Annotated in this window: 44 protein-coding genes (2 of these 44 running past the window's edge); 22 read left to right on the top strand and 22 right to left on the bottom strand. The window is 67.6% G+C overall.

Features of this window, described 5'->3' with window-relative positions:
• Positions 1-506 carry the 3' portion of an SDR family oxidoreductase gene (locus AB0L82_RS09615; protein WP_364633313.1) on the top strand. 310 nt of this gene lie to the left of the window's left edge, so only the last 506 of its 816 coding nucleotides appear in the window; the start codon falls outside the window, past its left edge; its stop codon occupies positions 504-506.
• Between the two features lie 11 nt (positions 507-517).
• Here the strand turns inward: AB0L82_RS09615 and AB0L82_RS09610 are convergent, their stop codons facing one another.
• Together AB0L82_RS09610 and AB0L82_RS09605 are read right to left on the bottom strand one after the other, a co-directional pair.
• Entirely contained in the window at positions 518-1,510 is a 993-nt protein-coding gene (locus AB0L82_RS09610) for a DUF5995 family protein (RefSeq protein ID WP_364633311.1), read from the bottom strand.
• Positions 1,511-1,671: 161 nt separating this feature from the next.
• Positions 1,672-2,820 carry an acyl-CoA dehydrogenase family protein gene (locus AB0L82_RS09605; RefSeq protein ID WP_364633309.1) on the bottom strand — a complete coding sequence of 383 codons (1,149 nt, stop codon included), beginning with the start codon at positions 2,818-2,820 and terminating at the stop codon, positions 1,672-1,674.
• A gap of 178 nt (positions 2,821-2,998) precedes the next feature.
• Between AB0L82_RS09605 and AB0L82_RS09600 the strand changes: the two genes are divergently transcribed.
• On the top strand, positions 2,999-3,889 hold the full coding sequence (locus AB0L82_RS09600) for an ATP-grasp domain-containing protein (protein WP_364633307.1): 891 nt from the start codon (positions 2,999-3,001) through the stop codon (positions 3,887-3,889).
• On the top strand, positions 3,889-4,695 hold the full coding sequence (locus tag AB0L82_RS09595; RefSeq protein ID WP_364633305.1) for a hypothetical protein: 807 nt from the start codon (positions 3,889-3,891) through the stop codon (positions 4,693-4,695). The genes AB0L82_RS09600 and AB0L82_RS09595 overlap by 1 nt, the downstream gene beginning before the upstream one ends.
• A 3-nt stretch (positions 4,696-4,698) precedes the next feature.
• On the opposite strand, the gene AB0L82_RS09590 is transcribed toward AB0L82_RS09595, so the two are convergent.
• The 4 genes from AB0L82_RS09590 to AB0L82_RS09575 form a co-directional block, all read right to left on the bottom strand.
• Positions 4,699-5,664 carry a purine nucleoside permease gene (locus AB0L82_RS09590; protein WP_364633303.1) on the bottom strand — a complete coding sequence of 322 codons (966 nt, stop codon included), beginning with the start codon at positions 5,662-5,664 and terminating at the stop codon, positions 4,699-4,701.
• Between the two features lie 113 nt (positions 5,665-5,777).
• Positions 5,778-6,953, bottom strand: a complete 1,176-nt coding sequence (gene tuf, locus AB0L82_RS09585; RefSeq protein ID WP_364633301.1) for an elongation factor Tu — start codon at positions 6,951-6,953, stop codon at positions 5,778-5,780.
• A gap of 265 nt (positions 6,954-7,218) precedes the next feature.
• The gene (locus AB0L82_RS09580; RefSeq protein WP_364633299.1) at positions 7,219-8,220 is read right to left on the bottom strand and encodes a PHP domain-containing protein; all 1,002 of its coding nucleotides are present in this window, start codon (positions 8,218-8,220) and stop codon (positions 7,219-7,221) included.
• 17 nt (positions 8,221-8,237) lie between these two features.
• Positions 8,238-8,399 (bottom strand): hypothetical protein, encoded by a 162-nt coding sequence (locus AB0L82_RS09575; protein ID WP_364633297.1) that lies wholly within the window; start codon positions 8,397-8,399, stop codon positions 8,238-8,240.
• Between the two features lie 87 nt (positions 8,400-8,486).
• Between AB0L82_RS09575 and AB0L82_RS09570 the strand changes: the two genes are divergently transcribed.
• The 3 genes from AB0L82_RS09570 to AB0L82_RS09560 all read left to right on the top strand — a co-directional run bounded on the left by AB0L82_RS09570 (position 8,487) and on the right by AB0L82_RS09560 (position 13,475).
• The gene (locus tag AB0L82_RS09570) at positions 8,487-11,351 is read left to right on the top strand and encodes a BTAD domain-containing putative transcriptional regulator (protein ID WP_364633295.1); all 2,865 of its coding nucleotides are present in this window, start codon (positions 8,487-8,489) and stop codon (positions 11,349-11,351) included.
• A gap of 307 nt (positions 11,352-11,658) precedes the next feature.
• A complete protein-coding gene (locus AB0L82_RS09565) occupies positions 11,659-12,801 on the top strand; it encodes an MlaD family protein (RefSeq protein WP_364633293.1) in 1,143 nt (380 codons plus the stop codon).
• Between the two features lie 173 nt (positions 12,802-12,974).
• Entirely contained in the window at positions 12,975-13,475 is a 501-nt protein-coding gene (locus tag AB0L82_RS09560) for a L,D-transpeptidase (protein ID WP_364633291.1), read from the top strand.
• Positions 13,476-13,545: 70 nt separating this feature from the next.
• Here the strand turns inward: AB0L82_RS09560 and AB0L82_RS09555 are convergent, their stop codons facing one another.
• On the bottom strand, positions 13,546-13,941 hold the full coding sequence (locus tag AB0L82_RS09555; RefSeq protein WP_364633289.1) for an SgcJ/EcaC family oxidoreductase: 396 nt from the start codon (positions 13,939-13,941) through the stop codon (positions 13,546-13,548).
• Between the two features lie 93 nt (positions 13,942-14,034).
• On the opposite strand from AB0L82_RS09555, the gene AB0L82_RS09550 reads away from it, so the two are divergent.
• The gene (locus AB0L82_RS09550; RefSeq protein ID WP_364633287.1) at positions 14,035-14,985 is read left to right on the top strand and encodes a sigma-70 family RNA polymerase sigma factor; all 951 of its coding nucleotides are present in this window, start codon (positions 14,035-14,037) and stop codon (positions 14,983-14,985) included.
• On the opposite strand, the gene AB0L82_RS09545 is transcribed toward AB0L82_RS09550, so the two are convergent.
• Positions 14,974-18,048, bottom strand: a complete 3,075-nt coding sequence (locus AB0L82_RS09545; RefSeq protein ID WP_364633285.1) for an AAA family ATPase — start codon at positions 18,046-18,048, stop codon at positions 14,974-14,976. The genes AB0L82_RS09550 and AB0L82_RS09545 overlap by 12 nt on opposite strands.
• 102 nt (positions 18,049-18,150) lie before the next feature.
• Between AB0L82_RS09545 and AB0L82_RS09540 the strand changes: the two genes are divergently transcribed.
• Complete coding sequence (locus tag AB0L82_RS09540; RefSeq protein WP_364633284.1) at positions 18,151-19,317, top strand: epoxide hydrolase family protein; 1,167 nt, start codon at positions 18,151-18,153, stop codon at positions 19,315-19,317.
• Between the two features lie 62 nt (positions 19,318-19,379).
• Here the strand turns inward: AB0L82_RS09540 and AB0L82_RS09535 are convergent, their stop codons facing one another.
• Entirely contained in the window at positions 19,380-20,000 is a 621-nt protein-coding gene (locus AB0L82_RS09535; RefSeq protein WP_364633282.1) for a TetR/AcrR family transcriptional regulator, read from the bottom strand.
• A gap of 141 nt (positions 20,001-20,141) precedes the next feature.
• On the opposite strand from AB0L82_RS09535, the gene AB0L82_RS09530 reads away from it, so the two are divergent.
• The gene (locus AB0L82_RS09530; protein ID WP_364633281.1) at positions 20,142-21,116 is read left to right on the top strand and encodes a helix-turn-helix domain-containing protein; all 975 of its coding nucleotides are present in this window, start codon (positions 20,142-20,144) and stop codon (positions 21,114-21,116) included.
• Here the strand turns inward: AB0L82_RS09530 and AB0L82_RS09525 are convergent.
• From AB0L82_RS09525 to AB0L82_RS09510, 4 genes are all read right to left on the bottom strand, one after another.
• A complete protein-coding gene (locus tag AB0L82_RS09525) occupies positions 21,015-22,334 on the bottom strand; it encodes a lipase family protein (protein ID WP_364633280.1) in 1,320 nt (439 codons plus the stop codon). The genes AB0L82_RS09530 and AB0L82_RS09525 overlap by 102 nt on opposite strands.
• Positions 22,321-23,352 carry an alpha/beta fold hydrolase gene (locus AB0L82_RS09520; RefSeq protein ID WP_364633278.1) on the bottom strand — a complete coding sequence of 344 codons (1,032 nt, stop codon included), beginning with the start codon at positions 23,350-23,352 and terminating at the stop codon, positions 22,321-22,323. The genes AB0L82_RS09525 and AB0L82_RS09520 overlap by 14 nt, the downstream gene beginning before the upstream one ends.
• A gap of 126 nt (positions 23,353-23,478) precedes the next feature.
• Entirely contained in the window at positions 23,479-24,132 is a 654-nt protein-coding gene (locus AB0L82_RS09515; RefSeq protein WP_364633276.1) for a TetR/AcrR family transcriptional regulator, read from the bottom strand.
• 40 nt (positions 24,133-24,172) lie between these two features.
• Positions 24,173-25,297, bottom strand: a complete 1,125-nt coding sequence (locus AB0L82_RS09510; RefSeq protein WP_364633274.1) for an AAA family ATPase — start codon at positions 25,295-25,297, stop codon at positions 24,173-24,175.
• Between the two features lie 164 nt (positions 25,298-25,461).
• On the opposite strand from AB0L82_RS09510, the gene AB0L82_RS09505 reads away from it, so the two are divergent.
• Positions 25,462-28,494, top strand: a complete 3,033-nt coding sequence (locus AB0L82_RS09505) for a hypothetical protein (protein ID WP_364633272.1) — start codon at positions 25,462-25,464, stop codon at positions 28,492-28,494.
• A 3-nt stretch (positions 28,495-28,497) separates the two neighbouring features.
• Here AB0L82_RS09505 and AB0L82_RS09500 read toward each other — a convergent pair whose 3' ends face one another.
• Together AB0L82_RS09500 and AB0L82_RS09495 are read right to left on the bottom strand one after the other, a co-directional pair.
• A complete protein-coding gene (locus AB0L82_RS09500) occupies positions 28,498-29,079 on the bottom strand; it encodes a hydrolase (RefSeq protein ID WP_364633270.1) in 582 nt (193 codons plus the stop codon).
• 29 nt (positions 29,080-29,108) lie between these two features.
• Positions 29,109-29,564, bottom strand: coding sequence for a MarR family transcriptional regulator (locus AB0L82_RS09495; protein ID WP_364633268.1), 456 nt, complete (start codon positions 29,562-29,564; stop codon positions 29,109-29,111).
• A 145-nt stretch (positions 29,565-29,709) separates the two neighbouring features.
• Here AB0L82_RS09495 and AB0L82_RS09490 point away from each other — a divergent pair, with 145 nt between their 5' ends.
• The 9 genes from AB0L82_RS09490 to AB0L82_RS09450 all read left to right on the top strand — a co-directional run bounded on the left by AB0L82_RS09490 (position 29,710) and on the right by AB0L82_RS09450 (position 40,638).
• Positions 29,710-30,438: a 2OG-Fe(II) oxygenase gene (locus tag AB0L82_RS09490; RefSeq protein WP_364633266.1), complete on the top strand. Its 729-nt coding sequence runs from the start codon at positions 29,710-29,712 to the stop codon at positions 30,436-30,438.
• A gap of 219 nt (positions 30,439-30,657) precedes the next feature.
• Positions 30,658-31,935, top strand: coding sequence for a hypothetical protein (locus AB0L82_RS09485; RefSeq protein WP_364633264.1), 1,278 nt, complete (start codon positions 30,658-30,660; stop codon positions 31,933-31,935).
• Complete coding sequence (locus tag AB0L82_RS09480; protein WP_364633262.1) at positions 31,932-32,900, top strand: glutamate ABC transporter substrate-binding protein; 969 nt, start codon at positions 31,932-31,934, stop codon at positions 32,898-32,900. The genes AB0L82_RS09485 and AB0L82_RS09480 overlap by 4 nt, the downstream gene beginning before the upstream one ends.
• 6 nt (positions 32,901-32,906) lie before the next feature.
• Positions 32,907-34,085, top strand: coding sequence for a hypothetical protein (locus AB0L82_RS09475; protein WP_364633261.1), 1,179 nt, complete (start codon positions 32,907-32,909; stop codon positions 34,083-34,085).
• On the top strand, positions 34,082-36,451 hold the full coding sequence (locus AB0L82_RS09470) for a tetratricopeptide repeat protein (protein ID WP_364633259.1): 2,370 nt from the start codon (positions 34,082-34,084) through the stop codon (positions 36,449-36,451). Before AB0L82_RS09475 ends, AB0L82_RS09470 begins: the two co-directional genes overlap by 4 nt.
• On the top strand, positions 36,448-37,566 hold the full coding sequence (locus AB0L82_RS09465) for a phosphatase (RefSeq protein ID WP_364633257.1): 1,119 nt from the start codon (positions 36,448-36,450) through the stop codon (positions 37,564-37,566). Before AB0L82_RS09470 ends, AB0L82_RS09465 begins: the two co-directional genes overlap by 4 nt.
• Positions 37,563-38,855 carry a VWA domain-containing protein gene (locus AB0L82_RS09460; RefSeq protein ID WP_364633255.1) on the top strand — a complete coding sequence of 431 codons (1,293 nt, stop codon included), beginning with the start codon at positions 37,563-37,565 and terminating at the stop codon, positions 38,853-38,855. Before AB0L82_RS09465 ends, AB0L82_RS09460 begins: the two co-directional genes overlap by 4 nt.
• A complete protein-coding gene (locus AB0L82_RS09455) occupies positions 38,855-39,538 on the top strand; it encodes an FHA domain-containing protein (RefSeq protein WP_364633253.1) in 684 nt (227 codons plus the stop codon). Before AB0L82_RS09460 ends, AB0L82_RS09455 begins: the two co-directional genes overlap by 1 nt.
• A gap of 83 nt (positions 39,539-39,621) precedes the next feature.
• The gene (locus AB0L82_RS09450) at positions 39,622-40,638 is read left to right on the top strand and encodes a phosphatidylinositol-specific phospholipase C (RefSeq protein WP_364633251.1); all 1,017 of its coding nucleotides are present in this window, start codon (positions 39,622-39,624) and stop codon (positions 40,636-40,638) included.
• On the opposite strand, the gene AB0L82_RS09445 is transcribed toward AB0L82_RS09450, so the two are convergent.
• Positions 40,612-42,204 carry an MFS transporter gene (locus tag AB0L82_RS09445; protein ID WP_364633249.1) on the bottom strand — a complete coding sequence of 531 codons (1,593 nt, stop codon included), beginning with the start codon at positions 42,202-42,204 and terminating at the stop codon, positions 40,612-40,614. The genes AB0L82_RS09450 and AB0L82_RS09445 overlap by 27 nt on opposite strands.
• 87 nt (positions 42,205-42,291) lie before the next feature.
• Between AB0L82_RS09445 and AB0L82_RS09440 the strand changes: the two genes are divergently transcribed.
• Positions 42,292-42,723, top strand: a complete 432-nt coding sequence (locus AB0L82_RS09440; RefSeq protein WP_364633247.1) for a MarR family transcriptional regulator — start codon at positions 42,292-42,294, stop codon at positions 42,721-42,723.
• Between the two features lie 17 nt (positions 42,724-42,740).
• Here the strand turns inward: AB0L82_RS09440 and AB0L82_RS09435 are convergent, their stop codons facing one another.
• The 3 genes from AB0L82_RS09435 to AB0L82_RS09425 all read right to left on the bottom strand — a co-directional run bounded on the left by AB0L82_RS09435 (position 42,741) and on the right by AB0L82_RS09425 (position 47,280).
• Positions 42,741-43,979, bottom strand: a complete 1,239-nt coding sequence (locus AB0L82_RS09435) for an MFS transporter (protein WP_364633245.1) — start codon at positions 43,977-43,979, stop codon at positions 42,741-42,743.
• Positions 43,980-44,050: 71 nt separating this feature from the next.
• Complete coding sequence (locus tag AB0L82_RS09430; protein ID WP_364633243.1) at positions 44,051-46,432, bottom strand: glycoside hydrolase family 3 C-terminal domain-containing protein; 2,382 nt, start codon at positions 46,430-46,432, stop codon at positions 44,051-44,053.
• Positions 46,429-47,280 carry an alpha/beta hydrolase gene (locus tag AB0L82_RS09425; protein WP_364633241.1) on the bottom strand — a complete coding sequence of 284 codons (852 nt, stop codon included), beginning with the start codon at positions 47,278-47,280 and terminating at the stop codon, positions 46,429-46,431. Before AB0L82_RS09425 ends, AB0L82_RS09430 begins: the two co-directional genes overlap by 4 nt.
• 147 nt (positions 47,281-47,427) lie before the next feature.
• Between AB0L82_RS09425 and AB0L82_RS09420 the strand changes: the two genes are divergently transcribed.
• Together AB0L82_RS09420 and AB0L82_RS09415 are read left to right on the top strand one after the other, a co-directional pair.
• Positions 47,428-48,030: a TetR/AcrR family transcriptional regulator gene (locus tag AB0L82_RS09420; RefSeq protein WP_364633239.1), complete on the top strand. Its 603-nt coding sequence runs from the start codon at positions 47,428-47,430 to the stop codon at positions 48,028-48,030.
• A gap of 91 nt (positions 48,031-48,121) precedes the next feature.
• Complete coding sequence (locus AB0L82_RS09415; protein ID WP_364633237.1) at positions 48,122-49,726, top strand: FAD-binding protein; 1,605 nt, start codon at positions 48,122-48,124, stop codon at positions 49,724-49,726.
• Positions 49,727-49,846: 120 nt separating this feature from the next.
• Here AB0L82_RS09415 and AB0L82_RS09410 read toward each other — a convergent pair whose 3' ends face one another.
• The 3 genes in view from AB0L82_RS09410 to AB0L82_RS09400 are tightly spaced (at most 47 nt apart) and all read right to left on the bottom strand, a layout consistent with a single transcriptional unit that may run on beyond the window.
• Positions 49,847-51,226 (bottom strand): aminotransferase class I/II-fold pyridoxal phosphate-dependent enzyme, encoded by a 1,380-nt coding sequence (locus AB0L82_RS09410; RefSeq protein WP_364633236.1) that lies wholly within the window; start codon positions 51,224-51,226, stop codon positions 49,847-49,849.
• Positions 51,223-57,519, bottom strand: a complete 6,297-nt coding sequence (locus tag AB0L82_RS09405; RefSeq protein WP_364633234.1) for an SDR family NAD(P)-dependent oxidoreductase — start codon at positions 57,517-57,519, stop codon at positions 51,223-51,225. The genes AB0L82_RS09410 and AB0L82_RS09405 overlap by 4 nt, the downstream gene beginning before the upstream one ends.
• A gap of 47 nt (positions 57,520-57,566) precedes the next feature.
• On the bottom strand, positions 57,567-57,671 hold the final stretch of the coding sequence (locus AB0L82_RS09400) for a GNAT family N-acetyltransferase (protein WP_364633232.1). 531 nt of this gene lie beyond the right edge of the window; the window shows 105 of its 636 coding nt (coding positions 532-636); its start codon lies off the right edge, out of view — the gene reads right to left on this strand; its stop codon occupies positions 57,567-57,569.

Raw genomic sequence — 57,671 nt, 5'->3', positions numbered from 1 at the left:
TCAATGTGCTGGGTCCGGTCGCACTGACCCAGGCGGTGCTGCCCGGTATGCGCGAGCGCGGATACGGCCGCATCGTCATGGTCGGCTCCATGCTGGGCAGTTTCCCCATGCCCTACCGCTCCTCCTACGCCGCCACCAAGGCCGCGCTGCGCGGTTTCGCCACCGCCGCCCGCTTCGAGGAATCCCCGTTCGGGGTGTGGATCACCACCCTGGAACCGGGCCAGATCGATACCGGCCTGAGCGAGCGCCGCACCAAGTACATCGACGAAGGTTCGCCCCACACAGCCGATTTCGCCCGTTTCATGGCCAAGATGGACGAGAAGATGGGGCAGGGCATCACCCCGGAACGAGTGGCGAAAACCATCCTGGGCGCGGTCGCGGCGGACCGCCCGAAACCGCTCTACGCCGTCGGTTCCAACGCCCCGGTCATGTTCGCGCTCCGCCGCCTGCTGCCACGCACGGTGATGGAACGCATGATCGCCGCATCCTACGGCCTGAAGCGCTAGCGCCCCGGGCGCTATCCGGCCGGGCAGTGCGAGCGATGCGGTCCCGGATCGGTGCGGGCGAACAGCCGCAGGATGACCTCGCCGAGCAGATTGGAGAGATTGTCGATCTGCTGTTCGACCGCTCTCTTCGCCTCCGGCGTCGGGGCCAGTAGCAGCTGTTCCCCACCGCGCCAGGCGTATTCGCGCCAGATCTGAATCGCCTGGCCGAAGGCGATCGCGGTGAGCGGCTCCATCTCATAGGGTGCCGCCATCGCCGGGTCGACCGCGCCGTAGAGGGCGGCGAGTTCGGCGACGGTTCCCTCCTCGGCCGCCGCGAGCAATTCGTCGATCTTCTCGTGGTCGGGCTTGTAGGAGGTGCCGTCGGGCGCGGTGACGCCCATATCGGCGATGACGATCGGCAGATCATGGGTGATGTGCGCGTTGTAGGCGACCGCCACATTGCCGAACACCGTGAGCGAATGATCATCGGAGGCACGGAAATTCTGCTTCCACGACTCCGGCACCAGATCCGGCCGGCCGTTCACGTAATAGTTGTCGATGGCGTCGAAGTAGTGGTGCGCGTAGGTGGTCGACCAATCGTTGACATGTGCCGGATGCTCGAATCCCCCACGCTCGCGCGCGATTTCCCGCTCACCCTTGGTGGTGTGCAGATAGCTCAGCAGCAGCGGCGCGTTGTCATCGCAGTCGGCCTTCATCACCGTGGCCCGCGATTCCATCTCGGCGATGGTGTCGTCGATGCATTGATCCGAGCCACTCGGGCACACACCCCGGGCCGGGGTATGCGGAACCGGCGCGGGCGGCAACTGATAGGTCCACGGCACATACGGCCCGCGCTCCGGAAACAGCTGCCGCGAGATCTGCAGCAACCCCTGCATGGGCGGCAGTCCGGCCACCCCGAGGACCAGGCGTGAGCCGAGCGAATCATCGATCTGCGGTGGTTCCGCCGATGCGGGAGCGGCGACGAAAGCCCCTGCCACACAGGCTATCGACAGCGCGAATGCCATTGGAGCACGCAGAAACGCCAAATCATTCTCCCGAGGACGACGACTTGAACACACCGGGCCACACGCCGGGCGAGCCTACGTCAGGAATCCGATAGCGCACCGCTATTGCCGGTGCGCTCGGGGTGTCGTTCGTATCGCGGGTGGAATGGGTTCGGCTGCGGTCAGGTGAGTTTCAGGTCGCGGCCGATGATTTCGCGCATGATCTCCGAGGTGCCGCCGTATACGCGGGTGACGCGGGCGTCGGCCGCGGCGCGGGCGATCGGGTATTCGCGCATATAGCCGTTGCCGCCGAACAGTTGTTGGCAGCGGTCCAGGCAGCGGAATTCCATTTCCGAGGCCCAGAGTTTGGCTTTGGCGGCATCGGCCGGGGTGAGCCGGGCGGCATTGAGTTCCAGGACGCATTTGTCGATGAACGCCTCGGCGACCGAGATCTCGGTGGCGACGTCGGCGAGCACGAATTTGGTGTTCTGGAACGCGCCGATGGATTGCCCGAAAGCTGTTCGGCCGGAGACGTATTCGACGGTGGTGCGCAGGGCGGCGCGGGCGCGCGCCAGGCAGGCGACGGCGATCTGCATGCGCTCCTGGGGCAGGTTCCGCATCAGGTATTCGAAGCCGCGGCCCGGTTCACCGAGCAGATTCTCCTTGGGGACGCGCACATCGGTGAAGTTCAACTCGGCGGTGTCCTGCGAGTGCAGACCGAGTTTGTCGAGATTGCGGCCGCGCTCGAAGCCGGACATACCGCGTTCGATGACCAGCAGGGTGAGACCGCGATGGCGATCGGGGGACGTGCGGACCGCGGTGATGACCAGATCGGCGTTGATGCCATTGGTGATGAAGGTCTTCGCGCCGTTCACCAGGAAGTGATCGCCCCTATCCACCGCGGCGGTGCGAATGCCCGCGACATCGGATCCGGCACCGGGTTCGGTCATGCCGATGGCGGCGATCGAGGTGCCCGCCACGAAGCCGGGCACCCAGCGCTCGCGTTGTGCGGCGGTGGTGAGCCCGGTCAGATACGGCGTGCAGATATCGTTGTGCAGCGCGAAATTCAGGCCGACGCCCGCGCAGTCGGCATCCATGAATTCCTCGATGAGGATTTGATTGAAGCGGAAGTCCGCGACGCCGAGGCCGCCGTATTCGCGGGGTGCGGCGAATCCGATCAGGCCGAGTTCCCCGGCGCGGGCGAAGACCTCGCGGGGCACGATGCCCGCGTCCTCCCACTCCAGATAGTGCGGCGCAACCTCTTTGCGCACGAAACCGCGGGCCAGTTCGGCGAAAGCGCGGTGATCGTCCTCATAGTGACCTCGTTCCATCACTCCATGGTCGTGCCGAGATGCCCTGCTGGACCAGAGAATCGCGGCCACACCGGCGAGATCCGTTGCGGCCGTGGTGTTGCGCTATCGGTTGCCAGAGCGATGATCTTGGTGAACAATCGGCGATCAATTCTGGACCGCTCGGGGCGGGAACAGCAAAATGTGGGAGCGGGAACGAATGGCGGCGCGAGTCAGTCTGTGTTTTCTGGTGGAGGAGCAGTACCGCCGGGACGGCATGCCGCGCAGCGTGATTCACCAACTGCGAGCCTGGGGTCATCGGGTGGACGTGGTGCGGCCCGGCGGTGAGCTGCTGGATCTGAATACGCTGGTCGAACGCGGGCACCATGACGCGTGGGTGCTCAAGACGGTTTCCGGCGGACCGGGACTGGGACTGCTCGAGGCCGCCGCGGCATCCGGGCTCACCACCATCAATGACGCGAGATCCATTCGGGGCGTGCGGGATAAGGCCCGCGCCGCGGCCCTGGCCGCCGCGCACGGCCTGCCCGTGCCCACCACCTGGGCGGCGGCCCGGCCGCGCGATCTGGCGCGGATTCCGGCCGCACGCTTCCCACTGGTGGTCAAACCCGCCGACGGCAGCTCCGGACGTGATGTGCGCGTGGTGGAGCGACCCGAACATCTGGCCGCCATCGACCGCGCCGATCAGGGCCTGCTCATCGCGCAGCCATTCGTCCCCAATTCCGGTGTGGATCTGAAGGTTTACTGCGTGGGCGGGCAGGTGTACGGCACCGAGCGTGTCTCTCCGCTGCGCACCGGCGGCCGCAAAGCACCCGATCGCGCGGTGACCCTGGAACCCGAGATCGCCGAGATCGCGACGCGAGTAGGTGAGGTGTTCGGCCTGGATCTGTACGGTCTCGATATCGTGCGCGGCCCGGACGGCCCGATCGTGGTGGACGTCAATGACTTTCCCAGCTTCGGTCAGATGCCGCAGGCGGTGCCGACCGTGGCCCGCGCCATCGTGGACCTGGCGCGCGGCGGTTCGGCCTGGCGCTTCGAACCGCGAATGCGCGAAACCCGTTTCGCCGAACCGCTCGCGGTGGGGGTGCGGTAATGCGCATCGGACTGCTGACCGGCGATCCGGGTCATCCGCTCCTGGCCGAGACCACCGCGCTGCTCACCGCGCACGGCCATCGCATCGAACATCTCGCACCACAAACCCCTGTGCCACCGGCGAATCCGGCGGACATCTACCTGCTCAAGGCCCGCACTCCCGCAGCTCTGCGATTGGCGCGCGCACTGGAGGATAGCGGTGTGCCGGTACTGAATTCGGCCGCGAGCACCGAATTCTGCCAGGATCGCGCGTTCATGGCGCGACGGGCGGTGGAGGCCGGATTTCCGTTCGCCGCGACCACCGTGCTGCCCAATCCGCGTCATCTCGGTGATTTCGAGCGACCACTGGTGATCAAGAGCAGGCATAGCCGCCGCGGTGATCTCGTCACCCGGGTGGCCGATGCCGAGGAACTGCGGGCGGTGACGCAGCGCTGGCCGGATGAGCCGATCGTGGTGCAGGACTTCACCCCCGGCACCGGCTGGGATCACAAACTCTGGGTGATCGACGATCAGGTCTTCGCCGCGCTGCGGCAATCGGAGTTCGCGCCCGACCCTCGGCTGCCGGACCGGGCGTCCCGGATTCCGCATCCGTGGGCCGATCTGGCGCTGGCGGTCGGAGAGGTGTTCGGCCTCGATATCTACGGCGTCGACATGCTCGAGGTGCACGGTTCGCCCGTGATCATCGACGTCAACGCCTTCCCGGGTATGCGCGGTCGCGCGGGTGCGCCCGAAGCCCTGGCCGCCCGCGTGCTGAACCCGGCCCCCGCGCGCCGATTGCTCACTCCCGCAGGCGTTTCCGCCGGATAGCCCTCACTTCGCGGGCGGGTTCTTCAACAGGTAGTCGGCGGCGGCGCGGCCCACCGTGTACGCGTTGTCCAGGCCCAGCTGGAACCCCGCGGTGGAGTGGTCGATGTGATCGACGACCGACTGCCCCGAATACGGCTGGTCGAAATTGCTCACGGTGCGCAGTGAGAGATAGCGGTCGAGATAACCGTGCGCCTCGAGCGCGGTGGCGGTGGCATTGTCTTCCATCTGGGTGGTGCAGTAATCGCCCTGCCCTTTGGTGCGCAGGCCCATGATGTAGCGGGCGGTATCCGAGAGCGGTTTACCGGAGTAGAAGTCGTCACCGGTCATGGTGTCGCACTTCATGACCGAGGGCTTGCGACCTTCCTGGCCGGGGTACATGGCGCGTTCGGCGGTCGCCTCCGGGCTGTCGGCGAGGGTCGCCTCGCGGGTGGCGTCGTAGACCTTGTCCACCAGTGCGGTGTTGAGGTCATAGGCGGCGGTGTTGTAGTCCTCCACCGGACGAAAGCCGTAGGGAACGCCGGGAGCCTCAGCTGGATCCAGGTGATTGCCGAGATCGAAATCGACCACCCGCCGCGCCCAGACGGCCGAGCCGAGGGTGCCCCGGTCAGGCGGGGTGCCCGCGATGCCCGCGGTGAGGAAATACGCCCGGTCGAAATTGAATTTATCGCTGCCGAGGATGGCCATCATGGTGGTGGCGGCATTGGCCTTGCCCTGGCCGGTCTCGGCCACGCACAGGTGATCGTCATTGCAGCGCACCGGTTTGTACGCACCCGCGACTTCGACGGTGGTGGGCAGCTGCTCCCGTTGCAGCCAGACCTGGTTCTCGGGATCGAACATGGTGATGACCAGCACGCCGACGTCGATGCGATCGGCGTCCCGGTCCGATCCGCTCGAACAACCCGTCAGCGCGACCGCGCCGAGGGCGGTCACTCCGAGAACAGCGGCAAACTTCCGGCGACGAGAGGTCATGCCGTCAGACTATGCGACAGACCGACCAGTCCAAATTCTCGCGACACACGGTGGGAGCGTGGAATTCTCGGCCCCGGGGGTGAATGCCCGGGGCCGAGATCCTTGCGTGCCGCCTACTCGCTCACCGCGAGGACCGTGCCCGCCGCGACGGTCCGGCTACCCTCGCGGATCGCGAAGCCGAGACCGGGTTCCAGCGGAACCGGACGGCCCAGGGTCACCGACATCTCGACGGTGTCCCCCGGATGCGCACGGCCGTCCGGCAGCACCACATCGCCCACCACGTCACCGGTGCGCAGATAGAACTGCGGCCGATAACCGCTCACGATGGACGTGCGCCGCCCGCCCTGCGCCGCGCTGAGCAGCTGCACCCGGGCGGTGAACCCGGTGTGCACGGCAATGCTGCCCGGCGCCGCGACCACCTGACCGCGACTGACCTGACCGCGTTGCACACCGCGTAGCAGCAGCGCCACATTGTCGCCCGCCTCCGCCGATTCCATTGTCCGGCCGAAGGTTTCGACGCCGGTCACGATCGACTCCAGGCCCTCGCCATACCCCAGCACCGCCACCCGGTCGCCCATGCGCACCCGGCCGCGTTCGATGGCCCCGGTCACGACGGTGCCGCGACCGGTAATGGTGAGCACGTTCTCCACCGGCATCAGGAACGGCGCGTCGGTGTAGCGCACCGGCATCGGGATGTACTCGTCGATGGCCGCGAGCAGCCGCAGCAGCGCGGCCGACCACTCCGGATCACCCTGCAACGCGAGCAATCCCGAAACCGGCACCACGGGCAGCCCGTCGCCGTCGTAACCGTTGGCGGACAACAGTTCCCGCACCTCGAGCTCGACCAGCTCCAGCAGCTCGCCGTCACCGGCGTCGGCCTTGTTCAGCGCCACCACGATGTGCTCGACCCCGACCTGCCGGGCCAGCAGCACATGCTCGGCGGTCTGCGGCATGACGCCGTCCAGCGCCGATACCACCAGGATGGCACCGTCGAGCTGGGCCGCCCCCGTGATCATATTCTTCACGAAGTCGGCGTGCCCCGGCATATCGACGTGCGCGTAATGCCTTGTGGCCGTTTCGTATTCGACGTGCGCGATATTGATGGTGATACCGCGCGCGATCTCCTCCGGCGCGCGATCGATGCGATCGAACGGTATATAGGAACCGCCGCCCTGTTCGGCCAGCACCTTGGTGATGGCGGCGGTCAGGGTGGTCTTGCCGTGGTCGACATGACCCATGGTGCCGATGTTCAGATGCGGCTTGGTACGCACGAAGGCCTGCTTGGCCATGATGAATTCTCCGTCTGGGAGCCGTGATTACAGGGACCTCATGAGGAAGCGGACCTTCCCCGTCTGAGGTCCCGGGACGTCCCGGAGAAGGTCAGCTTCGTGCGCCGCCGAATGCCGCGACAACCTGCGCAGCGCTCGGCGCACCCGCGACTGCGGATGCGACGGCGATGGGGTACGCGAACATGGGGATCACCATGCCCGATGAGCGGATAAGCGCGCCACTGGTTTTCGCGCGGCTCCCAATCAGGTGGCGCGGGTTACGGGTCTAGCTCGTCCAGGCGAGCAGTTTGTCCACGGGCCAGGTGTTGATGATCCGCTCGGCGGGCACGCCGTTGTCCAGTGCGCGCTGTGCCCCGTAGCCGAGGAAATCGAGTTGTCCGGGGGCGTGCGCATCGGTGTCGATGGAGAAGTCGCAGCCGATGTCCAGGGCGAGCTTCAGCAGCCGGGTGGGCGGGTCGCGGCGTTCGGGCCGGGAGTTGATCTCCACGGCGGTGCCGTAATCGCGGCATGCGGTGAAGACCGCTTCGGCGTCGAACGCCGATTCCGGGCGGGTGCCGCGATTGCCCTCGACCAGTCTGCCGGTGCAGTGGCCGAGGATATCGGCCTGACCACCGGATACCGCGCGCACCATGCGCCTGGTCATGGCGGCGGATTCCATCTTGAGCTTGGAGTGCACGCTGGCGACCACGATATCGAGGCGATCCAGCAATTCGGGCTCCTGATCGAGGGAGCCGTCATCGAGGATGTCGACCTCGATACCGGTGAGAATGCGCATGGGCGCGAACTGTTCGCGCAGTTCGTCGATGACATCGAGTTGCCGCCGTAGCCGGTCGGGTGAGAGGCCGTTCGCCACCGTCAGCCGGGGCGAATGATCGGTGAGCGCACAGTATTCATGCCCCAAAGCCTGTGCGGCGGCCATCATTTCGGCGATGGGGGCGACGCCGTCGGACCAGTTCGAGTGCAGGTGCAGATCGCCTTTGAGCGCCGCCCGCAACTCGCCGCCGCCCAGGTCCTTCGCCGCCGACCGCAACGTCACCAGCGCATCGGGCTCCCGGCCCGCCCAGGCCTGCGCGATCACGGCCGCGGTCTTCGGGCCGATTCCCGGCAACGATTGCCAATCGTTCGCTTTGCCCAGCTGTTCGCGCCGCTCGGCATCGAGTCCCTCGATGATGTCGGCGGCATTGCGGTAGGCCATCACGCGCCGGGTGTCCTCGCGGGCGCGGTCCTTGTAGAAGGCGATCTGGCGCAGGGCTACGACAGGATCCATACCTCCAGTGTGCGCGCTCAGCTCGCCAGGACTCCGGACAATCCGGGCTCGAGTACCGAATCCAGCGCCGACCAGGGGATGGTGATGTCGAACGGTCCCAGGGCGGCCGGACCGGCTGAGCTTGTGCGGATCGGTGCGGGATTCGGCAGCGGAGAACCGCGAATGCCTCGATATTCCATCGTGGGAGGAGCGGATCGCTGCTGGCAGGCCGCTGATCGGTTGCCGGGGTTTCCCTCTAGACTCCCCCGAACGGGGAGGTCGGTTTGTTGAAGTTCGCACTCCTGGGTGAGGTCCGCGCCTGGCGCGCGGACACGCCCTTGGAATTGGGTCCGCCGCAGCGGCGGGCCGTGCTGGTGGCACTGCTGCTGCGCGAGGGCAAGGCGGTGACGGCCGCCGAACTCGTCGAGGGCATCTGGGGTGAGGATCCGGTGCCGCGCGCGGTATCGGCACTGCGCACCCACGTGGCCAAACTGCGCCGGGAACTGGAGCCCGAGCGCATCACCCGCGCCCCGGCCGCCATGCTGATCTCCATCGGGGACGGGTACGCGCTGCGGATTCCGGACGGCCGCACCGATATCGGTGAGGTGCGCGAACGCGTCGAGACGGCCGCGCAACTGCGTGACGACGATCCGTCCGCCGCCCGGGAAATCCTGCTCGACGCGCTCGGCCGATGGCAGGGCGCGGCCCTGGGCGCACTGCCCGGACCGTACGCCGAACGCCAGCGCGCCCGGCTCGAACAGTGGCGGCTCACCATCCTCGAGGATCGGCTCGCCCTCGATATCGATACCGGGTACAGCGCCGAGGCGGTCGCCGAACTCGGACCGCTCATCGTGGAACATCCACTGCGCGAACGCTTCCGGGCACTGCTCATGACCGCGCTCTATCACAGCGGACGGCAGGCCGAGGCGCTGCAGGAGTATGCCCGCGCCCGGCACGCGCTGGTCGAGGGCATCGGGGTGGAACCCGGACCGGAACTGAGCGCGGTACACGCCCGCATTCTGCGCGCCGAACTGCCGCCGGTGCGCCGCCCCGGACGGGACCGCACCCCGGCCCAATTGCCGCCGGACATAGCCGATTTCACCGGTCGCTCCCGGGTGGCCGATGAGATCGCCGCACAGCTCGGCGGTGACGCGGGCGCGGTGGTCATCTCCGCGGTGGGCGGTATGGGCGGGGTCGGAAAGACCACGCTCGCACTGCATGTCGCGCATCGGGTGCGGGATCGCTTCCCGGGCGGGCAGCTGTACGTGAACCTGCGCGGCGTGGATGAGGAGCCCACCGCGCCCGGTGACGCGCTGGGCGGATTCCTGCGCGCGCTCGGCGTCGCGGAGAGCGATATCCCCCCGGCCGTCGACGATCGGGCCGCGCAATTCCGGACCATGCTGTCCGACAGGCGAATTCTGCTGGTGCTGGACAATGCCCGGGACAGCGCGCAGGTGCGCCAGCTGCTGCCCGGCACCCCGGGCACGGCGGTGCTCATCACCAGCCGCTCCACCCTCACCGAACTCCCGGCCGTGCGCCGGACCCGCCTCGATGTGCTCGAACCCGCCGAGGCGATGACCCTGCTCACCCGCATTCTGGGCGCGGAACGCATTGCCGCCGAACCCGCCGCCGCGCACGCGGTGATCACGCTGTGCGCCTGCCTGCCGCTGGCCGTGCGCATTGTCGGCGCGCGACTGGCGGTGCGCCCGCGCTGGACCATCGCCTCGATGGCGGCCCGGCTCGCCGATGAGAATCAGCGGCTCGATGTGCTGCGGACCGGTGAACTCACCCTCGACGCCGCCTTCCGGCTCGGCTACGGACAGCTGAATCCGGAGCAGGCCAGGGCTTTTCGCACACTCGCCCGCGCCGACGTCCCGGATCTGCCCACCGAGGCCGCGGCCGCCGTCCTGGGCGTATCCACCGCACAGGGCGAGTACCTGTGCGAGGAGCTGGTGGATCTGAGTCTGCTCGAGACCACCGCGCCCGGGCGCTATCACTTCCACGATCTGCTGCGCCTGTTCGCCCGCGACCAACCCGGGGAGGACGAGGCGCAGGTGCTGGCGCGACTGCTGGACTACTACCTGGCCAGCGCCAAGAACCTGCTCAGCGCCATCGACTACAGCAACACAACCCGGCTGCTGGTTCCCACCACCGTGCCCGGGCACGCCTGCACCGGCGGCGCGGACGGCCAGCGCTGGAACGATATCGAGCGACCGGTGATCATCGCCCTGCACCGGCAGGCCGCCCGCCTGGGCGGACCGGGGGTAGCCCTGGCCGCCGATCTGGCCTGGGTCATGGCCGAGGTGATGGACGGCGGCACCGGTGCGCGCGAAGTGGCCGACGCGCTGAAAGCGCTGCTGCACACCGCGACCCAGGAGGGTGACAGCGGCAGCGTGCGCCGCTTGCGCACCGCGCTCGGGGCCATCATGCAGGTCGGGCTGGGCGAGGTGCAGGCGAGTCTCGAGTTCCTGCAAGCCATTTCACCGCCGGTCGACGATGCGGGCCGCCGCTTACAGGTGCTCGCCGAACTGCTGCTCGGCATCGCGGACCGGCGACTCGGCAATACCAAGGACTCGCATCGGCACTACGCCAATGCGGTGGCGCTCACCCGCGCGCTGGGCGATCGCTCGATGGAGGCGTGGATTCTGGCCCTCGCCACCCGCACGCTCTGCGAATCCGGACAGTACGACGAGGCGGTCGCGGTCGCCGAACGAGCCATCGAGATGGCGCGCGAATGCTCCAATTTCGTCGCCCTGGGCTGGGCGCATCACGAATTGGCCGCCACCCGTTCACTACTCGGTCAGCACGACGACGCGCTACGCCTGGGCGAGGAGGCGGTGCGCATCGCCCAGCGGAACGGCGTCCGGCTCTGGGAGGGCTGGGCACGCACCCGGCTCGCCCAGACTCATCTGCGGGCGGGACGCAGCTGCGCCGCGGAGGCCGAATCCGCCCGGGCCCTGGCGCTGCTCAGCATGGCGGCCGATCCCATCGATCGCGCCCGGGCCCTGGCGCTGCACTCGGCCGCGGTGGCCGAACGCGGCGATACCGCCACCGCCGCACGCGAACTCCGCGACGCCACCGAGGCATTCCGGCGCGCGGGGCTGCCCCCACCCACGCTGACCACGTTGTTCTCCCCCGATCCCGGACAATAGCGAACGTTCATTCTCTTTTCATCGCGGACTGGCACTGTCATTTCGCGGCCGCACCAGTGGGCGACAGATCACCGGTGTGGCCGCACAACACAGTCATGTTCGCGCGTGGGTACGAGGGGTTCACACGCGCGCTACATGCATGTCCGGGTCCGGGGTCCGCCGGCGTCGCCTAGTATTGCCCGCAGTTTCGCCACGAGTTAGCTCTGCGCTTCACACAGCTTTTGCTCTGCGCTTCACACAGCACTGCACCTGTTGTCCGTGATCGGCGATGAAGGCGGGCCTGTTGGGCATTCTGCGAGAACACAAAATGCTGATTTCCAATGTCGCGCTGGTGGGCTGCCTGCTGGCCGGATCGAGCTATCTGCTGTTCGATATCGCCCGGGTGCGACCGGGCGGAAGTTACAGCGTCACTGTGCAATTGGATAAATCCGGCGGGGTCCAGGCGGGCAATGACGTCACCTGGCGCGGCTACCGGGTGGGCACCGTGAAATCGGTGTCGATCATCGATAACGGGGCCCAGGTGGAAGCGGTCGCCGAAATCGAGGACAAGTACCGGATTCCGGCCGATACGGCCATCCACGTGGGCGCACTGTCCGGGGCCGGTGAGCAGTACATCGACTTCCGGCCCAATACCGATCACGCACCGTTCCTGAAAGACGGGCAGGTGATCCGCTTCGATCCACTGCGAATCAGCACTCCGGTGCCGATCTGGGAGACCCTCGCGAACTCCAATGATCTACTCGCGCAGATCGATCCGAACAAGATGAACGCCATTCTGACCGAACTGGATACCGCGCTCAGCGGCGGACAGGATCAGCTGCGGCATCTCATCGAGGGCATCAGCATCGCCACCACGGGCCTGGACAATCTGCTGCCGCAGACGACGAGCCTCATCACCAATCTGCGGTCCATCGCGAGCACCTCGACGCACGCGCAGCCGGATCTGGGCACGCTGACCCGCAATTCGCGGCTGCTGTTCGATCAGGTCAATGCCGCCAATGCCGAACTGCGGCAGATTCTCGATCACGCGCCCGAACAGCTGGCGGTGCTGGACGGCATCCTGGATCGCAATCAGGATCCGATTCAGAGCCTGGCGACCAATATGACCGCGGTGGTGCACGCGGCGCTGCTGCGGACGCCAGCACTGCGCGCGCTGTTTCCCGCGCTGGTGATCGGCACCTCGGCGATGGGCGTGCCCGCGCACGACAACGAGTTCTACACCATTGTCGATATCTGGCCGCGGCCGTGGTGCAACTACACGACGAAAATGACACCGCAGTACGTGGTGCAGGACGACACGCTGTTCCGCTGGACCTACTGCGTCAATCCGCCACCGGAACAGCAGATTCGCGGCTCCTCCAATGCCCCGCGACCGGACATTCCGAACAATGGTGCGTATATGCCCACGGGGGCCGACCCGAATGAGCGCACGCTGCCACCGGTTCGGTGAATTTCCGGCATGGCGGGGGCGTGTCGGCGCGCGACCCGCGAGTTTGTCCCGCGAATCCAGGTACAGACCGCGCAGAATGATCAATTGCACGAGACGAATAGAGATGTCCCTTCGCCCTGGCAGGCGAGTACACCGGGCGGTGGGCGAGGCTAGAGAGGTCAGATGACTCGATGATGAGCAAGTGTTCCCTCGGCTCGGCAATGCGATCCCTCGTCTTCGCGGGCGTGGCCGCCGGTTTGGCGGCCGCACCGGCGCAGGCCGAACCGCTGTGGCCCGGCGGCCCGGACGTGCCGGGTGCTCCGGCGATCATTCCGACCCAGCCGGTCACCGCGCCCTGCTCCGCTCAGGCCCGGGCCTGCCTGCGGCTGGGGACCAATGAGGCGTGGCTGATGGACAATGGCAAGGTGATTTACGGGCCGACGCCGATTTCGCACGGTATGCCCGGATTCGAAACGCCGCCGGGATTTTTCCACGTGGACTTCAAGCGGCCGTTCCACTGGAGCACCCTGCATCAGGCGCCGATGGAGTACGCCATCTTCTTCAACGGTGATATCGCGTTTCATATCGGACCGGTGGACAAGAAGTCGCACGGGTGCATTCGCATGACGCCCGATGGTGCCAAGCAGTTCTTCAACTACCTCAATCCCGGTGACGCGGTCGAGGTCGTGCCGTAACTCGAGCTGACCCGACGAAAAATCCCCGCCCCCTTCCGCATTCGCGGAAGGGGGCGTCGTTTTACCGAGGTTATGCCGCGCAGTTGTGGTAGGCCGCCACGAACCAATCGCCATCCTTGCGGACCAGTACCCAGGTCGCGAATTCCCAGCGTTGGGGTTCGGTCTGATCCGCGAGCTGAACTCCGCTGCGGCTGTTCACGATCGCGGTGTCCGGGGCCGGAAAGCGCACGGACAGCAGCTCATCGCGCACGGATGAATCGCGCAGCGGTCCGGTGAACATGGCGGCGAAGCGGGCGCGGACGGATTCCCGGCCGTCGGTGCGCGAGCCCGTCACGATCGAGGTGGCGTCCGCGAGATAGTCGGCCACGAAGGCGTCGGCGTCATTGGCGGCCCAGGCGCGATAGACGCCGTCGATGACCTCGAGTACGGCGGCCCGGTCGGTGGCCTGTACGGCGGTGTCGTTCATGGTGATCCTCCTGTTTTCGCCGCGCGGTCGGCGGCTCACGAGTACCTACCGGCGGTGCGCCGGGATGTCATCGGTGTGGCGTAGAAAAGGTGGGTGGCCGATGAATTCAGCACCCGCACCGATCCCTACCGGCGGGAATTGCTGGCGCACTGCTATCGCATGCTCGGCTCGGTACACGATGCCGAGGATCTGGTGCAGGAGACGCTGCTGCGCGCGTGGCGGGCGCGCGACAGCTATGACGAGAGTCGCGCGTCCATGCGCACGTGGCTGTACCGGATCGCCACCAACGCGTGCCTGACCGCGTTGGAGCAGCGCACGCGGCGGCCATTGCCCGCCGGGCTGGGCGGGCCGCCGGGAGACGATCCGCGCGAAACGCTGGTGCACGGCGGGGAAGTGCCGTGGCTGCAGCCGATTCCGGACGCGCTCATCGGCGATCCGGCCGAAGTCGCGGCGGCGCGCGGTAGTCTGCGATTGGCGCTGGTGGCGGCCATGCAGCAGTTGCCCGCACGGCAGCGCGCGGCACTGGTGCTGCGCGAGGCGCTGGACTGGCCCGTCGGGCAGATCGCGCAGGCGCTGGACATGACTCCGGCGGCGGTCAACAGCGCACTACAGCGGGCGCGAAAGACATTGTCCGCGAGCGGCATTCATGAGGACGATATCGCCGAACCGGATGCCCAGCGGGCCGTGGTGGACCGCTATGTCGACGCGTTCCGCAAGGCGGATCTGACCGCCCTGGAAAAACTGCTCGCCGACGATGTGATCATGGAAATGCCGCCCATGCTCAATTGGTTCCGCGGCCGCGCGCACTACACCGAATTCCTGGCACAGGTCTTCGAATGGAACGGCACCGACTGGCGCATGCTGCCCCTGGCCGCCAACGGCCAGCCCGCCATCGCCGCCTACGTCCGCGCCCCCGAGGGCCACTACACCCTGCACACCCTCCAAATATTCACCCTCACAGGCGATTCCATCACCCGCCTCACCGTCTACCAGGACGCGGAGATCTTCACCCTCTTCGACCTCCCCGCCGCCCTATCCGAGTAGCCCGTGCTCATGCGCGAACGCGGCCGCCTCGGTACGCGAAGCCACCCCCAGCTTCGTGAGAATCCGCGAAACATGCACCCCCGCCGTATTCGCGCTGATGAACAACTCCCCCGCCACCCCCCGATTACTCAACCCCTTCGCCACCAACCGCAACACCTCGAGCTCCCGCGCGGTGAGCCCGAAGGTGCGCGAGCCACCGCTCTCCCGCACCTTCGGCGACTCACCGCCACCTCCGGCGATCGAAATCCGCGCCCGCGTCGCCACCCGCCCGGCGGCGGCGATCAGCGGCTCCGCCGACAGCCCACCGGCCAACTCGACCACCCGCCCCAGGGCGCTCGCCGCTGCTTCCCGATCCCCCTGTCCCGCAAGCAATTCCGCTATTGCCAACAGACTCTCCGCTTCCTCGAAGGGCTGCTCGAGACCCCGCCACGCCCGCACCGCGATATCCCAACCCGGAACCGTTCCGTCCCGATGCGCATGGACGGCGGCCCGATGCGCCACATCCACCGACGACGTGCAGGACAGCGAATCTCCCACCGCCAGTACCCGTTCCACAACGAGGTCGGCCCGCCCGTTTTCCGCCCCGCTCGGACCATCTCCGCCCGGCCCCGTCGGGGATACGGCCAAGTCCTCCGCACCGCGTGCCAACCGAGAGTCGCTGCTGCCGCGCCCAACCCGCGCGCCGTCAGCGTCGGAGCGCGCGGCCCACCGCCGAGCTGCCAGCGCGAGTACCGGCCAGGCATCGTGCGGGTGCGCCTCGAGTGTGGCGGTCACATCATCGAGCGACCACACTTCCATCAGCGCGCGGTCCACACCGATCTCATCACCCAACCGCATCGCGATCGAACCGTTCAGCAACTGCCACTGGAGCCGATAGGGGATCGCCCATCGTCCGTCGCCGAGTAGCTCGCCCGCGCGTCCCGCGCATGCTCGCGCGGCCTCCATATCGCCCTGCCCCAGTGCGATTTTCCCGTAACTCAGGAGCAATGCCGCTCGGCTCAACGGCGGCAGTCGCTCGAACTCCGCCTCGTCCACGACCGCCCGCGCCTGCGTCCACCGTCCCAGCGCGGTCAACGCCTGCACCCACTTCACCAGCAGAATCGGCGCACTCTCGGCGAATCGGAAACTCTGCTGCGCCACCCGCAATCCCAGCTGCACGGCCGAAATCGCGGCCCGATACTCCCCCGCCGCCAGCAGTACAGCCGACTCCCACGTCACCACATCCAGCAGCACCAGCGGATCGCCCGCCGATCCCGCTGCCGCCCTGGCCGCTTCGAAATGGCCCAGCGCGACCTCATGACCCGAATCAGCCGCGGTGCCACTCGCCGCTATCAGGCCGAGGTAGGCGTGGGAGCGGGCGGCCAGGGCTGGGGCATTGCGGGATTCGGCGAGGGAAAGGGCGGTGTTGGCGGCGGGGGCGGCTGCGGCTGGGTTGCCGGCGAAGACGGTGGTGAGGGCGAATTGGGCTAGGGCTTGGCCATGTTCGAGGGTGGAGGGAGTGGACGGGAGCAGGGACAGGGCTCGGGTCAGGTCCTCGCCGGGGCCTGCGCCCGTGGAGCCGCGCAGGGCGGCGCGGCGCAGGTGCAGGCGCGCGGCGAGGTCGGGGTTCGCGGTGCTGTCGATGAGTTCCAAAGCGGCGTCGGCGGCGGCGATTCCGGATTCGATCGCACCGGAGGCCATGGCGGACTCGGTGAGCTGTTCCAGTACAGTGACTTTCGCGACTCCCAGCCGCACTGCGGCGTTCGGGACTCGATCCCACAGGACAAGGACCTGTTCGAGGTACGCGACGCGTTCCGGTGCGGAAACGCTCGAGGAAGCCGCAGGACCGGTGCAGGTCTCAGCCGATGTGCCTGACACCTCGGCGGCGGTTGACGTCCCGCCGGTGGCAACCGACGCTCCTACGACGGCTGACCAGTACGCCGTCAGGGCAACGGGGATGTCTCCGGCCGCGGCGGCGTGGCAGGCCAGTTCGGTGGCGTACATAGATTGGGAAGGGTTGGTGCGCAGTACTTCTGCCAGGCGGGTGTGGAGTTGGGTGCGTTCGGTGGGGAGCAGGTCGTTGTAGACGGCCTGGCGGATGAGGATGTGGCGGAATTCGTACCCGGTGTCGGTGGTGAGTAGAAGTTGGCGGGTCACCAGTTCGCGCAGGGCCGCGTGCAGGGCGTCCGAGGGGAGGTCCACGGCTTCGGCCAGCAGGTCGTGGCGGATGGGGGAACCGATGGCGGCGGCGATGCGCAGGAGGGCGTGGGCGGGCGGGGTGAGGCCGCGCTGGAAGCCGAGGAGGAGGTCGGCCAGGTCGGCGGGGATCTGGTCCGGGGCCTGGCCGAGGGCTTCGACGAACAGGGGGTTGCCGCCGCTGCGTTCGAAAACCGTTGTGATCAAGGCGGGTTCGGGCTCGCGCGCGAGTAGTGCGGCGAGTTGGCGGCCGACCTCGTGCCGGGTCAGCGGGGCGAGGTCGAGGGTGCGCACGCCGGGATCACGGCGCAGTTCGGCGATCAGTTCGCGCAGGGGGCCGGAATCGCCGGGGCGGTAGCTGCCGATGAGCAGCACATCGCCGTCGGCCAGGTTGGCGACCAGGAAGGTGAGCAGTTCGCGGCTGGCGGCATCGGCCCAGTGCAGATCCTCCAGGATCAGCACTGTCTGCCGGGTCATGGCCAATTGCTCTATGACGGTGAGGATCTCACCGAACAGCCGAATCCGATCCGGCTCCGGGGCCGCGGTGCCGGTATGCACCGCCAGCTGCGGCAGCCAGTTCGCCAGGGCGGGTTGGGGTGGCAGCAGTGCCGCCATCTCCGCGACCCCGAGTTCGCGCAGCAACCTGCGCATGACAGCCAGGAAGGGCGCGAAAGCCACACCGTCGGAACCGAATTCGGGGCAGCGACCCGGCAGCACCAGGGTTTCGCGGTCCAGTCGCCGGGTGAATTCGCCGATGAGCCGGGATTTTCCGATCCCGGCCTCACCCGCGATCAGCACGGTATGGGTCGCGCCACCGACCGCGTCGAGCAGCGCCGCCAGCTCGCCGCCGCGGCCGATGAGGGCACTGCTGACCGGAAGATTCACCACCGGCTCGATCATGCCGGGTGCGCGGTAAAGAGCCCAGCGCGGGCGGTAAATAACGAATTCTCATGATGTGGGGCGGGGGTCGTTACCGGAAATATTTATGTCATGAGCAGCGAGAACACCGCCATCCGCCCCTTCACCATCGATATCGCGCAGACCGACCTGGACGACCTGCGCACCCGCCTCACCCGGACCCGCTGGATCGATGACACCCCGGGCACCGGCTGGGAGCGCGGTGTGCCGACCGCGTATCTGCGCGAGCTGACCGCCTACTGGGCCGAGAAATTCGATTGGCGCGCAATCGAATCCCGTCTGAACGCGCAGCCGCAGTTCACCACCGTCATCGACGGCCAGCGGCTGCACTTCCTGCATGTGCGCTCGACGCGACAGGACGCGACTCCCCTGCTGCTGGTGCACGGCTGGCCCGGCACCGCCGCGGACTTCCTGGACCTGATCGGCCCGCTGACCGATCCGGCCGCATACGGCGATCCCGAGGCCCCGGCCTTCCACCTGGTGATCCCGACCCTGCCCGGCCACGGTTTCTCCGGACCGGTCACCGAAACCGGTTGGCATGACGGCAAAGTCGCCGGTGCGCTGGCCGAGCTCATGGCCCGCCTCGGCTACGACCGCTACGGCGTCCAGGGCGGTGACCACGGCGCGTTCGTCGCCCCGCGATTGGCGCGTGAGCATGCCGATCACGTCCTCGGCGTGCATGTGAACGCGCTGGTCACCTTCCCGACCGGCGATCCGGCCGATATGGCCGCGCTCACCGACGCCGAGCGGCGGCGTCTCGCGGCCATGAAGGACTTCCAGGACAACGGCTCGGCCTATATGCAGCTGGCCGGTTCCCGCCCGCACACCCTGGCCCAGCTGCTCGCGGATTCCCCGGTGGCACAGCTGGCCTGGATCGTGGAGAAGTACCGGGAGTGGACCGATGCCACCCACGAGTTGCCCGAGCAGGCCATCGACCTGGACAAGATCCTGACCACGGTCACCATCTACTGGCTCACCGATACCGCCCGCAGTGTCGCCGATTATTACTACGAGCGTTTCCACGACCGCACCATGTTCGCGCCCAAGCCCAAGGGCACGGTGCCCACCGGCGTCGCGGTCTTCACCACCGCCGATTTCGCCATTCGCGCCTTCGCGGAGAAGGCGCACAACATCACGCACTGGTCGGAGTTCTACTCCGGCGGCCACTTCCCGGCCCTCGAGGTCCCCGACCTGCTGATCGGCGATATTCGCGAATTCTTCGCCACGCTGGAGCACTGATCCCGAAACCCGCAAGCCCCGCACCCGAGTGGTGCGGGGCTTCCGGCGTGAGCAACGCTCGCCTATCGCGGCGTCAGGAAGCTTTCCAGGGTCCGGCGGATCTTATCGGCGGCGGTCGGATCATCCAGGCGCAGTGCGGTATTGGCGGACCGGAGGACGGCGTCGATCTGGAAGGCCGCGAGATCGGTGTCCAGGGGAGCGATCTCGCCCGCTTCGACCGCCCTGCCGAGCTCATAGGAGAGCAGGCCGACCCATTCGCTTTGATTGCGCACGAGCGCATCGCGAACCGGACCCGGGCGGCTGTCGAATTCGCTGAGGTTGGCGGCCTGGAAGCAGCCGCCCGCGAAGACCGGTGTCACAGCGTAGTCGATCCAGCGTTCGATGAGTTCGCGAAGCCGGGCCGCGCCATGGGGTTTGGCGCGGGCGGGCTGGGTGATCTCGGCGATGAAGCGGTCCCGCGCGTAGTCGACAGTGGCCAGTTGCAGCATTTCCTTGGTGCGGAACAGGGTTTGGATGCCCGCCTTGCTGAGACCGGAATCGGTGGCGAGGCGGCCGAAGCTCAGGCTCTCCAGGTTTTCCAGCGAGGCGATATCTACGGCACGGGCCAGCACCACCTGCCGGGTCCGGGCCCCGCGCAGCAGTCTTTTATCGGTGACCGCAGCAGTCGCGGCCGAACTTTCCATACGGTCGATCGTACTCCTCAGCTCGTTCTACCGGCCCGGACGCTGACGTTTCATCATGATGCGCTTGCCTGCGCGAGGTGACCGCCATTACAGTTACGCACCAGTAGGAACGCGAGCGTTCCCTGAAAAGTGGAGTCGCACATGTCAAACCCCGCCCCCGCAGACGCGGTTTCGACCGTCGATGTCAGCACCATTACCGAAACCTGTCTGGAACTGCGCGCCGGCGCGCTGGATATCGCCGTGAGCGCCCGGCGGCTGCTCGAAGCACTCTCGGTGGTCGATACCGCACTCACCGGACTCCCCGATCCCACCCTCGCCATCGCCGACACCACCTCGCAGGTGACCATCCCGCCCCAGCTCGAAGCGCTCGGCCTGGCCGCCGCACTGCTGTCCGGACAGCCCGCAGCCGCGCAGGCGCATGCCCGCGGCGTCGAGTTGGAGGACGCGTACTACGTTCTGGCACTGGGCATTCCCGCGCATCCGGGCGAACAGCATCCGGCGGTGAACGGGCAGCTGGTGGCACGCCGCCGGCTGCGCTGCGTGCAGGCCGAACTCTCCGCGCGCTGTGCGGACAAGGCGCTGTGGGTGCTGCGCACCGACGGCGGCACCGTACTCATTCCGGAATCGGTCACGGCGGCAACCGAACTCGACGACCTGATCACCGAACTGGCCGCGGTGGCACAGGTGGCGCTCACCGCCACCGTCGTGCACACCGCCACCCCCGGTATCCCGGGCGCGGCCCATCAGGCGCATGAACTGCTCGATATCGCGCATCGGCTGCAATGCAAGGCCGGGCTCTACCGATTCGACGATCTGGCCATGGAATATCAGCTCACCCGCCCCGGTCCGGGGCGGGAATACCTCGGCTCGCTATTGGATCCGCTGGAGGTCTACCCCGAACTGCTCGAGACGCTGCGCCGGCATCTGGGCAATGACCTGAACCGGCGGCGCACCGCGCGCGGACTCGGGGTGCACGCCAACACCATCGACTACCGGCTCAAGCGCATCGGCCAGTTAACCGGCTTCGACCCGGCGCAGTCGGCGGGCCTGTGGTACCTGCGGTCCGCGCTGGTGGCGCGCACCTATCGGGCGGGAGCCGAGCATGCGCGCCAGTAGCGCGGCGAATTCGGCGTGCCGGGGCCGGGCGCGCGCGGACAGCGCCACCGACCAGATCGTCCGCGTCCCCGGCACCCCCGTGGGCAGATCGTCGAATCGATCGGCGAGCCAATCGATCATGGCGGGAGCACCCAGGAATTGCAGCGGCAGATGCATGCTGAGGCGATCGCGCACGTAGTGCACGTGCGCGCCGCGCCTGCGGTAGCGCTCCACCTGCGCGTCGATATCGGCGACCGCGATCACCTCGTCATTGATCGCCTGCACGATCAGCATGGGCATCACGGGAGCCTGTGCGCCAGGCCGGATTTCGTCCAGCACCGCCCGCAATTCGGGTTCGTTCAACATGGCGGCCAGGCCCGCCCGGGCATGCCGATCGGCATCGCGACCGGCGAACCGCGCCAGCAGCGGGAAGGTGGCGGTATGTTCGGCCCGCGCCAGCAACGCCAGGTAGTCGTCCGAAAGATGTTCGCGCAGTAGCTGTTCCAGCTGCGGATAGGCGCGCCGGAGCGCAGCGGTGAACACCATGGCGAACCCCGCGAAGGGTGAGCCGTTCAGGCGCACGAAGGCATTGGCGGGATCACCCACCGGAGACCCGGCGACCGCGCCCACGATATCGAGTTCGGGAGCGTAATCGGCGGCCAGTTCGGCCGCCCAGGTGGTGGCCAGGCCGCCACCGGAATAACCCCACAGACCGACGGGAGTGTCGGCGTTCAGCCCCAGCACCGGAAAGCGCAACGCGGCCCGAATACCGTCCAGCGCACGGTAACCCGGCTCCCGGGCCGCCCCGAAGTGCCCGCCCGGCCCCTCGTGATCGGGCACCGAGACGGCCCAGCCCCGGGCCAGCGCACTGGCGATGAGCGGTAATTCCAACTGCGGAATCGCGCCGAGCGCCCGGGACCCGTGCCGTAACGCGTAGGAGGGGAAGCACATCAGCGCTATGGCGTCGATGGCGCACTGGAAGGACAGCAGCGGGCGCGGCACCGCCGGATCCGCGCCCCAGGGCAACAGCACCGTGGTGACCGCCGCCTCGGGACGCCCGCGCAGATCGGTACTGCGGTAGAGCAGCTGCCAAGCCGAGATCCGCTGTGGCACAACACCGAACAGTGCGAGTTTGACCGCGCGCGTGCGCAGGATCGTGCCCGGTTCGATGCCGTCCAGTGCTTCGTCGCTGCGGTAGAACGGATCCCGGTCCGGTAGCAGCGGTTCAGAGGTGCCCATCGCCACCGATCACCCATGGATTGAAGGTGCATTCCAGCTCGTGTCTTCCGGCCGGATCCAAGGCGCGCAATACGATCGAGGCGGCGCGCGGGGAATAGTTGATCGTCAGATGATCGGACAGATCAGCGTCACACCCCTGTTGCAGGGTCACATTGTTCACGATGGCATCGGGTCCCGGTGTCAGGAAGGTCCACTCGTACGGATTGGACACTTCGTCGTGCTGAGTGCCGATGGCGGTGTACTCGACGCCGGGCACGGTGTCGCCATTGGCATTGAGGGTTTTGTAGAACGGTGAGCCCACGGCCTGCTGAATATTCGACTGGCCGATCAGCGGTTCGTAGAAGCCCAGGATATTCAGGCCCATATCGGTGATCCACCGGCCGAGCGAGGCGATCCCGTTCAGGGAGGTGCCGTGCGTGGTCGCGCCCAGCGTGACCACCTTGCCGATCTTGCCCTGTCCGCCTTCGAATTTCAGGTACTGGCTGGTGACGGGACCGCCCTGGGAGTGCGCCACCACATCGACCCGGTTCGCGCCGGTCGCGGCCAGCACCCGGTCCACGAATACGGCGAGCTGCCGGGCCGAATCCTCCATCGGGCCGACGCCGTAGCGGCCGGGCAGAATCGCGCCCATACCGCCGCCGTTCAGTACCCCCTCGCGGCCGTAGTTGAAGGAGAACACGCACATTCCCGTGCTCGCGATGCGCGGGGACAGGTACGCGAAGCTGTCGTAGGCATTGAGCCAGGTGCCGTGCAACAGCACCACCGGATGCGGATGTGCCGCCGTGGGTTTGCAGTTCCAGTCATCGGCCCCGGGCGGGGCGGCATCGGGATGCAGCAGCCCGTAACCGAAGGCCGCCAGGTACGCGGAGGCTTGCGGTCCGACGCCGCTGGTATCGGAGGCGACGCTGGTCAGGCCCGCCGCCGGATCCGCCTGCGCCGCACCGCCCGCGAGCGCCATTCCCAGCGCGGTGACCCCCGCGCACATCGCACTGCCCAGTATTCGCATTGTCGGCATCATTGCCCTCTCCTACGTTGAATTCCCTTGTGACCGTAGGGTTCTGGCGTGTCCGGTGTCACCGTCTCTGTGTCAGATGACAAAGCCGGGCATGCGGCCGGGCCGTGGATTGTGGTGCGGGACAGCTCGTCAGTCGGCGACGCGCACCAGGGCGATGGCGGTGCGGGTGAACAGCGGCGACAGCGAGGGCAGCGCTGCCGCGCCACGCTCGTGCAGACAGTTGCGCACCCGGTCGTCGATACCGCCGAGCAGCATATCGATCATTTCCGGATCCGGATCCGCGGTGAGTTCACCATCGCGCACGCCGATGCGCGCGACCGCGAGGATGTACTCGGCGAAATGCCGGTGCACCTGCGCCCGCTGCGCGACCAGCCCCGGTCCCGCCGCGAGGGTCTCCACATACAGTGCGCGCGAGGCGGCGGGCTGGGTGGCCAGGAAGCCGAGATAGATATCGAAGGAGATGCGCACCCGATCGGCGAAGGTCACCCCGACCATGCCGGTCACGGTCTCCTGTAAATGTTCCAGCGCGGTCCGGACCGCGAGATCGTAGGCGGCGGCGAAACATTCGTCCTTACCGCCGAATACCGAATAGAAGGTGCGCCGCGCCACCTGCGCGCGGCTGACGATATCGGCGACGGTGGTGGCCGCGTAGCCCAGCTCCCCCACCGCGTCCAATACGGCGACACACAGGCGCTGATACTGCGAGTGCGCCACCTGCTCCCGGCTCAGCCCGTGTCGCCCACGCGGCAACGGCCCCGGCACCCCTGCACCCTCCACACTCACCCCGCAACAATATGGCCTCCCGCCGCGCGGTGCGGCGGGACTACCGGTCCGGCCAGTACCAGGGCGGTTCCTCCAGCATGCCGAGCCCCGCGACGGTGGTCGCGCCCTCATCCTTCACCAGTTCGATGGTGTGCAGGTCCGGGGCGTGCCCGGCCAGTTCCGAGAGCAGTGCGCGGGCATGGGTGACCACGATGACCTGGGTGTCCTCGGCGACCCGGGCGATGAGTTCGCCGAGCGGGCCGAGCAATTCGGGGTGCAGGCTGGTCTCGGGCTCATTGAGCACCAGCAACTCCGGCGGCCGCGGTGAGAGCAGGGCGGCCACCAGCAGTAGATAGCGCAGCGTGCCGTCGGAGAGTTCGGCCGAACCGAGCGGACGCCACAGGCCCGGCTGATGCAGCAGCAGTTCGAAACGGCCGTCGCTGTTCACGATTTCCAGTTTGCTGCCCGGAAAGGCATGGTCCACGGCCTCATCCAGGCCGTGCGCGTCACCGATCTCGCGAATGGTCTGCAGGGCCGCCGCACCATCGGAGCCGTCATGCGCGAGCACCATGGTGCGGGTGCCGATCTGTAGTCGGCGGGCGGGTGCGTCCATATCGGTGCGCAGGTGATCGTAGAAGCGCCAGCCGCGAATTCGCTCGCGCAGCACCAGCAGATCCGGGGCGCGCTGCGGATCCGCGAGTTCGGAGAGCATGCTGTCGAAGGGTTTGAGGTGGTGCGGCACCATCTCCCAGCCGCCGCCCTCATCGCGCAGGCGCACCACCGGGCCGCCGCGTTCGGCCAGCAGGGCCGACGGGCGCAGCACCGGGCCGGCCCAGACCGCTTCGGCCTTGATCTCCGGATCCCGGTTGAACATGGACTGGCCCGGCACGGGTACGCCGAGATCGGCGGCGTAACCGAAATCGTCCCCGGCGAAACCCAGTCGCAGGGCCAGCGGTTCGCCCCGTGCGGTTCGCCCCGGGCCCGCCCACAGCGTCGAATCGAGGCCGCCCTCACGCGCCATTCCGGCCACCGCGCCATTGCGGGAGAATTCCGCGAGTAGGCGCAGCACCCGGTACAGGCTCGATTTGCCACTGCCGTTCGCACCCGTGACCACCGTCAGCTGGCCCAGTGGGACCACGACCCGGCGCAGTGAGCGGTAGTTCTCGACGGCCAGTGCGGTCAGCATGCCCCCACCCTAGCCGTCGGCAATCGGCGAGCTACCTCGCTGCGGGGGCATTGGTCTCCCCGATCGCCGAGTCGAAACTCGTTTGCCGGGTTCGGGACGGGCTCGTATCGTTCGCGGCCGGAGCGGTTCCGTGGAATCCGCACAGAGCAAGCAGGAGTTCGAGTTTGGCAGTGCGTTTGGCCTGGGGCGTGATCGCGGACCGGGATCGCGGGGCATGGCTGGTCGATACCGGGGAGCGGGTCGAGGATCACGGGCAGGAGGCGCTCGCGGGTGCGGCGGTGGTGCTCGGGGATAAGAACAGCCCGGCCGCGGCGGTGCTCGCGGCCCGTGAGTCACTCACCGAGCTGATCGGGACCGGTGGAATCGCGGTCGCCGGGGCCGGAATCGACCTCGGTGCGGGATTCGTCTCGGCACGACTCGCGGGAGCCGGCGGTGATCGGCGCGATGCCGTGCTGGCGGCGCTGCGGATTCTGGGCATGGACGATGCCCGCCGCATCGGCGAGCGAACCGCCACGCTGGTAGCGCTTTTCGGCGTCACGGCCACCAAACCCGTTGGCGCGGAGGCGGAAAGAGCCATCGCCGAAGGGCGCTGGGCGGCGCTCACGCTGGCCTCGGCCGCCGCCGATCTGCTCGGTCCCGAACAACTCGTGCGCGTGCTGGGCTGGGAAATCCCCGAAGGCATCGATCCGATCCCCACCGGAGCGCCATCCGCGCTGGCACTGAATCTGCGGCGGATTCTCGAACCCCATTCGCGGCCAAGGCGTTTGGAACTGCTGGCCGACCTATGGGAACAGGTGTGCACACGACAGGCTTCCGCGCGAACACTGCGACTGCTACTCGACAGCCAGGATCTGACTGTCGAAGACGGATTGCACAGGCGCTACCGCCAGCACCTCGAAGCCGAGTCGGTGGATCTCGTCACCGGCAGCCAGGGACGGGAGCTGTCACTCCTGGACGCACTGCATTACATCCCGGATTGGAATTGGTTCTGGAGGCAGCGCCTCGAGTGGATGATCCAGGACGCTATCGCCGCCACCGTACTGCTGCGTACGGCGGTGGCGGTGCAGGAACTCGGCGTGATCGACGGGATCACCCTGTTGCGTGACCAGATCGGCACCGCCGCAAGCCTGCTCACCAGATCCGAGCTCATCCGAGCCATGCGCAAACGCCCGGACATCAGCAAGCTGCCCGCCCGCCCCGCCTGCCACCTCCGTGAAATCGACGCCTGGCTCCGCCGCCACCAGCCCATGGATGCCGCCTTCGAACGCTTCGTCCGAGCCCGCACCGCACATGCGCTCGCCTACGGACTCGTCATCGACAGGGCCTGCTCGGAACTCGTCGGCTCGCAGATCGCGGTCGACGTACTGCCCGAGGACTGGGATTCCGAATCCCTGCGCACCTGGCGAAATGCCTTCGGCAACACCGAGACCCGGCTTCCCGCCGACTGGTGGCAGATCCCGCTGGTCCGCGACCGCGACGCCGACAGCCTCGCCGCCCGCCTCGCCGGATGGGCCCAATCGGCCGAGGCCCGAACGACCACGCAGGTCTTGATCCCAGCACCGGTCGAACCGGCCCCGCCCGCCGAACCCGCTACCCAGAACGTAATAGCCACGCCCGCCGATCCGGACCCGCACGCCGAACCCGTCGCGCGGGATGAGCCCGGCGTGCACCCCGAGCCTGTCGAACGGGACGACTCGGATGCGCCCGGGATCGGGAGAGCTGAGCGACCGCGCGAGGTGGGAGCGGATCTGCTCTGGTACGGCGATCTGGCGGATGCGATTCTGCGGATGCGGGGGCAGGCGCGGGCGGAGATCGGGTGGGGGTACCTGGTGCCCTATTTCGAGACGGATCCGACTGTGCCGCAGCCTGATCCGCTGACGCCGCGGATGGATTCCATTCCGCTCGCGGTGGCCGGAGCGGCGCAGTTGGTGTCGCTCGGCGCGATCGCGCCCGCTCGCTGCCGGGAGTGGACCCGCCTGTGTGCCGGTTTGATGACCAGCGGGTCGGTGGCGGCGGCGTTGAGCAATGAATTCGAGGTGGCGGAAACCGTTCTCGTGCATGACGGGAGCACGTTGCCGGAGACGACCGCGCGGATTCAGATCGCGCGCAATGCCGCCCGGCTCGCGGAATGGTCGGACTATATGGGCAATTGCATTGCCGGACCGTGGTATCAGGATCAGGCGGTACGCGGGCTCAGCATTCTGGTGGCGCTGCGCGATGAGCAGGACACCATTCAGGTCAATGCCGAACTGCGCGCCAATCGCAGCGGCTGGCTGGTGAGCGAGATCTACGGCCGCTTCAACGGCGAACCCGATCCCGCTCTCGAAACAGCTTTGCGCCGCTGGGTTCTCGGCCTGCGACGGACCGAATCCGAACCCGCCGAATCGACGCCTGATGTGCCGGTGCGTCCTCGGCGCGCGAAACCGAATCCGTTCCTCGAACTCGCACCCGTGCTTCAGCAGGCGGTCCGAGCCGTATGCGATTCCGCCCCGGGCACCTTGCGCACCCTGACGGCTGTCGGCGGATCCACCGACGCGGACCCGAAAGTCCTTACCGCTATGCGCCGTTCGCCCGCGGACCGCCTGGATCGGCTGTGCGAAGAGTCGCTGGACACCGATCGCGTATCCCTGCCCGAATTGTGGTCGGCGGTGAATAGTCGCCCCCTGGCCACCGCCCTCGCGACGCTGGACCCCGCACTGACAGCGAAGTACCCCCGCCTGCACGCGCTGACCGCCGATGCCCAGCTTCCCTCGAAGAGGTTGCGCGAGTTGGTGAAAGCCCCGGAACTGGCGCAGGCCCGCTCGATGGATCTGATCGCCCTGCGCCTGCGGAAAGCACTCGTGGAGATGGCCATGGCCGACGCGCCGACGTTCGCGGCCGCGCTCGCCCGCCGCCCCTCCTACGAACTCATCTGCACTTTCGCGATCGCGATCACGTCCAGCCCGGATCACCCGTACCCGGTGACCGCCATCTCCGATCCGAAATCCACCACGGTAACCGGCTTCCCGGGCACCTCTCTCACCGATCCGGACGGCCCCTGGCAGCCTCGACTGCCCGCTGCCGCCGAATTCGGCGGCGGAATCGATCAATTCTGGGAGCGGACCGCCGAATCCGGTGTGCTGATACCACTCTCGTGGCTCGGGGGCGGTACCTGGCAAGCCTTGTGGGCGCGAGCCTGGGCGCCCGCCTCGCGCTGAGACTCAGCGGGATTCGAGTTCCTTCAGCACCGCTTCGGTGCTGGCGACCAGGCCGATCCGGGGGAAGATCTTGGTGGTGGAATGCGTGTGCGAGTCCAGATCCCGATCGGCCACCGCGTCTTCGACCACGACCACGTTGTAGCCGTGCTCATGTGCGGCACGCGCCGTGGACTCCACCCCGATGCTGGTGGAGATGCCGGTCAGGACGATCTCGGTAATACCCCGGCGGCGCAGTTGCAGATCGAGTTCGGTGCCGTAGAACGCACCCCACTGCCGCTTGGTGATGGGGATATCGGTGGGAGCCACTTCGAGCTCGTCGACGATCTCATCCCAGCCTTCGGGGAAGTTCAGGCGTTTGGGCATGGTGTCGGTGATGCGCCCGGGGGCGGCGTCCACACCGTCGGCCGAGAAGGACACGCGCACAAGGACTACCGGAAGATTATGCGCGCGGAAGGCGGCCGCCAAGGTGGCGGAATTGCGCACCACCTCTTCGCTGGTGTGCGGGAGGGTGGGCATGCCGACCACGCCGCGTTGCAGGTCGATGACGACCAGGGCGGTGTGCGGGTCGAGCAGGGGTGCGGACATGCGGGAATCCTTTTCCTGGAGAGCGGATGTCAGGGCTCGACGAGGCGAGCCAGCAGCGGGATGGCGGCGATCAGTGAATCCTGTTCCGCCGGGGTGAGTTTGGTGGCCAGGGCGGTGACGAGCCAGCCTTCCTTGGCGGCGTGCGCGCGACTCAGCAGCCGCCGGCTCGCCTCGGTCAGCGACATGATGACCTGGCGCTGATCGGTGGGGTGCGGTGCGCGGGCCACCATGCCGTATTCCTCGAGCGCCGCGAGGGTGGTGCGCATGGATTGCGGGCGAACCCTCTCCGCGCGGGCCAGATCGGCGACCGACATGGGGCCGTCGGTGTGCAGGCGGCTGATCACCACCGCCTGCGACGGCGTGATCTCCAGATCGGCGCGCGCGGTGGTGCGGAGTTGACGCAGCAGGCGACTGGTGACCACCCGCAGCTCGGCGGCGGCCTGTTCCAGCTCCTGCGCCGTCTTGGGCCCGCCGGGATCGCGCACCGGGCCAGCATGCGACAAGTAAGCAAAACTTGCAAGTTTTACTGTCGTTATTGCACCGAACGCCATGACCGATATCCGCCGGTACAGGGCTCCCACCTGCGGCAGAGTAATGGTGGAAGATCACAGCCACGGAAAGGATCGATCGATGACGGTGAGTACCGGGTTGCCGACCGAGCACGCCGATCGGGTCGCCGGACAACCCTGGCCCGAGCTCGCCACCGAGTTGGATGAATACGGGCACGCGCTCACCGGCCCGCTGCTGACCCCGGAGGAATGCCGCGCGCTCATCGCCCTGTACGACGACGAGTACAGGTTCCGCTCCACCATCGATATGGCCCGGCATCGCTTCGGCTCCGGCCAGTATCGGTACTTCACGCATGACCTGCCAGATACGGTGCGTGAGCTGCGCGCGGCGCTGTACCCGAAACTGCTTCCGATAGCCCGGGATTGGGCCGTCCGCCTGCGCCGCCCCGGGACCTGGCCCGCGAACCTGGAGGACTGGATCGCGCAGTGTCATGCCGCCGGTCAGTCGAAATCGTCACAGATCCTGCTCCGCTACGGCCCGGGCGATTGGAACGCGCTGCATCGGGATCTGTTCGGCGACATGATCTTTCCCCTCCAGGTCGTGATCGGGCTGGATGCCCCGGGCGTCGACTACACCGGTGGTGAATTCCTGATGGTCGAACAGCGCCCGCGCGCCCAATCCCGGGGCGCGGCCACGGCACTTCCACAGGGTCACGGCCTCGTCTTCACCACGCGCGACCGCCCGATTCGCAGCGTTCGCGGCTGGTCCGCGGCCCCCATGCGGCACGGGGTGAGCACGGTCCGCTCGGGCCGCAGGCATACCCTCGGCCTCGTCTTCCATGACGCCTGATCCACTACGGGGTAACGCCTGACCCGCGCTGGGAACAACCGGCTCGGCACGGGTGCAATACACTCCGTTAATCCCTATTTCACGCTCCGGTCGATATTGCCGGGGGTGCACGAAATACGCGGTTCGGCAATTGAATCCGACTGGTCGGATCACAATCGACACAACCCTGTGGCTCCCGTACCATCGCCCTACCGGGAGCAGAGCCGGTGAAACGGGGGCATGGGTGTGAGGAGTCGGTTACCGGCTGCCGTCCGCAATGGTGCGGAGTGGGTGCGGCGTTTCGCGCGAACAGCGCCGGGCGTACTGAGCGCGGTGGTCATCGGACTCGTGGCACTGAGTCTGATTTCCGGCATCGTATGCGCGAATCAGCTCAGCGAGAAGCGAACTCGTCGCGATACCGTGCTCACGCACTCCGAACCGCTCGCCAATGCGGCGCAACGGCTCTATGTCGCGCTCTCCGCCGCCGATGCCACGGCATCGGCGGCCTTCCTGTCCGGTAATACCGAAACCCCCGAGGTGCGAACGCGATACCGGCAGTCGCTCGCCGACGCGGCGGCCGCGCTGGCCGAGGCCACCACCGGCGCCTCCGATAAGCAGACCCGGGAAATCGTGGCGCGTATTTCCGCCGAACTGCCCACCTATACCGGACTGGTCGAGTCGGCGCGCGCCAATAACCGGCAGAATCTCCCCGTCGGCTCGGCGTACCTGAAGCAGGCGTCCTCGCTGATGCGCGATTCGGTGCTGCCCAATGCCGAACGGCTGGAACACAATCGACTCGCGGCGCTGCGCGCGGATCAGCGCGATATCTCGACCCTGCCGATCCTGAGCGTGATCATGCTGCTGGTACTGCTGGCCGCGCTCGCGGCGGCCTCGGTGGTGCTGTTGCGGATCACCAATCGCCGCGTCAATCTCGGCCTCGCGACGGCGGCGGGAGCGGCGGTGCTGGTACTGCTGTGGATAGCGGTCGCCTCGATAGCCGCCACCGGCGTCATCGACACCGGATCGGGCGGTGCCACCAACCGCTTCGAAACCCTTGCGCGGGTGCGGTTTCTGGCCCAGCAAGCGCGCACCGAGGAAACCCTGCAATTGGTCACCCGCGGCGATATCGAGGACAGCGAGGGCCGATTCGGCTCACTGGTCAACGAATTGCGGGATCGGCTGGCGACCGTCGCGGCACCCGAGGCCAAGGCCACCGTCGCGTTCTCGGGCTGGCTCGACGGGCATACGGTTCAGGTCAACGCGTACAAGGGCAATGACTACAACGGCGCGGTGCGCCAATCCATCGACCTCGCGCCGACCGGTTCGGCGGCGCGCTTCACGACCCTGGACAACGCGCTGCGCGATGAGCTCGACGCCACCCGCCAGGACGTCCGCGATGGCGTCGACGGTGCGGGCGACGCGTTCATTCTGAGCCAGTACGGCTCGCTGCTGCTGTTGCTGGCGGCGGCGGTGGTCACCGCGGGCGGCGTCTGGCCGCGATTGAAGGAGTTCCTGTGAGCGCGCGCCTGCGAATGCTGTTGCTGGCCGCCGTGGCCGTGCTCGCCGCCGCGTGCGGGCAGACCCCGGATTCGGATTCGATGAGCTTGTCCGCCGGGAACGCGCTGCCCTCGGGAGCGGCTACGATCACCAGCGCCCCCGATCAGATCGGCAAGGACTGTGGTGATCCGGTGGCGAGCCTGCGGCCCGGCGCACAGCCGAGTCCGGGAAATATGCCCGCGGACAGCGCCATGGCCGAGATCATCAAGAATGGGAAGCTCCGGGTCGGGGTCGATCAGAACTCGTTCATGTTCGGTTTCCGCAATCCGCGCAGCGGCAAGATCGAGGGTTTCGACATCGATATCGCCCGGGAGATCGCCCGCGATATCTTCGGCGATCCGGATCGGATCGAACTGCGGCCCATCGTTTCCGCACAGCGTATTTCGGCGTTGCGGAACGGCCAGGTCGACATTGTGGTGCAGACCCTCTCACCGACCTGCGTTCGCCGCCAGGACATCGAATTCTCGACCAGTTATTTCGAATCGACCCAGCGGCTGCTGGTCGCGAAGAACTCCGGAATCCACTCCACCGCCGATCTGGCGGGTAAAAGAGTATGCGGGGTCAACGGCACGATTACGCTCGCACCCATCCTCGCACTGCCGCAGAAGCCTACCGTTATATCTATGAACAATTGGCTGGACTGCCTCACTGCGCTGCAGCAGGCGCAGGTCGATGCCGCCAGCACCGATATCCCGATTCTCTACGGTCTGCAACAGCAGGATCCGAATCTCGAGGTGGTCGGCGAATCGATGGCAGTGGACACCTATGCCGTCGGTATCCGAAAGGACAAGCCCGATCTGGTGCGCTTCGTGAACGGCGTGCTGGAAAGAGTGCGCGGCGACGGCTCCTGGCAGCGGTTCTACAACGATCGACTGTCGGTGCTCGGACCAACACCCGCACCACCCGCACCCCGGTATATCGGGTGAGCGGCCATGCCCGAGCAGCCTTTCATTCTCTCGGTCGCGGAGATCGACCGCGATCTCGCCGAGCGGGAACGCGAAATCGACGCCATCGCCGCGACGCTGGTCGAACTGGATAGGCATCCAGGGCTGATCCTATTGCGCCGATTCCCGCCGACCGGGATCACCGAAGCCCGCTGGGCGCCCGCGCGCGATGCCATGGATCTGCTCTGGGAGGACTTCGGACGTTTGCGCACCCTGCTGGAGCAGGCGCATATGGTGCGGGTGCGGCGGCGACTGGAGGCGCTCGATCGCGAGGAGTTGACCGTACTGCTGCGCGGACAGCCGATGGAGGTGGCGCGCACCGCGATTCCGCTCGCGCAGCGGTCGCTGATCGGTCCCGGCGAGGTGATCGTGCGGGTCGGTTTCGCGGAATTGGTGGCGCGTATGCGGGAGAGCTTCCCGCGCATCGTCGAGGTGCTCGATGCCGTGGACGCGGTGAACGGCCGCATCGTGTCCGAGATCGCGCCGCTGCGTACCGAACTAGATCGAATCGGCACCGGACTGCCCGAATTGCGGGCGCTGGCCACCGATCTCGATGAGTTCTCCGCGCGCGCCGCCGCCGATCCACTGGCCGTCTCGGTCACCGAGTTGGACCGCCGCACAGTCGAATTCGGGGCGCGCATGCGCGATGCCGCGACGCTGCGCGGGGAATTGGCCGCCATCGCCGCCGATTGGGACGCCGCGGTCGCCCGCACCCGCACCCAGGTGGAGATGCTGCGCAAAACCTATGAGCGCACGCATTTGGCTCGAATCGCGGTGGAGCGCACCATTCTCACCGGCGCTTTGCCCGAGCACGCCGATGACAGCGCGGTCTACGGCTCCGAACTCACCGCAGTGGACGCGACTCCCGCCGATCCCTCGGCCCTGTGGGATCTGCACCGCCGCGTGACCGCCGCCGTAGCGGCGGCATCCGAGGCCGAACAACTGGTCCAGGGCCTGCTGGACCGCCGCGCCGAATTGCGCGGCCGCCTGTCCGCCTACCGCGCCAAAGCGGCGCGCCTGGGCGTGAGCGAAGATCGAGAAGTACTGGCCTCCAGCCGCATAGCCGCGGGCCTGCTCACCCGCAAACCCTGCGACCTGGCCGCGGTCACCCGCGCCATCACCGACTACCGGCAGCTCATCGCCCAGAAAACGGGGAGACGATCGTGACCTGCACCGAACCGGGCTGCACCGGAACCATAGAAGACGGCTACTGCACCGTCTGCGGCACCGCCCCGTCCGCCGCCACGACGGTGGTGTCCGAGGCTCAGTCCGCCCCCACGCACTGCGCCGAACCCGGTTGTGGCGGAGCGATTTCCGATGGGTACTGCGAGGTGTGCGGGACCGCACCATCGCCGCAGACGGTGGCGGCCGGGGTGAGTCAGCCGACCAGCCGGGCCAGCGGGATCACCGGGGTGACCAGCGGTGGGACGCGATCCTCCATCCGCACCGGGCGGTCCGGATCGTCCGGGGCCACGCGCGGGCGGCTCGGGGCGGGGATGGTCAAGGTGCCGCCGGTGGCGCCGATCGATCCGGCGGCGGCGGTGATGGCGGATCCGGTGGTGCCGGAGAGTCAGCGGTACTGCGGTAAGTGTGATCGGCCGGTGGGGCGCAGTCGCGGCGATGTGCCGGGGCGGAGCGAGGGATTCTGCGGGCACTGCCGGACGCGGTTCTCCTTCACGCCCAAGCTGGTTCGCGGGCAGGTGGTCGGCGGCCAGTACGAGGTGCTCGGAGCGCTGGCGCACGGCGGGCTGGGGTGGATCTATCTGGCGCTCGATCACAAGGTGAACGGGCGGCCGGTGGTGCTCAAGGGCCTGCTCAATACCGGTGACGCCGATGCCATGCGCGCGGCGGTGGCCGAGCGGCGCTTCCTGGCGCAGGTCGATCATCCGAATATCGTCCGCATCTACAACTTCGCCGAGGATATCGGCCCGGACGGCGAGCCGGTCGGCTATATCGTCATGGAGTATGTCGGCGGCACCTCGCTCAAACAGTTGCTGCGCAAGCGGCGCGACGCCGATGGGGTGTGGCTGCCGCCCGCCCAGGCCATCGCCTACATCCTCGAGGCGCTGCCCGCGCTCGGCTATCTGCATTCGCGCGGCCTGGCCTACTGTGATTTCAAGCCGGACAATGTGATGCAGACCGAGGAGCAGCTCAAACTCATCGATCTGGGCGCGGTCATCGCCATGAACGATGAGCACAGCGCCATCTACGGCACGCCCGGCTATCAGGCCCCGGAGATCGCCGAGACCGGTCCCACCGTCGCCTCGGAGGTCTACACGGTCGGGCGCACCCTGGCGGTGCTGCTGCTCAAGGTCCCGCATGAGAACGGCCGCCTGGGTCCGCTGCCCGGCCCGGATACCGAACCGGTGCTGGCCGCCAATCCGTCACTGTACCGATTCCTGCTGCGCGCAACGCATATCGATCCGATGGAGCGTTTCAGCGGTGCGGAGGAGATGTCCGATCAACTCACCGGCGTGCTGCGCGAGGTACTTGCCGCCGAGGACGGCCGGGCCCGGCCCGGTCTGTCCACCCGCTTCGGCCCGCCGCGCGCGGTCTTCGGCGTCGGCGACACCCTTCCGGATGATCCGCTGAAAATCGTTGCGGCACTTCCGGTCCCGCTGGTAGACCCGAATGACACCGGTGCCCCGCTACTGGCGACGCTCGGCGCGGGCACGGCGGCGGAATTGGAACGCGAACTCACCGCGGGCCTGCGCGCGGTGGTGACCGGTAAGGAGGAATCGGCGGAGATCCCGCTGCGCCTGATTCGCGCCGCGGTGGAATCCGGTGACGCCGCCGACGCGCTGCGCCGTATCGAGGACGCCGATCCTGCCCTGGGCGGCGATTGGCGCCTGAGCTGGTTCGGCGCGCAAGCCGCACTGCTGCAACGAGATTGGCCCGCCGCGGCGGCCGAATTCGATGCCCTCTACACCGCGCTGCCCGGTGAGCCCGCGCCGAAGCTGGCCCTCGCGGTCACCGCGGAACTGTTGGCGCGCAATGGATCCCTGCCCGATCCCGAGCCCGCGCTGCGCAATGCCACCACCTATTACGAGGCCGTCTGGCGCACCGATCACTCCTACACCAGCGCCGCGTTCGGCCTGGCCAGACTGCGTCGTTCGGCCCACGATCGGGACGGCGCGGTGGCCGTACTGGATCAGGTCGACCCCGCCTCGGCGGTGTACACCGAAGCCGGTGTGGCGGCTGTGGATACGCTGCTCAGTGTGGAACGCCAGGGCGAGCTCACCGAACACCTGCTGCGCGATGCCGGCAGCCGGATCGAAAAGCTCGGACTGGATTCCAAACGCCGGGCCGCCCAGGCTCGGTTACGCGTCCTCGATGCCGCGCTGTATTGGCTGCGCCTGGGACGCGTACCCACCGATCACGCCCCGCTGCTGGGCGTGACACTCGACTTACAGGGGGTGCGTACCGGTTTGGAACGCTGCTATCGCGATCTCGCGCATGAAACCGACGATATGTGGGAACGTATCGCCCTGGTGGAACAGGCCAATTCCGTTCGCCCCAGGACCACGCTGTGACCGCCCGCTGCCCCGCCTGCGGCACCTTCGCGGCGGAGAGCGACCGGTTCTGTGAGGAGTGCGGCCGCCAGCTCGGCGTGCAGCGCATCGCGTTGCCGCCGACCGCCGCGCCCGCGGTGGCCAGTGACAACACCCGCCCGACCAGTCTGGCGCGACCCGCCACCGGCACCGTCGCGCGCTACACCGGCACCACGCTGTCCTACGATTCGGAGACCTCTCCGGCCTGTGACGGCTGCGGCGGTACGCATTTCGACGGTGACGGCTTCTGCGTGGTGTGCGGACAGCGCGCTCGCGAACACGATCGCTTCGAGGCCGATCTGGGCGCCACGGTGCTGATCACCGATCGCGGAAACGTGCACGCGCACAATGAGGACGCGATCGCCGCGGCGGTGCTGGAGAGTGCCAATCCCGGCACCCCGCCCGCCCTGGTGCTCTCGGTCTGCGATGGCGTGTCCACTTCGGAGGATCCGCAGGCGGCCTCGGGCACCGCGGTACGCACCGGCGTCGATTCCACGCTGACCGCGCTGGCCGCCGCCCGCCCCGCGGAGGAAGCGATCATGGTCGGGCTGGCCGCGGCCGCGCAGGCGGTACGCGATATCGGCACCCCGGACGGCCGCTCCCCCTCGTGCACCTATGTGGGCGCGATCGTGCAGTTCGACGATGCGGGCGGCGCGCGCCTGACCGTCGCCAATGTCGGTGACAGCCGGGCGTATTGGCTGGCGGCCGAGAACGGTTCGCAACGCCTCACCGTCGATGATTCGCTCGCCCAGGCCATGGTGGAGACCGGCGCCATGGACGAGGAAGCCGCCATGGACACCCCGCACGCGCATGTGCTGACACGCTGGCTCGGCGCGGACAGCGAAAAGCAGTCCTGGTCCGACAATTGCGTGCAGACCCTGCATGTGCGCGCCCCCGGTGTACTGCTCATCTGCTCCGACGGGCTCTGGAATTATCTGCCCGAGGCCGCCGGTCTGGCCCAGCTCGCGCTGGCGTCGGCACCGCTGGAGGCGGCCCGCGCGCTGGTCGACTACGCCCTGGCCGCGGGCGGCAAGGACAACATCACCGTGGCGCTGGTACCCGTTCCGTTCTCCGAGCTAATAGGAGAAGCACTGTGAGTTCCCCTGCTATCAAGGGTATTTCGGTAGCCGTCGATCAGAATCCGTACCTGGCCGAGGGTGTGCGCGTCCTGGACGCCGTGGTCTCGGTGGAGACCACCGACGAATTGATGGTCGCCGCACCCGCACAGGAGCGGGTGGAGATCCTCATCATCGATTGCTCGGGTTCGATGGGCAATGGCGATAAGTTCGGCGGCGCCCGGAACGCCACGCTGGCGGCGCTGGAGGTCATTCCCGACGGCACCCGTTTCGCCATCGTGGAGGGCACCGACAAGGCCGAGGTGGTCTACCCCCGCGACGGCGCTACGGCGCCGGCGGACAAGCGATCCCGGCAGGATGCCCGGCGCGCGCTGGACAAGTTGCGCCCGCACGGCGGCACCGCCATGGGCACCTGGCTGGGATTGTCCCGGATGATCGCGCAGCGGCATCCGGGCGCGATGGTGCACGCCATTCTGCTCACCGACGGCAAGAACGAACATGAGCGGCCCGAACAGCTCGCGGCCGAGATCGGCGCCTCACAGGGCCTGTTCAGCTGTGACTGCCGCGGTGTCGGAACCGATTGGGAGCCCAATGAATTGCGGGCCATCGCGTCCGCGCTGCACGGCACCGTCGATATCGTGAAGACCCCCGATCTGCTCGCCGCCGATTTCGCCGAGATGATGCAGACCTCGCTCGCCAAGGTGATTCCCGAACTCACCCTGCGGGTGTGGACACCGGTCGGCGCGACGGTGCGCTTCGTCAAACTGGTCGATCCGGTGATCGAGGATCTGACCGCGCGCCGCGTCGCCACCGCCGCCCAGATCGGTGAGTATCCGCTGGGCGCGTGGGGTGCGGAGGAGCGCGGCTATCACGTGCAGATCGAGGTGGAGGCCGCACCGCCGGGACGCGAAAAACTTGCCGCCCGAATCAGTGTGGTGTCCGGGGACGAGGTGCTCGGACAGGGTCTGGTGAAGGCGGTGTGGACCACCGATACCGATCTGTCGGCCCGTATCAGCCGCCGGGTCGCGCACTACACCGGACAGGCCGAGCTGGCCCAGGTGGTGCAGGAGGGTCTGGCCGCGCGCAAACAGGGTGATGTGAACACCGCCACCGCGAAGTTGCGGCGCGCGGTGGAGCTGGCCAATGAGTCCGGTAACGAGAACACCGCGAAACTGCTGAAAGCCGTTGTCGAGGTGGATGATCGGACCGGTACGGTGCGGTTGCGCTCGCGGGTGGACGCCGCCGATGAGATGGCCCTGGACGTGCGCTCGACCAAGACCGCGCGGGTGCGCAAGGAGGCGGGCTCGTAATGGCGGTCTGCCCCGAAGGCCACACCTCGGCATCGGCCGACTACTGCGATACCTGCGGATCGCCGATCACCGGGGCCGGGCTCGCTCCCGCACAACCCGATCCGGAGGTGCAGGTCGCGCAGTGCCCCGCCTGCGGTGCGCTCATCGACGGCCGCTTCTGTGAGGACTGCGGCCACGATTCGGCGCTGCCCGCACCACCCGCGTCGTTCGCCCAGCCCGCACCGGCGATCCCCGAAGTGACGGTGGTGAATCCGGAGGCGACGCTGCTGGCGGGCACACTGTGGGTCGCCACCGTGACCGCCGATGCCGAGCACTATCACCGCATGATCGCGCAGAAGGGTCCGGACGCGGATCGGGTCGCGTTCCCCGACTACTATCCCGCTCGCCGAATCCCGTTGCAGGGCAGCGATATTCTGATCGGCAAGCACAGCGCGTCACAGGGCCTGCACCCGGATATCGATCTGGCGATAGCGCCGGCAGATATCGCGGTCTCACGGTCGCACGCGATCCTGCACCTCAATGGAGATTCGCTCACCGTCACAGACCTGGGTTCCACCAACGGCACCTGCCTCAATGGCAGCGATACCCCGATCGCGGCCAAGACGCCGGTGCTGTTGCGGCCGGGCGATCGGATTCACGTGGGCGGCTGGACCACGATCACGGTGACCAGGGAAATCGGCTGAGCCGCCGCGCGAATCGGCGGAGTCACTGAGAGAATCCGGCAAATTGCCGATCTTGGTCCACTGTCCAGATTAGTCTCCCGCGCATGAGATTGACGCGCCGAGATTTCGTCCGCACCACCGTGGCCGCGCTGGCCGGAACCGCCGCCGCCGGACTGGCGACCACGGGGGCGCAGGCCGCACCGACGGGCTGGACGGGCGCGCCCCAGAGCTGGATGGGCCTGCTGCCGGACAGCACGTCACTACTGCGCCTGACGATTCCGGGCACGCACGATTCGGGCTGTACGAATCCGGCCAACGGCACCGAATGGTCGCACACCCAGAACTGGTCGATTCCCGAACAGTTCGGGCACGGCATCCGCTTCCTGGATATGCGCTGCAATGGGTTGCAGGACCATATGAGCGACTCCTTCGGCATCTATCACAGCTCGGCCTATCAGGGTCTGACCTTCGACGACGTACTGAACGACAGCCGGGATTTCCTGAACCGCAATCCCGGCGAGACGATCGTCATGCGGGTGAAGAAGGAGAACGGCACCACTAACGATGTGGGCGCGGACTTCGAGCGCATCTTCAACGGCTATCTCGACGCCAAGGGCTACCGCTCACTGTTCTGGATCGGCAATCGGATTCCCACGCTCGGTGAGGCGCGCGGCCGGATCGTGCTGATCGCCCAGTTCGCCAATGGCCTGCCCGCGCTCCAGTGGCCGGGCGGCGATAACGGGATCTTCACCTCCGACCGCTTCTACCTCCAGGATCGCTATAAGGCCAACGGTCTCATGGGTCTGGACTCCGGATCCGGATCCGGTTCGGCCTCCGGATCTTCCGGCACCGGATCCTCCGGCGGCGATAAGTACTCCTATATCCGTGACTGCTTCGACCGGGCAGCCACGGATACGAACAACTCGCTGATGTACATCAATTTCACCAGCTACTCCGACAATGCCTGGCCCAAGGACAATGCCGCCGCCATCCTGCCCAAGGTGGAGGGTTATCTCACCCAGCACCGCGCGCAGGCGGGGCATTTCGGCATTGTCCCGATGGATTTCCCGGACCGGTATCCGAATGTGCTGAACCTATTGCTGGAGAAGAACTTTCTCTGAGTCGTCCGGTGCGGGGGTGGTCGGTGCAGGGGTGGCAGCGGCGGCCTCCTCAGCCGGTTTCCCGGTGGACCGCAATGCGATCGCGAGGACGACCGCACCGCTCAACGCGATGACCATGGTCCAGACGCTGCCGACGTGCATGGCGTGGATGAACGCGTCGTCCGCGGCCTGAGCCAGATCCGGCCGTCCGAGCGCGCCCGCCACATGCCGGGCCTGCTCGGCCGACACCCGCGCCTGATCCCGCACTCCGGCGGGCAGATCCGTTGCCACACCGTCCATTCCGCGCCCGTACGCGATGGCCATGATGGTGCCGCCCACCGCGATGCCGAGCACACTGCCGGTCTGGCGCACGGTATTGGTCACCGCCGAGCCCGCGCCCGCCCGTTCCAGCGGCAGGGTGTTCATGAGCGCGGCGGTGAGCGAACCCATCACCATGCCGATCGAGAGCCCTTGGATTCCGGCCACCACGGCATTCAGCACGATCGGGGTGTCGAGTCCGAAGAGGGAGGCGCTGCCCATGGCCAGCGCCGCGACGGTGAGCGCGCCGACGGTGACCGGTCGAAGTCCCCAGCGCCGCACCAGTTTCACACCGAGCGGTCCGCCGATCATCACCCCGACCGCAGCCGGTGACATGATCAAGCCCGCGTGCAGCGGCGAAAAACCCCGTGCGCCCTGTAGATAGAACGCGCCGTAGAAACCCGCGGCGGTCATGGCGAACAGCAGCAAACCCAGCGCGGCATTGCCGCCGCCGAAGATGCGCCCGGCGAGCAGTCGCGGATCGAAACTCGGCCGCCGCAAACGCAATTCGACGATGACGAAAGCCGTCAGCAACAGCACACCCGCGAGAGTCGGGGCCCAGACATCGACCCGCGTCCACTCCGCGAGCTGCCCCGCGCGAATCAACCCGTATGCCAGCGCGGCGAGCCCGGTGATGGACAGCAGCAGACCGGCGGGGTCGAGCGGGCGCGGCACCGGAGCCCGGAAATCCGGGACGACGGTGAGGATCCCGAGCAGTGCGAGCGCCACCGCCGGAACGTTCACCAAAAACACCGAGCCCCACCAGAAATGGTCGAGCAGCAGTCCGGCCAGCAGCGGCCCGGCGGCAATGCCGACGCCCGCCGAGGCCGAGGAGATGCCGATGGCGGTGGCCCGCGCCGGACCGGTGAAGGTCCAGGTGAGAATCGCCATGGTGGCGGGCATGATGAGTGCGCTGCCCACCCCCATTCCGGCGCGGGCGGCGATCAACTGCGCCGCGTCACCGGCGTAGGCGGCCCAGATCGAGGTGGCGGCGAAGGTCGCCATCCCGATGCCGAGAATGACGCGATGGCCGAAGCGATCGCCGAGCGCACCCGCGGTGAACATGAGCGCGGCGAAGACGAGCGTGTACGAACCGGTGGCCCACTGCAATTGCGCGGGGCTCGCGCCCAGACCGCGCACGGGATCGGCGAGGGTTTCGAACACGGTGCTCAGGATGGTGTTGTCGAGCCAGATCAGAAAAGACGAGAGGACGAGAACGGCGAGTATCACTCGCTGCCGAAGCTTCGACAGCGCCAAGGGCGTGGTCATGGCAGCCTTCGGTACATTGGTAGGAACCTGACGGTTAAAGAATGCATAATCGTCAGGAACCTGTCAATCACGGGAAAGGTGTCTGCTGTGGGTTCCTCCGGCGGCGAGGGCGGTTATCTGACCTTCATGGTCCGCAAGGTCTGGCTGACCATGCGGGCGGCAATTGGTGAGGAACTCAAGGCTTTCGGGCTCACGACCTCGCAATACGCCACGCTCATGATGACCGGATCGCATCCCGGAATGTCGGTGGCCGATATCGCCCGGGAGGTGGCGAGCACCCGGCAGGCGGCCAACGAGATGATCTCGGGCCTGGAGTCCGAGGGGCTGATCGAGCGCTCACCGCATCCGACGGATCGGCGCACGCATCAGATCCACATCACCGAGGCCGGGCGCGAACGGCTGGCGGCGGCCCGGGTGGCGGTGGCGCGGCGGGAAGCCGAACTTGAAGCCGCGATGACGCCGAAACAGCGTGAGACCGTGCGGGATTGGTTCACGGGCATCAGCGAAGCCTGCCGCTGACGACCAGCATAGGTGATTCAGCGAACCGAGCGGATCGGGGCGACAGCGAGCGCCCCCAGCACCGAGAGCACGCCGCCGAACAGGAACAGCGGGGTGTAACCGCCCAAGCTCACCACGGCCGAGGCCACGAAGGGTCCGAGAATCTGCGGGCCCGCGTTGGCGATATTCAGCACGCCCATATCTCGGGCGGCGTCCTGCGCCTTGGGCAGCACCATCGTGACCAGTGCGGTGTCCACGGCCATGAAACAGCCGAAGGCGACGCCGTTCACCGCGGCGAAGGCGATCATGCCGGGCCAGGTCGGGGTGATGACGGGGATGAGCTGCGCGGCGGCCGCCAGCCCGGCGGATACGCCGACGAAGAGTTTGCGCCGGTTCAGCCGATCCGAGAGCACACCGCCCACCACTGTCGAAAGCGTCATTCCCACAGCCGAAATAGGTGTCAGGATGGCGACCGCGTCCTCGGGTTTCAGGTCCCCGGGCAGGCTGATGTGATCCTGGAGAATGTAGAGCTGATAGCCGACGACGGCGAAGTAGCCGAGCACCAGCAGCGCGCGGCCGATGAAGGCCCAGCGGAAATCGTGCTCGCGCAGCACACTCAGGAACGCGGCGATCTGACCCCGCAGCGGGGCAGGCTCTTTCGGCGGTATGCGCTCCTCGCGCGCTCCGGCGGTGAACACCAGGGCCGCCAGCGCCACCAGCGCGCCCAGTACGAGATATCCGGTGCGATAGTGATCGGAGAATCCGGAGGCCAGCAGCACGCCGATGACCGATCCGATCGGCAGCCCGAGACCGACTGCGGCCGAGGCGATTCCGCGCCGAGCGAACGGCACCCGATCGGGCACCACCGAGGTGATGGCGGCCTGATAGATATTCATCACCGCCTGTCCGGTGCACCATCCGATCGCCACCAGCAGCACGGTATTCACACTGCCGAGCAATCCCATGGCCGCGATCGCCGCGATACCGCCACCGAGAATCCACGGATTGCGCCGCCCCGATCGATCCGACAGCGCACCCGCCACCGGATTGAACACCGTGGCGAAAATAGCCGCGATTCCACCCACCAGACCGAGATTGGTGACCTTGTTCGCGGCGTCGATATGTTCGATCTGCAACGGCAGCAGCACACTGCCGACACCGACGTACAGCGCGTACATGGCGGCATTGCCGACGAAGAGCAGCGGTAGCAGGCCCCGGGGAGTGCTTGCGGCGGAATCGTTCTCGCCGACGGTCGAGTCAGCCTCGGAGTGTGCCACGGTGAATCCCATTGCGTGAGAGACGAAGGCCCCCGCCATCGCCGGGATGACGGGAGCCGTGATCGGATCGGTCAGCTGATATCGGCGGTGAGCGGTAGGTCCATCACCGAGGTGCCGATGTGCAGGGTGAAGGCGCCGGGTTCGACGGCCCAGCCCTTGGCGGTCCAGTGTTCGAAGGAGCGACGGGGCAGTTCGATGGTGGCGGTGACGGTTTCACCGGCATCGGCTTCCACCGCGGTGAAGGCGGAGAGCCAGCGCACCGGGCGGTCGATGGCGCTGCCCTCGCGGGACAGGTAGGCCTGCACCACCTGGCGGCCCCGCCGCACGCCGGTATTGCGCACGGTGACGGTGGCGGTGCGACCGCTCACGGCGAGGTCGGACAGTTCCCAGCTCGTGTACCCGAGGCCGTAGCCGAATGGATAGGCCGGGACCACGCCGGATTTCAGCCAGGCGCGGTATCCGATGTGAATGCCCTCGTCATACCGCAGCGAATGATCGGTGGCGTCGGGCGCGGTGTCCAGCACCGGCACATCGGCCATGACCTTGGGCCAGGTGGTGGGCAGGCGGCCACCGGGTTCGGCCGCGCCGGTGAGCACATCGGCGAGCGCGGACCCGAATTCCTGCCCGGGGAACCAGCTCAGCAGTACCGCCGCGACGTCATCGCGCCACGGCATCTCCACGGGCGCACCGGAATTCACCACCACGATGGTGCGCGGATTGACCGCCGCGACCGCCGCGACCAATTCGTCCTGACGGCCGGGCAGGCGCAGATCCTTGCGGTCGAAGCCCTCGGATTCGATCTGCTCGGTGGTGCCGACCACCACGACGGCGACCTCGCAGGTGCGCGCCAATTCCACCGCGGCGGCGAACTCCGCATCGGCGGCGCGGCGCGGGCGGCCGACCGCGAAGGTCAGGCCCAGGGCTGGCAATCCGGCGGCGGGCACCGGCGCGAGCTCGACGAGCACCTCGAGTTCGTCGCCCTCGACCAGTTCACGAGTCACGAAGCGCTGCGGCGGATTCAACAGCATCTCGACGGGATCGGTGCCGTCGGGCATGACGGTATCGGTGAGCACGGTCTCGCCATCGATCTCCAGGCGCAGCGCGCCCACACCGGCGAAGCCGATGCGCCACTCCCCCGCCGAATCCACTCGGAGCTTGCCGCGCAGTTCGAAAGACTTGGCGGCCATGGCATTCCGATTGCCGAACAGCATGAGGCCACCGGCGGTGCGGTGTTCGCTATAGAGCACCTTGTCGCCGTCGAGGTAGCGCAGTGACAGGCCGGGGGCGCCGGTCTCCGGGTCGGTGACCAGATCCAGCGGCACCGGGATCATGTGATCGTTGAGGTGCACGCCGGGCGTGTACTCGACCGGCAGCACGGCGGACAGCCCGTCCAGGGGCGAAGTCGTATGCCCCGGAATGACAGTCGCGCTGCCGCCGCCCATGAAGCGGGGCTCGGCGGCGGCCGCGCCGAGCAGCGCCACCCGAGCGGGCTTGTCCAGGGGCAGCGTCCCGTCATTGGCGGCGAGCACCATGGCCTTGGCGGCGGCCGCGCGCACCAGCGCCTGCGCGGACTCATCGGTGAATGCCGGTGGCCGCAACGGCGTCCCGTTCAGCGCACCCACCCGAATGGCGAAACGCAGTATGCGGCGCACCTTTTCGTCGATGGCGGCCTCGGGCACCTCACCCTTGCGCACCGCCTCGACCAGCGGCGCGCCCCACAGCTCCCACGGTCCGGGCATGGCGATATCGGTGCCCTTCGCGGCACCGTCGGTGCTGCGCACGGCGGTCCAGTCCGAGACCACGACGCCGTCGAAACCCCATTCACCCTTCAACGGCTCGTCCAGCAGCGCGTTCTCGGTCATGGTGGTGCCGTTGACCGAGTTGTAGGCGTCCATGATCATCCACGCGCCCGCACGCACCGAGCGCTCGAACGGATACAGGTACAGCTCGCGCAGGGTGCGGTCAGCGGCGATGACATCGGTGGTGAAGCGTTCGGTCTCGGAGTCATTGGCCACGTAATGCTTGGGGCACGCGCTCACACCGTGCGCCTGCACCGCGCTCACATAGGCGGCCGCGATCTCGCCGGTGAGCACCGGATCCTCGGAGAAGCATTCGAAATGCCTGCCGCCCAGGGGAGATCGGTGCAGATTGATGGTGGGTCCGAGCACCGCGTACACATTCTTGCGGCGCGCCTCGGCGGCGATGAGCGCGCCGATCTCGGCGAGCAGTTCGCGATCCCAGGTGGCGGCCAACGCGGTGCCGGACGGCAGGCTCACCGAGGGATCGCGCTCATCCCAGAGTTCCCCGCGCACCCCGGACGGGCCGTCCGAGACCGGCATCTCGTCCAGGCCGATGCTCGCATCGCCCGCGAACCGGAAGACGCCCGAGCCCGATACGAGCCGGACTTTCGCCTCCAGGTCGAGCTTGGCCAGTAGGTCGTCGATCTCGCTCATGCCAGTTCCTCCCAGAAGTTCACCAGATCCGCCGATACCCGCGCGGGGACATCCTCATTGGGCACATGCCCGGAACCGCGATACACCGCGGTCCTAGCCTGCAACCGTGCGGCGAACTTCTCGTGGACGCTGGGGTCCCAGAGATCGTTCGTGTCGCCGTAGGCCACCAGCAGCGGCACCCCCGCATCGCGCAGCGCGTCCGGATCGGCGAGCGGCGGCACCTCCATGGCCTTGAGAATGCCGAGGATATTGGCCTTCTTGGTTTCCAGAATCCGGTTGTGCAGGAATTCCATTCGGGCCGGATCGATGGTCTGCCCGGCGGCGGTCATGGCGGCGCTCATCTGCTGGAAGATGGCTTCCTGCCCGGCTGTTTCGATCATTTGCGCGACCAGTTGCGGCGGCGGGAAATTGATGTCCTCGACCGATGAGGGTCCCGAGGCCAACAGGGTGAAACTGCGGAAGCGCGCGGGTGTTTCGATGACCGCGATGCGCGAGACGTAACCGCCGAAGGAATGCCCGACCAGATGTACCGGGGCGTCCGGAGAGATCTGATCGACGACCCCGTGCAGATCCGCCACGAAATCGGCCATGGCGTAACCGGAGATATCGTCCGGTCCCTCGGACTGATATTGCCCGCGCTGGTCATAGGCGACCGCGCGATATCCGGCCTCGGCCAGCAGCGGCAGCATGAATTCGAAGTCTTCCTTCGAACCGGTGAAGCCCGGTACCAGCACGACGGTGCCATGGTGCGGAACACCGGGCGGCGGACCCGCCTCCCATCCGGCGAGCGTGCCCGCACCGCCCCGCAGCGTGATGGTTTCGATCGGTGCCTGCGCGCCCTGACTCATCGGCTGTCCTTCCTCGCACGTCCCTGTACGGCTGACACGAGTGTGCCAGTGCGAATCCAGTTTACCGAGTGGTCACTCGGTTCCGTTATACTCTTGTTATCTATAGCTGTTTTTGCAGGTCCGGCAATGCGACTACTGTCCCAGCACATGACGCCGCACCCCCAACGCCGGAGACGGGGCGACGACCGCCGCGAGCAGATCATCGATCAGGCCCTGAGGAGCTTCGCCGAGAACGGCTATCGCAACTCCTCGATCGCCGATATCGCCGAGCGCTGCGGGCTCTCCCAGCCCGGGCTGCTGCACTACTTCCCGAACAAGGCCGCACTACTGGCCGCGGTGCTGGAATATCGCGATCGGCTCGATACCGATCGACTCGGCATGAACCTGCAATTGCGCGGCAAAGACGCACTGGGACAATTGGTTCGGCTCGTCGAGCACAATATGCACGTGCCCGGATTGGTGCAGCTGTTCACCGTGGTCACGAGTGAGGCGGTCACCGTCGACCATCCGGCCCGCGACTGGGTGGTCAATCGCTATCGGGTGCTCGAGACCTACCTCGCGGGCGCGCTCGACGGCGGCATCGCCGATGGCACCCTGCGCTCCGATATCGATACCGCCGCCATCGCGTGCCAGATCACGGCCATGATGGACGGTCTGCAATTGCAATGGCTGCTGGACCCGGAGCGCGTGAATATGGCCGAACTCTTCCGCGCCTATATCGACGGGCTCACCGCGCAACTCTCGGCCTGAACGCGAATGGCTTGGTGAACTAGAACACGTTATAGTTCATCTCGCTCGGCATGGGACGCCGGCATTTCCATTCGGGAAGGTGGTCGCGACGGTGCGGACCTGGGATTCTTCGGCCGATATCGTTGTCGTCGGATACGGCGGCGCGGGAGTTTCCGCGGCGCTGGCCGCACGGGAGTCCGGCGCGGACGTATTGGCCGTCGATCGGTTCATCGGGGGCGGCGCGACCGCGCTGTCCGGCGGCATCGTGTACGCGGGCGGCGGCACCTGGGTGCAGCGCGCGGCGGGGGTCAGCGATGACGTCGACAATATGCTGGCCTACCTGCGCGCCGAGGTCGGCGATGCGGTGAGCGAGCAGACGCTGCGGCGGTTCTGCGAGGGTTCGGCCGCCATGATCGACTGGCTCAGCTCGCACGGGGTGCCGTTCCAGCCGTCGCTGTGCCCGTACAAGACCTCGTACCCGACCGATGACCACTACCTGTACTACTCCGGCAGTGAGAACTCCGGCGGCTTCCGGGAATTGGCGACTCCGGCGCAGCGCGGGCATCGCGCGCACGGGCGCGGCGTCTCGGGCAAGAAGCTGTTCGGCCCGCTGGCGGCATCGGCGCATAAGCACGGCGTGCGGGTGCAAACCGGTACCAGGGCAACGGGACTCGTGATCGAGGACGGCCGCGTCACCGGGATCGAGGCGATCACGCTGATCGACGCACCGGTGAAGGTGCGGCGCAGGTTCGCGGCACTGGCGAGCATTTCGGCGAAACCGGGTGTGTACCACCCGGGTCTGCGCGCGGCGGTGGGCAAACTCATGGATCGCATCGAACAGCGGCACGGGGTGCGGGTGCGCATTCAGGCGCGCTCGGGTGTCATTCTCACCACCGGCGGTTTCATCGCCAATGGCGAGATGGTCGGGCAGCACGCGCCGAATTACCCTTGGGCCGAAGGACTTCCGCTGGGTACCGCGGGTGACGACGGTAGCGGTATCGCCATGGCGCAGGCGGCCGGAGCGGCCACCGGCAAGATGGACGCGATTTCGACCTGGCGGTTCATCGCGCCGCCGAGCGTGTTCTTCGGCTCGATCGCGGTGGATGCCAACGGGCAGCGCATGATCGACGAATCCCGCTACGGCGCGGCCATGGGCGCGGCCATCGCCACCAGCCCGGGCAATCGGGCGTGGCTGCTGGTCGACGCGGAGCTGATGGCCGAATCGCGCCAGCAGCTCGGCGGCCAGTCGGTGTGGTTCCAGCGCATGCAGACCGAGCGGCTCATGCGGGTCGGGCATACCACCGGCCGGTCCATCGAGGAGGTGGCCGCCCGCGCCGGTATCGAACCGGCCGCGCTGCGCAAGACCGTGGACGCGCATAATCGCGCCATCGAGCAGAAGCTGCCGGACCCGATGGGCAAGCCGGCCGATATCCGGCGGCCGATCCGCACGGGACCGTTTGCGCTGCTGGACATTTCGTTCAAAGCGCGGCTGACCTACCCGATGCCGATGCTCACCCTGGGCGGCCTGCTGGTGGATGAGGACACCGGCGCGGTCCGCGATCAGGACGGCGGCACTATTCCCGGCCTGTTCGCGGCGGGTCGGGCGGCGGTGGGCGTCTGTTCCAATTCGTATGTGAGCGGGCTGTCACTGGCCGATTGTGTGTTCTCCGGACGCCGTGCGGGCGCACACAGTGTGCGGGTGAGCAACGCGGCCTGACATCCGCGGGGCCCGCACCTCGATTATCGTGCGGGCCTTCGGGATTGCCGCGTCCGGCGGCGGCATCGCCTACGGCGTCTGAATGCTCACCCGCGGCGTCGGCATTGCCGCCGGGAGCGGTCATCGGCGATCCGGGTCGCCGGGTGGCAGCGGCAGGCCCGAATCGATGGACCAGTCCGGGATCCGGTCGACGAACTCGAGGACTTCGGCGAGGTTGTCGACGGTGTCGAGCAATTGCCGTTCGGTGTGCTCACTGGTGAGGAAGAAGCGCAGGCGTTCGGTCCCGGCCGGAATCACCGGGGCCAGAATGGCTCCGGCATTGAACCCGCGTTGCAGCATGGCCGCGGCGGCGTAGCCCGCCCGGACTTCGCCGGGGACGATCACCGGCACGATCGGGGTGGATTGGGAGTCGGCGAGATTCATACCGCGCTCGCGCAGCGCGGTACTGAACAGCTCGGCATTCGACCACAGCCGGATCAGCCGCTCGGGTTCATCGGCGAGTACATCGAGTCCGGCCAGTACCGCCGCCACATTCGAGGGTGACGGCCCGGCGGTGTACAGCGCCATTCCGGGTGCGGCATATTTGATGGCGCGCACCAGGTCCGCGTCTCCGGCGATGAAACCGCCGGTACTGCCCATGGCCTTGGACAGACTGCCCGCCCAGATATCGACGAGATCGCCCGGCAGGCCGAAGTGTTCGCGGCTGCCCAGGCCGCTCGGTCCGAGCACGCCCAGGGCGTGCGCTTCGTCCACGAGCACGGCGCAATCGTACTGCCTTGCGACCGTCGCTAATTCGGCGATGCGGCCGAGGTCGCCGTCCATGCTGTAGTGCCCCTCGATGATCACCAGGGCGCGATCGAACTGGTGCCGGGAGGCGCGCAGCAGCGCTTGCAGGGCGGCGGGATCATTGTGCCGGAAGGCGACGCGGCGGCAGCCGGACCATTGCGCGCCCGCCACCAGGCTCGCGTGTGCGAGCGAATCACACACCGCCACATCGCCTTCGGTCAACAGGAAGCCGATGACGGCGGCATTGGTGAGAAACCCGCTGGAGGTGACCAGGGCCGCACCCGCCTGATAGATCCCGGCCAGGCGCTCCTCGAGTTCGGCGTAGAGCAGGATCTCACCGGTCACGATGCGGGTCGCGGACGCGGACGTGCCGTAGCGCTCCGCGGCCGCGTTGGCGGCGGCGATGACGCGCGGATGCTGCGCCAGCTCCAGATAGTTGTAGGAACTGAAATTCACCAGTTCCCTGCCACCCGAACGGATCAGGGCCCCGTTGTGTCCCTCCGGAGACAGGAACAGCGGATGCGGCAGGCCGGTCAGGTCGACCAGTTCCTGGATCGCCGCCTGTTTCGCCAATGCGTCGACCACACCGGGGTGGTCGGCGAACTGCTTACCCGGGCCGCGCCGGGCAGCCGGAATCACCTGCGGGCGCGGCCCGCCCAGCGCGGGTGTGCCCGCCAGTAGTCGGCGGGCGATATCGCGTTCATCGGTGGTCATGCGGGCTGCACCTCCGGCGCGCCCGAGCCGACGATGATATCGGCGATGCGCGCCCCCGCCTGCGCGAGACTGAACGACCGGCCCAGCTGCATGCTGTTCATCTCGATGCCGAGCGTCTTGGTCACCAGCGCACCGAATTCCACGGCCATGAGCGAATCCAGGCCCAGTTCGGGCAGCGGGACATCCAGATCGATGGCATCGGCCGCCACCCCCATGACCTCGGCCAACTGTTCGGCGAGCAGATAACCGACGACGGTGGCGCGCTGGGCTTCCTCGAGCGCGTTGATCTGGCCGCGCAGTTTGGCGGCCGCCGAATTGTCCTCCGACGCCGCGGCGATCAGATCGGCGACCCGCGCGGTATAGGCCAGCTGCGGTGCGGCCAGCACCACCTTGCCCCATTCGACGGGAATGATGGCGGCCTGACGGATGCCCAATCGCAGTGCCTCGCCGAGGTATTCGGTTCCCTCATCCATATCGATGGCCTCGAATCCGGCGATGCGCAGATAGCGCTGCACATTCTCATCGGCATCGACCATGCCGCCGCCGGACATCGCGCCCCAGCCGATGCACAGCACACGCTCACCGCGCCGGGCGAGCTGTTCGGTGAAGGCCTGCAACGCGAGATTGGCCGCGGTGTACGAGAATTGGCCGATGCCGCCCATGATGGCGCTGCCCGAGGAGAACAGCACGAACATATCCAGTTCCACCTCGGCGGCACTCAGCGCGGCGTAGAGCGCTCGCGCTCCCGCCAGCTTCGGCCGGAAGACCGCCGTGAGGCTGTCCCGGTCCATGGTGGTGATGCGCTGATCGTCGAGGACGCCGGCGGCGTGAATGACGCCGCGCAGCGGATGGTCCACGGTGTGCACGCGATTCACCACCGCCGCGATCGCGTCGAGATCGGTGATATCGGCGCGTTCCTCGATGACCTCGATGCCCTCGGCCCGCCAGGTCGCCAGCTGCCGCTGTGCCGCCGTGCTCGTCGCTCCGCCGCGCCCGACCAGGACCAGCCGCCGTGCGCCCCGGCCGATCAGCCATCGGCCGGTGGCCAGGCCGAACGCGCCGAAACCGCCGGTGAGCAGATAGCGGCCGTCCGGGTGGATCCGCACCTCGGCGGGTTGCGGTCGCACAGCGGGATTTTCACCGCCCAGATGCAGTGCGATGCGTCCGATTCGCGTGGAGCGCAGGGCTTCCTCGAACGCGGTCGATACCGCATCGGTGGCGTACGACTCGTACGGCAGCGGCCGATATACCCCGCTCGCCAGTTTGTCGTTGACGGCCTGCACGCGACCGATCACCTCGGCTCGGCGCAGTTTGAGCATGCGATCCAGATCGAAGGAGTGGTACGAGACGTTCTTATCGAAATTGCGCAGTTCCAGTACGCCGCCGGAGTAGATATCGGCCTTGCCGATTTCTACGATCCGCCCGAATTCGGCTACGGCCCTGAAGTTCTGGTGAATGATCTCGCCCGGGGCGGTGCTGAGCACGATATCCGCGCCGCGCCCGCCGGTGAGCGCGAGCACATCCTCGACGAAATCGAGTGAGCGGGAATCGAGCACCTCGTCCGCACCCTGTTCCAGCACATAGGCGCGGCGTTCGGCGGTGCTCGCCGCGCCGATCACGTTCGCGCCGTGCAGTTTCGCCACCTGAATGGCGCAGCTGCCGACGCCACCGGCCGCACCGTGCACCAGTACGGTCTCGCCCGCGCGCACCCGGGCCAGCTCCAGCAGTGCGTATTCGGCGGTGACCATGGAGACGGTCGAGGTGCACAGTTCCGGGCGAATGGTCTCCGCCGCGGCACCCACGTGCCCGGCATCCGCGACGTGATACCGCTCGATCATGCCGGGCGAGGCCAGCCCTACCCGGTCACCGACCTGGAAACGGGTTTCGCCCGGTCCTACCCGGACCACGGTGCCCGCGCCCTCCATACCGGGCGCGGTGCCGAAATGCGTTGCCGCCAGCTCGGTCTCACCGAGTACGCCGAGCACCTTGAGCGGATCCTTGAATCCCAGCCCGATGGCCTCCATGCGCACTTCGACCTCACCCGCGCCGGGTGCGCGGCGCTCCGCGCGCCGCCAGCCGAGCTGGGACAGCAGCCGGGACCGTGGAATATCGAGCGCGAAATTTGCTTCGGAATCGGTCAGCGGTACGGCGTGATCGAGTGCGCCGAGCCGATCCGGCAGCGCCCGGGTGACGACGGTGGACCACCGCAATCCATTGCGCAGGAACACTTCATCGCTGTAGTCGCCCGAGAACGCGCCGGGCACACCGAGTTCGGCCAGGAAATCATCCGCGGTGGTCTCCGGATCGATATCGATGAGCCGCCACCGCAGTGGTGGTTGCTCATTGAGCAGCACCCGCCGCGCACCGGCGAGGGCGGCGTGATCCGGATCGGGTGCGGTGGGATCCTCGGGATGGACGAAGGCGCGTTCAGTGACCAGGGTGGCGTGGATCGAACCGTCACCGGTGAGCGGGAGCGGTTCGGGATTGACGGAATCGGTGAAGCTTTCCAGCACCAGTGCGGCCCGGCTGAGTAGCCACAGGGCATCGATATCGGCGTCCGATCCGGCGACGAAGCATACGTGAATGCGCTCCACCTCGGCGCTGTCGTGTGCGAAGCGCAGTTCCAGAAGGAGATTCTGTTCGAAATCCGGTGCGCTGGAATCGATCAGGGCGCTGCGCGGATGCGTACGGGTGATCTGGGCGATGCGGTCGCCGGTGATCGTGCCCAGCGGGATCACCAGGGTGCGGGCGGTCGCCTCCGACGCGAGGGCCGAGCGGTCCAGGGGATCGCGCAGGGTCCACTGTTCCTCGTAGTACAGCGGCTCGAGTCGCCGCGTCAGCCCGCCGCCGTACGGTACGGCCTGGAACCGAGCTCCCGAAATCCGCAGGACCGGATTGTGTTCCAGATCGAGCACCGTGACATCGGCGCGCAGCGGGGCGGTGAGCCGGGCGAGCACCAGCACGGTATCGGGCATGGGCGCGAAGCTGCGCACGGCGTCCGCGCCGATCGGAATGACCGCGCCGTCGTGCCGGGGACCGCCCGCATCGCCGAGCGAGACGATCTGCCAGGCCGCGTCCAGGACGCAGGGATGGGCGAGGTGCCCGGACTCGCGGGCGGCGGTGGCGTCGATGCGCGCCAGTACGGTGTCGCCGCGCGTCCACGCCCACCGGACCAGCTGAAAAGCCGGACCGTGTACGACACCGGTCGCGGACAGGTCCGCGTACAGGTCGGCCGGGTCGATCTCGGTCATCGAATCGGTCTCGGGGACTTCGACTTTGCCGGGTTCGAACGCACCGGCGACCAGGCGTCCGGTAGCGTGCACGGTCCAGTCCGCACCGGTGGCGGTGCGTGAGCGGATGGTGAATCGCCGCGTGGAGTCCTCGACGGTCAGTTCCATGACGGGGATATCACTGTCCGCGATCACCAGCGGGGCGATGAAGCGGACCTGCTCGACGGCCGGGATGCCCTGGTCGGATTCGACGGCGGCGGCGCTCAGCGCGGCATCGAGATAGGCGGCGCCGGGCAGGATGCGAACCCCGTCGACCACGTGGTCGTCGAGCCACGGCAGTGCGCTCGCCGCGAGTTCGAGGGTCCAGCGGTGCTCGGTCTCCAGATCCGGATCGCCGAGCATGGTGTACAGCCCCGGGGTGCCGTAGCGCTGCTGGGCGAATACCGGCAGATCCGAACGCAACCGGACGCGCTGCCAGGGATAGCGCGGCAGGTCCAGATGCGCGGTCGGGGTCGGGAAGAGGGCGTCGATATCGAGTGCGCCCGCCGCGTACAAACCGGCGGTGAGGGCGCGCATGCTCAGGCCGTCGGATTGCTTGCGATGCAGCGTCGCGACGGTGACGCCCTTATCGCCTGTGTTCAACAGGATTTCGCGAATGTTCGCACCCAGTACCGGATGCGGGCCGACCTCGATGAAGACCCGACCGCCATCGGCGATGATCGCGCGGGTGGCGTCGGCGAAGCGAACCGCCGCGCGCACATTGGCGCACCAGTACTCCGCGTCCCAGCGGTCCGTGGCGACCCGTTCGCCGGTCACGGTGGAGTACAGCGGAATCACCGGCGGGCGCGGGGTCAGTCCCGCCAGCGCGGTGCGCAATTCGTCGAGAATCGGGTTCATCAGATGACTGTGGTAGGGCACTTCCACCTGTAGCCGCTTCGCGAAAATGCCCTGCGCGGTGAGTGATTCGGCGATCTCGTCGAGCCTGTCGACATCACCGGACAGCGTGCAGGAGCTGGGACTGTTGACCGCGGCGATATCGACGCGGGTGTCCCAGCCCAGCAGTTCGCTCGCCTGTTCCGCCGAAATACCCACGGCGAGCATGCCGCCGGTGCCCGCGGTGCGGGCTTGCAGGCGGGCGCGATGGTAGGCGACGGTGACCGCCTCGGGCAGCGTCAGCACGCCGCAGACATAGGCGGCACTGACCTCGCCGACGCTGTGACCGACCACCGCCGAGGGCGTGATGCCTTGCGCGGCAAGGGTTTCGAACAAGGCCACCTGGACGAGGAAGTTGGCGGGCTGTGCCACTTCGGTCGCGGTGACCCGGGATACCGCTTCCGGCTTGGCCAGTTCGTCGATGATGGACCAGCCCGCCACCGCGTGGAAGGTCTCGTCGATCTGGTGCGCGGCGGCGGCGAAAATCGGATCGGTGGCGAGCAGTTCCCGGCCCATGCCGTACCACTGCGGCCCCATACCGGTGAATACGAAGACCGGCGCGTCGCCGCCGACCACCCGGATGGCTTCGCGACCCTGTCCGGACGCGAAATCACGGAGATCACCGAGCAATTCGTCGGCGTATTCGAACGGCACGCCCAGTCGGAACTGGTGGTGATGCCGCCGGGTCCAGGCTGTGGCGGCCAGTTGATCCGCGTCCGCTCCCCCGGCCAGCAGATCCGCGTACGCGCCCGCGAGCTCGCGCACGGCGCGTTCACTGCGCGCGGACAGCGGCAGCACACCGCGATGGATGATCGGCTGTAACTGCCTCGGCGCGGGCCGGTACTCCTGGAGGATCGCATGCGCGTTCGTGCCGCCGTAGCCGAAACCGTTGACGGCCACCGTCATCCGGCTCTGCCCCGGGCCGAGTTCGCGGGCCTCGGATTGAATCGCCAGTCGCAGTTCGTCCAATCGCAGGTCCGGATTGGGCTCGTCATCGAGCCAGCCCTGCGGCGGCAGCGTCCGATGCCGCACCGCCAGTGCGGATTTGATCACGCTCGCGATGCCCGCCGCTGCCTCGGTGTGACCGAGCGTGGCCTTGAGCGATCCGACGCCGAGCGGTTCGGCGCGGCCCTCGACGGCACCGTAGGCGCGGCCGATCGCCTTGAGCTCCAAGGGATCTCCGACCGGGGTACCGGTGCCGTGCGCCTCGACATAGGTCACCGCATGCGGTTCCACGCCCGCGCGGCGGCACACCTCGCGGGCGAGCTGTTCCTGTGCGTCGGCATTGGGCACGGTGATGGCGGTGGTGCGCCCGTCCTGATTCGATCCGGTGGCCTTGACCACCGCGTATACCCGGTCGCCAGCGCGTTCGGCGTCCTCGAGTCGTTTGAGCAGCACCATGCCCGCACCCTCACCGCGGCCGTAGCCGTCGGCGGACGCGCCGAACGATTTACTGCGCCCGTCCTTGGCCAGGAAGCCGCCCTTGCACATGGAGATGAAGGTGCCCGGTTGCAGCATGAGGTTCACCCCGCCCGCGAGCGCGGTCTCGCAGTCGCCGTTCCGCAGCGCGGTACAGGCCAGGTGCAGCGCGACCAGGGAGGACGAGCATGCGGTGTCCACCGTGACGCTCGGCCCGCCGAGGTTGAGCGCGTAAGAGATTCGGTTCGACAGCATGGTGTACGACGTGCCCGCCGAGGAGTGCATATCGATATGCGGGATGGCCGCGCCGGTGAAGCCGACGGCCAGCTGATCGAGGGTGAACGCTCCGATATAGACGCCCACCTTGGATCCGGCGGCGTGCCGCGCGGCGCCGGCATCGTCCAGGGCCTCCCAGGCGACCTCCAGGATCAGCCGCTGCTGCGGATCCATGGCCGTCGCCTCGCGCGGTGAGATGCCGAAGAAATCGGGATCGAACGCCCACGGATCACCGGTCAGGAATGCGGCCCGCCGGGTGTACATGCGGCCCGGGGCGCGCTGATCCGGATCGTAGAAGCGGCGCACGTCCCAGCGGTCGGCGGGTATCTCGGTGATCGCGTCCTGTGTGCCGATGATGAAGTCCCAGAACGATTCCGGTGAATCGATGCCACCGGCGTACCGGCAGCCGATGCCGACGATCGCGATATCCGACAAGTCAGCCCGCTCCTTAAACGCTGTGTTGATCAAACGCCATGTCGATTTCAGTCCCGAGTGCGCAGGCTCGACGGCAGCCACATCATGACGTTGACCTCCGGCCCGGACCGCCCGAGCCGGATATGCCCGAGCCGCAGTCCGCCGAAGGCGCT

It is taken from the genome of Nocardia sp. NPDC052001 (assembly GCF_040680615.1).
In the GTDB taxonomy this organism is placed as follows: Bacteria; Actinomycetota; Actinomycetes; order Mycobacteriales; family Mycobacteriaceae; genus Nocardia.
This window is presented reverse-complemented; position numbering and strand designations above follow the sequence as displayed.

Coding starts and splice junctions, on each gene's coding strand:
- AB0L82_RS09610 (WP_364633311.1), bottom strand. CDS start 1,510: ATGGCATTCGCGCTGTCGATAGCCTGTGTGGCAGGGGCTTTCGTCGCC.
- AB0L82_RS09605 (WP_364633309.1), bottom strand. CDS start 2,820: ATGGAACGAGGTCACTATGAGGACGATCACCGCGCTTTCGCCGAACTG.
- AB0L82_RS09600 (WP_364633307.1), top strand. CDS start 2,999: ATGGCGGCGCGAGTCAGTCTGTGTTTTCTGGTGGAGGAGCAGTACCGC.
- AB0L82_RS09595 (WP_364633305.1), top strand. CDS start 3,889: ATGCGCATCGGACTGCTGACCGGCGATCCGGGTCATCCGCTCCTGGCC.
- AB0L82_RS09590 (WP_364633303.1), bottom strand. CDS start 5,664: ATGACCTCTCGTCGCCGGAAGTTTGCCGCTGTTCTCGGAGTGACCGCC.
- tuf (WP_364633301.1), bottom strand. CDS start 6,953: ATGGCCAAGCAGGCCTTCGTGCGTACCAAGCCGCATCTGAACATCGGC.
- AB0L82_RS09580 (WP_364633299.1), bottom strand. CDS start 8,220: ATGGATCCTGTCGTAGCCCTGCGCCAGATCGCCTTCTACAAGGACCGC.
- AB0L82_RS09575 (WP_364633297.1), bottom strand. CDS start 8,399: ATGGAATATCGAGGCATTCGCGGTTCTCCGCTGCCGAATCCCGCACCG.
- AB0L82_RS09565 (WP_364633293.1), top strand. CDS start 11,659: ATGCTGATTTCCAATGTCGCGCTGGTGGGCTGCCTGCTGGCCGGATCG.
- AB0L82_RS09560 (WP_364633291.1), top strand. CDS start 12,975: ATGAGCAAGTGTTCCCTCGGCTCGGCAATGCGATCCCTCGTCTTCGCG.
- AB0L82_RS09555 (WP_364633289.1), bottom strand. CDS start 13,941: ATGAACGACACCGCCGTACAGGCCACCGACCGGGCCGCCGTACTCGAG.
- AB0L82_RS09540 (WP_364633284.1), top strand. CDS start 18,151: ATGAGCAGCGAGAACACCGCCATCCGCCCCTTCACCATCGATATCGCG.
- AB0L82_RS09535 (WP_364633282.1), bottom strand. CDS start 20,000: ATGGAAAGTTCGGCCGCGACTGCTGCGGTCACCGATAAAAGACTGCTG.
- AB0L82_RS09530 (WP_364633281.1), top strand. CDS start 20,142: ATGTCAAACCCCGCCCCCGCAGACGCGGTTTCGACCGTCGATGTCAGC.
- AB0L82_RS09525 (WP_364633280.1), bottom strand. CDS start 22,334: ATGGGCACCTCTGAACCGCTGCTACCGGACCGGGATCCGTTCTACCGC.
- AB0L82_RS09520 (WP_364633278.1), bottom strand. CDS start 23,352: ATGATGCCGACAATGCGAATACTGGGCAGTGCGATGTGCGCGGGGGTC.
- AB0L82_RS09510 (WP_364633274.1), bottom strand. CDS start 25,297: ATGCTGACCGCACTGGCCGTCGAGAACTACCGCTCACTGCGCCGGGTC.
- AB0L82_RS09500 (WP_364633270.1), bottom strand. CDS start 29,079: ATGTCCGCACCCCTGCTCGACCCGCACACCGCCCTGGTCGTCATCGAC.
- AB0L82_RS09490 (WP_364633266.1), top strand. CDS start 29,710: ATGACGGTGAGTACCGGGTTGCCGACCGAGCACGCCGATCGGGTCGCC.
- AB0L82_RS09485 (WP_364633264.1), top strand. CDS start 30,658: ATGGGTGTGAGGAGTCGGTTACCGGCTGCCGTCCGCAATGGTGCGGAG.
- AB0L82_RS09475 (WP_364633261.1), top strand. CDS start 32,907: ATGCCCGAGCAGCCTTTCATTCTCTCGGTCGCGGAGATCGACCGCGAT.
- AB0L82_RS09455 (WP_364633253.1), top strand. CDS start 38,855: ATGGCGGTCTGCCCCGAAGGCCACACCTCGGCATCGGCCGACTACTGC.
- AB0L82_RS09450 (WP_364633251.1), top strand. CDS start 39,622: ATGAGATTGACGCGCCGAGATTTCGTCCGCACCACCGTGGCCGCGCTG.
- AB0L82_RS09445 (WP_364633249.1), bottom strand. CDS start 42,204: ATGACCACGCCCTTGGCGCTGTCGAAGCTTCGGCAGCGAGTGATACTC.
- AB0L82_RS09430 (WP_364633243.1), bottom strand. CDS start 46,432: ATGAGCGAGATCGACGACCTACTGGCCAAGCTCGACCTGGAGGCGAAA.
- AB0L82_RS09425 (WP_364633241.1), bottom strand. CDS start 47,280: ATGAGTCAGGGCGCGCAGGCACCGATCGAAACCATCACGCTGCGGGGC.
- AB0L82_RS09420 (WP_364633239.1), top strand. CDS start 47,428: ATGACGCCGCACCCCCAACGCCGGAGACGGGGCGACGACCGCCGCGAG.
- AB0L82_RS09410 (WP_364633236.1), bottom strand. CDS start 51,226: ATGACCACCGATGAACGCGATATCGCCCGCCGACTACTGGCGGGCACA.